This is a genomic window from Streptomyces bicolor, assembly GCF_000719285.1.
GTDB classification, from domain to species: domain Bacteria; phylum Actinomycetota; class Actinomycetes; order Streptomycetales; family Streptomycetaceae; genus Streptomyces; species Streptomyces bicolor.
Map to the genome: position 1 here is coordinate 170262 of NZ_JOFS01000009.1, position 57671 is coordinate 227932.

The window sequence follows — 57671 nt, forward strand, 5'->3', positions numbered from 1 at the left end:
ACCCTGTATGTCACGCCCTACGTCGGCTTCAGCAAGCTCGACATCGTGGGAGTCGTCGTGCAGGCCCCCGCGAAGGACCCGCGCGACACGGTCCTCCCGGACAAGCCCGAGCCGACCCCGACGCCGACCGTGACGGTCACCGTCACGCCGGGCGCCGAGTCCGAGGGCGACGGCCAGGACCAGCCGCAGGCCGACGGTCAGAATCAGTACGAGCAAGAGCAGTAGGAGCTGAAGCCCCATGCGCGTCAACCGAATCCTGCTCTCCTCCTCCTTGGTCGTCGTCGCCCTGGTACTCCAGGTGAGCGTCCTCGCCCGCCTCCACCTCCCGGGCGCCGTCCCCGACCTGCTGCTCCTGACCGTGCTGGGCCTCGCCCTGGTCTACGGCCATGTCGGCGGCGCCCTCGTCGGCTTCGGCGCCGGCCTGCTCGCCGACCTCGCCCCACCCGCCGACCACGCCGCCGGCCGCTATGCGCTGGTGCTGTGCGTCATCGGCTATCTCGCGGGGCTCGTCAAGCCGGAGAACGGCCGGCTCAAGTCGGCCACCGGGCCGATGGTGGTCGTGGTCGTCGCCGCGATCGGTTCGACGCTGCTGTACGCCGGAGTCGGCGCCCTCGTCGGGGACACCGCCGCCCGCCATGTCGGCCTCGGCAGCCTGCTGTTCACGGCCGCGCTGTACGACCTGCTGCTCGCGCCGTTCGTGGTCCCGGGGATCATGGCGCTGGCCCGCAGAGCGGAGAACGACCCGCTCGCCGAGACCAACTCCCAGGCGAAGAAGCCCAGCATCTCCTCCGGCTGGCTCTCCGGCGGCACCGGCCTGCGCATCGGCGGTCAGCGCGGTGGACTGGGCGGCCTGAAGGTGAAGGCCGCGCGGTCGCGGACGGCACGCGCCGGGCGCATCAAGGGGGTCAAGCGGCTGTGACCGCACCAGAGTTCACCGGAACGAGTGACGATCACCGGAACCGGGCCGCGCGGCCCCGTCGTTCATCACTCGTACGCATCCGGACGGCATTCGCGCACACCCATTCGTTCATGAGCTGAGAGGGGGAGCAGCAGACATGACCAACATTCCCGAGACGGGCCGGACGCCACGCGTCCAGATCCGGCTCATCGTCATCCAGGTCCTCGTCCTCTCCCTCCTCGGCACCCTCGGCGGACGCCTGTGGTACCTGCAGATCCGCGAGGGCGACGCCTACGCCAAGGAGGCGTCCGGCAACCACGTCCAGCAGGTGGTGCAGCCTGCCGTGCGCGGGTCGATCCTGGACGCGCGCGGGGTGGCGCTGGCGGACAACGAGACGCGGTTGGTGGTGTCCGCCTCGCGTACGGATCTGCTGAAGATGCCGGACGACGGCAAGGCGGTGCTCACGAAGCTGGCGGGTGTGCTGGGGATGACGCCGACGGAGGTGATGGAGAAGGTCCGGCTGTGCGACGCGGAGACGCCCCAGCCGTGCTGGAACGGCTCGCCGTACCAGCCGATCCCCATCACCGACGAGGCCACGGCGAAGCAGGCGCTGCAGATCCGCGAGCGTGCCGAGGACTTCCCCGGGATCACGGCCGAGCCGCAGGCGGTGCGCCGCTACGCGAGCCCGGGTGCGGCCAACACCGCGCAGGTCCTCGGCTATCTGTCGCCGGTCACGGACGAGGAGATCCAGCAGGCCCAGGACAGCGATTCGCCCTACCTGCGCTCGGACATGGTCGGCCGCTCGGGACTGGAACGGCAGTACGACAAGGAGTTGCGCGGTAAGGCCGGCGTCACCCGCTACGAGGTGGACAACCTCGGCCGGGTCATCGGGCAGGCCCAGTCGGACGCCGCTCGGGCCGGCTCCAATCTCGTCACCAGCATCGACGCCCGGGTGCAGCGCGTGGCGGAGTACGAGCTGAACGATGCGATGAAGAAGGCCCGCCAGGAGTGGGACCGCAACACCAACGAGCGGTACAAGGCCGACTCCGGTGCGGTGGTGGTGATGGAGGCCAAGACCGGCCGCATCGTGGCCATGGCGTCCAACCCGACCTACGACCCCAACGCCTGGGTGGGCGGCATCTCCGCCAAGGACTACAAGAAGCTGACCGGCAAGAGTTCCAACTACCCACTGCTCAACCGCGCGATCCAGGGCCAGTCGGCCCCCGGCTCCGTCTTCAAGGTCATCCCGACGGCCGCCGCGGTCAACGCCGGCTACTCCTTCGACGGCCCCTACCAGTGCTCGAGCTCCTACTCGATCGGCGGCCAGGTCTTCAAGAACTTCGAGTCCAAGGGATACGGCCCGATCAGCCTGGGGCGTGCTCTGGAGGTCTCCTGCGACACCGTCTTCTACCGCCTCTCCCACCAGGAGTGGCAGCGCGACGGCGGCACCAAGCCGAAGAAGAACGCCAACGACTGGTTCTACAAGACGGCGCACCAGTTCGGCCTCGGCGCCGAGACCGGGATCGACCTGCCCAACGAGGTCACCGGACGCATCCCGGACCGCCAGTGGAAGCAGGACTACTGGAAGGCCAACAAGGACGCCTGGTGCAAGTACGGCAAGAAGGACGGCTCGTACGCCGAGAAGATCGCCTATGAGAACTGCCTCGAAGGCAACCGGCTGCGCGCCGGTGACTCGGTCAACTACTCCATCGGCCAGGGCGACACCCTGGTCACGCCGATCCAGATGGCCACGATCTACGCGGCCATCTCCAACGGCGGCACCCTGTACGACCCCACCGTCGGCAAGGCGATCATCAGCGCCGACGGCAAGTCCGTCCAGGAGATCAAGCCCAAGTCCCACGGCAAGCTGCCCATAAGCAGGCAGACGCTGGCCGAGATGGACGACGCCCTCGCCGGCGTCGCCACCCGCGGTACGGCCGCCTGGCGGTTCGCGGACGTCGGCTGGCCGCAGGACAAGATCCCGATGCACGCCAAGACCGGTACCGCGGAGGTCTACGGCAAGCAGACGACCTCGTGGTTCACCACGTACACCAAGGACTACGCGGTCGTCATGACGATCTCCCAGGGTGGTACGGGTTCCGGCGCCTCGGGTCCGGCCGTGCGCAACATCTACGACGCGCTGTACGGCGTCTCCGACGACGGCACGATCGACAAGAAGAAGGCGCTGCTGCCCACGCCGCAGAAGAGCCTGCCGAAGGTCCGCACGGACGGCACCATCACCTCGCCGAAGATCTCCAAGGACCCGGCGAAGGAGCAGCGGGCCAGCCAGGAGGGCGAGGACTCGGCCGACCAGCAGCAGCTCGCCGCCACGGTGGCCACGCCGTCGGCCGAGAACCGGGACACCCGGCGCAGGCGGCGGCGGAGCCGTAGGCGGGGAAGCCGGAGGATGCTCACATGACCGGCGCCAACAGCTTCCAGGTCTCCGGGTACGGGCCCGAACGGGCGGGCTGGACCCGTCTGTTCGCCCGTGACTCGCTCGCCCGCAGGCTCGACTGGACGATACTGCTGGCGGCGATCGTCCTGTCGCTGATCGGCTCGTTGCTCGTCTTCTCGGCGACCCGCAACCGCACCGAGCTCAACCAGGGCGACCAGTACTACTTCCTGGTCCGGCATCTGCTGAACACCGGCATCGGCTTCGCCCTGATGATCGGCACGGTCTGGCTGGGCCACCGCACGCTGCGCACGGCCGTGCCGATCCTGTACGGCGTCTCGGTCTTCCTGATCCTGCTGGTGCTCACCCCGCTCGGCTCCACCATCAACGGCGCCCACTCCTGGATCAAGCTGCCCGGCGGATTCTCGCTGCAGCCCTCGGAGTTCGTGAAGGTCACGATCATCCTGGGCATGGCGATGCTGCTGGCGGCGAGAGTGGACGCGGGGGACAAGCAGTACCCGGACCATCGCACGGTCGTGCAGGCCTTGGGCCTGGCCGCCGTGCCGATGCTGATCGTGCTGCTGATGCCCGACCTCGGCTCGGTCATGGTGATGGTGGTGATCGTGCTGGGCGTGCTGCTCGCGTCCGGCGCCTCCAACCGCTGGGTCTTCGGACTGATCGGCACGGGGACGATCGGCGCGATCGCGGTCTGGCAACTCGGCGTCCTGGACGACTACCAGATCGCCCGCTTCGCGGCCTTCGCCAACCCCGAGCTCGACCCGGCGGGCGTCGGCTACAACACCAACCAGGCGCGTATCGCGATCGGTTCGGGCGGGCTGACGGGCGCGGGGCTGTTCCACGGCTCGCAGACGACCGGCCAGTTCGTGCCGGAGCAGCAGACCGACTTCGTCTTCACGGTGGCGGGGGAGGAGCTGGGCTTCGTCGGCGGCGGGCTGATCATCCTGCTTCTCGGCGTGATCCTGTGGCGGGCCTGCCGGATTGCGCGCGAGACGACCGACCTGTACGGGACGATCGTCGCGGCGGGGATCGTGGCGTGGTTCGCCTTCCAGTCGTTCGAGAACATCGGGATGACCCTGGGGATCATGCCGGTGACGGGGCTCCCGCTGCCGTTCGTGTCGTACGGCGGGTCGTCGATGTTCGCGGTGTGGGTGGCGGTGGGGTTGTTGCAGTCGATCAGGCTGCAGCGTCCCATGTCCGCGTAGGCCCCCGGTGGGTGGAGCCGTGGGGTTGGTGACCCGTCGGCCGGGGTGGCCGTCCCTGGGGCCGGCACCCCCGGGCCGCGCTTAGGCCCGGACGGCGTCCTCGTCCTCGACTCCCCCAACTCTTCGAGTAAGAGCCCTGGACCGGGCCGAGTTGGTTCACCTGGTGTTCATGGCCGGTAAGCCCTGTCATCACATCGTGACTCCTATTAGATTCGGCTCATGGCGGACACAAAGCGCGAGATCGAGCGGAAGTACGAGTCCGACGAGAGCGGCCTGCCCGACCTGACCGGCGTCGCCGGGGTAGCGGCGGTCATCGACAAAGGTGTCGCGCAGTTGGACGCCACCTACTACGACACCGTGGACGAGCGTCTCGCCGCGTCGTCGTTGACCCTGCGGCGCAGGACGGGAGGTTCCGACGCCGGCTGGCATCTGAAGTTCCCCGTCGGCCCGGGCATACGGGACGAGATCCAGGCCCCGTTGTCCGACGAACTGCCCCGCGCACTCGCCGGTCTCGTCCGCTCCCGGGTCCGGGACACCGAGCTGGTGCCGGTGGTCCGGCTGCGCTCCGACCGTGATGTGCGCGACCTCGTCGACGTCGAGGGCCGGGTGCTGGCAGAGGTCAGCGTGGACGCCGTCCTGGCCGAACGGCTCAGTGGCGACGGCGGCACCGCACAGTGGACCGAGATCGAGGTGGAACTGGCCGACGGCGCCGACCCGGCGTTCCTCGACAAGGTCGAGAAGCGGCTGAAGAAGGCGGGCGTGCGGCCGTCCTCGTCGGCCTCGAAGCTGCAGCGGGCCCTGGCGGAGACGGCGCCGAAGAAGAAGCGTGGCAAGAAGGCGCGGGTGGTCAAGGCGCCGGTCACCGCCGGCGATCACGTGCTCGACCACCTCCGGGCGCAGCGGGACGCCATCGTCGAGCTCGACCCGGCCGTGCGGCGGGATGTGTACGACTCCGTGCACCGGATGCGGGTCGCCACCCGGCGGATGCGCAGCGCCTTCAAGTCGTACGGCAAGATCCTCGACCGGGCCGTGACCGACCCGATCGGCGAGGAGCTGAAATGGCTGGCCGGGGAGCTCGGCGTCGACCGGGACCAGGAGGTGCTGACCGAGCGGCTGACGGCAGCCATCGACGAACTGCCGCGGACCCTGCTGTCCGGGCCCGTCCGCACCCGGCTGCGCACCTGGTCGAAAGCCCGGAGCGGGGGATCGCGACGGCGGCTGATGAACGTGCTCGACGGCAAGAGGTATCTGGAGCTGCTGGACACCCTCGATGCCCTGGTCGCCGAACCGCCGCTGCTGGAGGCCGCCGGGGGGAAGCCGGAGAAGGTGATCGGGAAGGCCGTACGGAAGGACTTCTCGGAGGTGTCGGGGCTGGTCGAGCAGGCGCTGGTGCTGGAGCCCGGGCACGGGCGGGACCTCGCGCTGCACGAGGCGCGGAAGCGGGCCAAGCGGACTCGGTACTCGGCGGAGTCGGCCGTCCCTGCCCTCGGTGATCCGGCCGCCGGGCTGGTCAAGTCGATGAAGAGCCTGCAAAACCTGCTCGGCGACCACCAGGACAGCGTGATGACCCGGGAGGCGCTGCGGGAACTGGCACGGCAGGCGCACCGGGCGGGGGAGCCGTCGTTCACCTACGGGCTGCTGTACGGGCGTGAGGAGCGCCGGGCGGCCGAGGACGAGGCCGAGCTTCCGAGGCTCTGGACGGCGATCAAAGTCGGGGCGGGACTGTGGGCGTACGAGGGGCCGTCTCGGTCGCGTTAGGCTAGATGGTCACCCCTGTCAGTTCAGTCCAGCTCACGAAGGTTCGCGAGATGCCTGCCGAATCCGCTGCGGCCGCTGAGTCTGTGTTCCCGCAGCTCGAAGCTCTGCTCCCGCATGTGCAGAAGCCGATCCAGTATGTCGGCGGAGAACTCAATTCCACGGTCAAGCCGTGGGAGTCCTGTGATGTCCGCTGGGCGCTCATGTACCCGGACGCGTACGAGGTCGGGCTGCCCAACCAGGGCGTCATGATCCTTTACGAGGTCCTGAACGAGCAGGAGGGTGTCCTCGCCGAGCGCACGTACAGCGTGTGGCCGGACCTGGAGGCGCTGATGCGGGAGCACGGCGTCCCGCAGTTCACTGTGGACAGCCACCGCCCGGTGAAGGCCTTCGACGTGCTGGGGCTCAGCTTCTCCACCGAACTAGGCTACACGAACATGCTCACGGCCCTGGACCTGGCCGGCATCCCGCTGGAGTCCAAGGACCGCACCATCGACGACCCGATCGTCCTGGCCGGCGGCCACGCGGCGTTCAACCCCGAGCCGATCGCGGACTTCATCGACGCGGCGATCATCGGCGACGGCGAGCAGGCCGTGCTCGACATGACGAAGATCATCCGTGAGTGGAAGGCGGAGGGCTGCCCGGGCGGCCGCGAGGAGGTCCTGTTCCGCCTGGCGAAGACGGGCGCGGTGTACATCCCGGCGTTCTACGACGTCGAGTACCTCTCCGACGGCCGTATCGCCCGCGTCGTACCGAACAAGTCGGGTGTCCCCTGGCGTGTGTCCAAGCACACGGTCATGGACCTCGACGAGTGGCCGTACCCCAAGCAGCCGCTGGTCCCGCTCGCCGAGACGGTCCACGAGCGCATGTCGGTCGAGATCTTCCGCGGCTGCACCCGGGGCTGCCGCTTCTGCCAGGCGGGCATGATCACCCGCCCGGTCCGGGAGCGCTCGATCACGGGCATCGGCGAGATGGTCGACAAGGGCCTGAAGGCGACGGGCTTCGAGGAGGTCGGCCTGCTGTCCCTGTCGTCGGCCGACCACAGCGAGATCGGCGACATCGCGAAGGGCCTGGCCGACCGGTACGAGGAGGACAAGATCGGTCTGTCCCTCCCGTCGACCCGCGTCGACGCCTTCAACGTGGACCTGGCGAACGAGCTGACGCGCAACGGCCGCAGGTCGGGCCTGACCTTCGCCCCCGAGGGCGGCAGCGAGCGCATGCGCAAGGTCATCAACAAGATGGTCTCGGAAGACGACCTGATCCGGACCGTCGCCACCGCCTACGGCAACGGCTGGCGCCAGGTGAAGCTGTACTTCATGTGCGGCCTGCCGACGGAGACCGACGACGACGTCCTGCAGATCGCCGACATGGCGACGAAGGTGATCGCCAAGGGCCGCGAGGTGTCGCGGTCGAACGACATCCGCTGCACGGTCTCCATCGGCGGCTTCGTCCCCAAGCCCCACACGCCCTTCCAGTGGGCTCCGCAGCTGTCGGCCGAGGAGACGGACGCCCGCCTCGAGAAGCTCCGCGACAAGATCCGCGGCGACAAGAAGTACGGCCGCTCCATCGGCTTCCGCTACCACGACGGCAAGCCCGGCATCGTCGAGGGCCTGCTGTCCCGCGGCGACCGCCGGATCGGCGCCGTCATCCGCGCGGTCTACGACGACGGCGGTCGCTTCGACGGCTGGCGTGAGCACTTCTCGTACGACCGCTGGATGAGTTGCGCGGACAAGGCGCTGGCGCCGTTCGGCGTGGACGTCGACTGGTACACGACGCGCGAGCGCACGTACGAGGAGGTCCTCCCCTGGGACCACCTGGACTCCGGCCTCGACAAGGACTGGCTCTGGGAGGACTGGCAGGACGCCCTCGACGAGACCGAGGTCGAGGACTGCCGGTGGACGCCGTGCTTCGACTGCGGGGTGTGCCCGCAGATGGACACGGCTATACAAATCGGCCCGACCGGGAAGAAGCTGCTGCCTCTGACGGTCAAGAACGCTGCGCCGGCACCGAGCGGTCACTCTCACTGAGGTGGGCGAGGCACTCGATCGGGTGATTGAGGCACTGGCGGAGGCGAGCGCGGAAGGGGTGGCCGCTGCGCTGGCTTCTGCCGGGGCTTTTGGCCTTCGACGGTCAGCGCCGCGGCGGGTGCCTGTTACGCCTCTGCCAAGCCCCGCTGAGTCCTTGGGCATCCACTCAGAGGTCGAGTGGGTCTGAGTGCTCAGACCTTGCTGAGGCCCCATACAGCGATGTTGAGCCCCCTCTCAATACAGAGGGGGCTCAATGCTGTCCGACGCCGATGAGCTGCTTGAACGGTCGGCTCAACTTGCCTTTGGCAAGTTGATATCCAGGATGGTGATTACTGGATAAAGTCGCATTGTTACTACTGGTTGCGGGGGCAATCAGGTTGGTCGGCGGTGCCGACGTCCCTGGGGAGGGCAGGTAGCGCATGAGTCGTCGCTCTGCTGGTTTGGTCGGCGTCTGGGCTGAGATGCAGCGTCAGCAACAGCGCCAGATGGAAGCCGAGGCGAGACAGCGCAGGGAGGAAGCTCGGCAGGCGCGGGCTTACCAGCGGCTCGCTGCTCAGGGGCATCGAGAGTTCCGGCAGGCGGAGGCCAGGCGGCGTACGGAGGAGATCGAAGCCCAGGTCGCGTCCTTACAAGGCCTGTTGGTCGCTGGTTGCCAGGCGCCGGTTTTCAGAGCGTCGTCCTTGATGCGCCGGGAAGAGATCGCACCGTTCGATCCAGGACCGCTTGCGTGGCCTGTGCGTATGCCGGATCAGAGCCAGTATCAGGCGCAGGGAGGCTGGACCGCGAGTCGGCGCGCGCAAGCTCAGGCCGAGGCGCGGGCTCATTTCGAACGTGACTGGCACGCGGCGCAGGCTGCCGAAGCACAGCGGCAGCAGCAGTTAGCGGCCGCACAGCAGGAGTATGAGCGAGCGGCGGAGGCTCAGCGGTCGGAAATACGTCGGCATAACGCCGGCATCGGCGAGGTGACCGAGGGGGTGAGGCGAGGCGATCCGGACTCCGTGATCGAGTACTTCTCGGCCGCGCTCTACTCGTCGACTGCCTGGCCTGAAGGTTTCCCGCGGCAGGTCGCCGCAGCTTTCGACCCAGCGGCCCGGCAACTCGTCCTGGACTGGGAGATGCCCACGTACGACGTCGTGCCTGAGGCGAAGTCGGTGAGGTATGTCCCCTCTCAGGACCAGGACAAGGAGATCGCTCGGCCCGTGACCCAGCGTCGGGCGCTGTACCGAGAGGTGCTGGCGCAGAGCACGCTGCTGGTGCTGCATCAGCTGTTCGCCGCTGATGAGTACGGCATACTCGACTCGGTCGCCTTGAACGGCTTCGTGGACGCGCCGGACCCGGCGACGGGAAGGCAGTCGCACATCTTTCTGGCGACCGTCATGGCTGGTCGGTCGGGCTTCACCGAGTTGCATCTGGAGCAGGTGGATCCCGTCAGCTGTCTGACCGACGCTTTGCGCGGACAGCTCGCCACTCGCCCCGATCAGCTCACCTCGGTGCGGCCGAGCCGTCAGCCTCGGGACGTCGGCAACCACGTCGTCACCCATGGCGGGGATGGTGAACCGGATCTGTATGACATGGATCCGATCGCCTTCGAGTCCCTGGTGGCCGATCTGTTCCGTGCGATGGGAATGCAGGCGGTGACGACTCAGCGCTCGAACGACGGGGGCGTTGATGTAGACGCGCTGGACCCGACTCCCATCCGCGGCGGCAAGATCGTCGTACAGGTGAAGCGCTACCGGAACACGGTTCCTCCCACCGCTGTGCGCGACCTGTACGGCACCGTCCAGGACCGCGGCGCCAACAAAGGCGTTCTGGTGACCACCTCGGCATACGGACCCGGCTCGCACACCTTCGCCCGGGGGAAGCCCCTGGAGCTCATCTCGGGCAGTGAGCTGGTCGATCTGCTGCACAGGCACGGCCTTCGTGGCCGTCTGGGGGAGGGTGGGCGAGCGGCCCCAACGCAGACGACGCCTGCCGGACCTGCAAGCCCGACCGACGACTACAACGTGTTGGGCATGACGTGGTCGGGGAACGTCGCATTGGACGTGTGCGCACTCGCATGCCGTGGTAGCCGAGTTCTGAGCGAAGAGCACTTCGTGTTCTTCAACAACCCGCAGACTCCCGATGGGTCGGTGCGAGCAGTGCCGGCACAGGCGCCGGACAAGGCAGCGATTCGTGTCTCTTTCGACGGACTCCCGCAGGAGGCTGACCGGTTGGTGCTTGTGGCTGCCGTTGATCCAGAGGTGAACCCGGACGCCGACCTGTCAGGCTTCACCGACGCCTGTATCCGGTTGCTGGACCCCGCCAGGGCGGAGATCGGCCGGCTTGAAGTCTCGGATGGCCGCGCCGGGGAAACAGCGTTGGTACTGGGCTCCTTCAGGCACAGGCCAAATGGTGACTGGGACTTCGTCCTTGGCGGCAAGGGCTACCCACGGGGTCTTGAACAGCTCCTTCAGGACTACGGCATCGAAGTGGAGTAGCAGCGTCACGACCTGTGTTGTTCCGAGCGTGCCCGCAGATGGACACGCACATCCAGATCGGGCCGACGGGCAAGAAGTTGCTGCCGCTGACGGTCAAGAACGCCGCGCCGGTGCCGAGCGGGCACTCGCACTGACGTGAAGTGAAGGCCAAACGCCCCTTCCTCCCTCGAGGGGAAGGGGCGTTCGCGGTTCTGCCGGTGGTCGGCCGGGCGGCGGACGAGCCGGAGGAAGAGCACGTGCGATCTGCATCCGGGCAGGCCGTTCCGGCGTCTACCACGGTATGGATCTCGAAAAACCGCCTCCGCCACGCCAGGAACCCGAAGGGTGTCTGGTCGTCGCGATACGCCTGCCGGTGCGGATCGTCGTGCTCGTGCTCGTCGTGCCGGTGCGGATGGTGTGGGACGCGCTCGTCGTCGCCGGGCGGTTCCTGAACGACACGGTGTTGCGGCCGGTGGGGCGTGCGCTGCTGTGGCTGGGGCGTGCGGTGTTCGTCTGGCCGTTCGTGGGGCTGTGGCGGTATGTGGTCGTGCCCCTCGCCAAGGGGCTCGCGTGGCTGGGCAACGTGCTCGTCGTCGTGCCCGCGGTGTGGCTGTACCGGTATGTGCTGACACCGGTGGGGCACGCGTGCGCGTGGGTGGCCCGGGGCATCTGGCACGCGAGCGCGTGGGTGGTGCGGGGGATCGGGGCCGGACTGGCGTGGCTCTACGCGCGCGTGCTCACGCCCGTGGGGCATGCCGTGATGTGGGTCCTCAAGGGACTCGGTGCGGTGCTCGCCGCGATCGGGCTCGGTGTGTTCGGTGTGGTGGCGTGGCTGCTGCGGTATCTCCTCGTCGTTCCCGCCCTGTGGGTGTACGAGTGGATCCTCACGCCGGTCGGCCGGGCGATCGCCTGGTGCGCGAGGGGCGTCGTGTGGGTCGTGAGCACAGTCGTCACCGGGATCGGGATCGCCCTGTACTGGATCGCCCGCGTGCTGTTCGTGCTGCCCGCGCTCGGTCTGTACCGGTGGGTGCTCGCACCCGTCGGCCGGGTGCTCGCCGTCATCGGCAGGGAAATTTGGGACGCGCTCGGGCACGCCTGGCGGGTCGCCGGACGGATCTCGCTCGCCGTCGGCCGGTTCCTCGCGACCCTCTTGCGGTGGACCTTCGTCGAGCCGGTGCGGTGGGTGTACCGGACGGTGCTCACGCCGATCGGGCACCTGGTCCGCGACGCCGTGCTGCGGCCCGTCGCCGAGGCCGCCCGCAGCGTGGGGCGGGCCACCCGGCAGGCCCTCACGGCGGCCCGCGAGTCCGTACGGCAGGCGCGCGCCGACTTCCGGCGAATGCTCTTCGGGGAGCCGAAGGAACGGGAGGCGGTCGCCCGGCGGGAACCTCCGGGCCGTGAGGCACGTACTCTTGGTAGCAGTACGACCGCTCTCACGAAGGACTGAACGACACTGGGCAAGCGACAGCCCGAAGGCCCGCCGCCCGCACCCGCGGTGCAGCGCATCCGACTGCGCTACACCAAGCGCGGCCGCCTCCGGTTCACCAGCCACCGTGACTTCCAGCGCGCCTTCGAGCGTGCGCTGCGCCGTGCCGAGGTGCCGATGGCGTACTCGGCGGGGTTCACGCCGCATCCGAAGGTGTCGTACGCCAATGCCGCACCCACCGGCACGGGCAGTGAGGCGGAGTACTTGGAGATCGCGCTCACCGAGGCGCGCGATCCGGAGCAGTTGAGAGTGCTCCTCGACGAGTCGCTGCCCGCCGGGCTGGACGTCATCGAGGCGGTCGAGGCCCGGGTCTCCGGGCTCGCCGACCGGCTCACGGCGTCCGTCTGGGAGCTGCGGCTCGACGGCGTGGACCCGGCCGACGCCGGGCGCGCGGTCGCCGCCTTCAACGCCGCCGACGCCGTTGAGGTGCAGCGCATGACCAAGAACGGCGTGCGCACCTTCGACGCCCGTCCGGCGGTCGTCCACCTGGAAAGCCTGGAAAGCAGCGACGGAACAGAAACGCACAGTTCGCGGGCTGATAGGCCGACCGACCAGCCCTGTGCGATACTGCGGCTGGTTGTTCGGCACGTGACGCCTGCCGTACGACCCGACGACGTCCTGTCCGGTCTCCGCGCCGTGGCCGACCTGGCGCCGCCGGTCCCCGCAGCGGTGACCAGGCTGGCGCAGGGGCTGTTCGATGAAGAGACCGGCACGGTGACCGACCCGCTCGCGCCCGACCGCGAGGCAGCGACGGCCCCAACCGAGGCCGAGACCGCTGCCGCCGCGACGGCGCCGGCGTAGGGAAGGTTCCGTAGGGACGCACGTCGAAGCGCCGCCCTCGTACTCGGGAGCCACCTGGGTCGGGCAGCGCACCGACCAGAAGACTTTCGCCAGGCCGTACGCATGAGGTGTACGGAACCGGCGAGACAGGACACAGAGAGCTCCCGTGCGGCGCCCGCGCCCCGGACGGCGGCAGTCGCGCACCGCGCGAGCCGCGGACGTCACCGGCACATCGCCGGACCATGCGCGGCGCCCAGGAGCCTGACGGGAGAAACGCCCGCATGCTCGAGCCGACCGAACCCAATGAGGGTTCCGAACTGAACACCCCGAGCGACACCCTGCCGCCGCGCCGGCGGCGGCGTGCCGCATCCCGCCCGGCGGGCCCACCCGCGGCTGCCGCCGAGGCGCAGCCCGCGGAGGTGGTCGAGCCGGCCATACCGGTCGCCGAAGCCGCCGATGTCGCGGCGGTGACCGAAGAGGCCGACAAGGCCGAGGAGGGCATCGAGGCCGTTGAGGCCGAGGTGACTTCTGAGGCTGCGGAAGCCGAAGAGACCGAAGCAGCCGAAGAGGCCGCAGAGACGGTGGCTGCCGAGGAGGCCGCGCCCGCCGGTCGTACGCGCAGGCGTGCCGTGCGCCGGGCGTCCGCGCCCGCCGGTGCTCCGGCCGCCGCCGAGGCCGCCGAGACCGTGGTGCCCGCCGCCGCTGCAGCCGCGCCGGTCCCCGAGGCCGCGCCCGCGGCTGAGGGCGCGGAGGTCGCCGAGGAGGCTGCGCCGCCTCGTACGCGTCGGCGTGCTGTGCGTCGTGCGTCGGCGCCCGCCGGCGTTCCGGCCGCCGCGGAGGCCGCCGAGACCGTGGTCTCCGGGTCCGCTGCTGCCGGGACCGGTGAGGAAGCCGAGAGCCCCGCCGCCGAGGCGCCTGTCGCTGCCGCGTCCGCCGAGGCCACCGAGGAGGCGGCGCCGCGCCGTACGCGTCGGCGTGCGGTGCGTCGCGCCTCCGCGCCCACCGGTGCTCCGGTCGCCGACGAGGCCGCCGAGGTTGCCGCCGGTACCGAGGTCTCAGCCGAGGCGGAGGAGCCCGCCGAGGCTGCCGCCCCGGTCGCGTCCGCGGAGCCGAGCGAGGCCACGGAGGTCCCCGAGGCCGCCGAAGCCGCTCCGCGCCGTACGCGTCGCCGCGCCACGCGGCGTGTGTCCGCGCCCGTTGAGGCCGCTGTCGCCGAGGCGGAGACTCCCGCCGAGACGCCGGTGACCGCGGAGACCCCCGTGACCCCGGGCATCGAGGTGGAGACCGCCGCGGTGACCGGTGTCGGCGCCCCCGCCGAGGCGCCCGCCGACGAGGCCCGCACCCCCGCCGGCGCCGAGACCGAGGAAGCCGGCCCGCGCCGTCGCCGTCGGGTCGTGCGCCGTGCCGCCATCGGGTTCGCCGAGCCCGCTCAGACCTCCGCCGCCGAGGCGGCCGAGGCTCCGCGGCCGGCCCGTCCCGCGGTGGCCGTGTTCCAGGCGCCGGTGTTCACCGAGCCGCAGTTCCAGACGCCCCAGCGGGCCGCCGCAGCGGCCGCCGCGGAGACGGAGGCCGAGCCGGAGGCCGAGGAAGTCGAGGAGTTCCAGGAGGAGCAGCCCGGCACGTCGCGGCGTCGTCGCCGGCGCCGGGGCGGCGCGTACGGCGAGGAGGCCGAGGCCCAGGGCGTCGAGGCCGCCGCCGAGGACGAGACCGAGGAGGCCGACGAGGCCGCCGAGGACGTCGTCGAGGGCGAGGAGGCCGAGGAGACCGGGTCGCGCAGGCGTCGTCGGCGTGGTGGCCGGCGCCGTCGTCGCGGTGAGGCCGCGGAGGCCGAGGCCGAGGGCGGCGACGCGGAGGCCGAGGACCTCGCCGCCGCGCAGGCCGAGCAGGACGCCGAGGACACCGCCGAGCAGGAGGAAGAGGACGCCGAGGACGCCCGTGGCGAAGAGGGCGCCGGTTCCAGCTCCAGCAGCAGGCGCCGCCGTCGCCGTCGTCGTCGCGCCGGTGACGCCACCGTCGACACCGAGCCCGGCGAGGGCGACCCCGAGCGCACCGTCGTCAAGGTCCGCGAGCCCCGCCCGAAGGCCGAGCCGTCCGACGAGGTGCAGTCCATCAAGGGCTCCACTCGTCTGGAGGCCAAGAAGCAGCGCCGCCGGGAAGGCCGTGAGCAGGGCCGCCGTCGCGTCCCGATCATCACCGAGGCCGAGTTTCTCGCCCGCCGTGAGGCCGTCGAGCGCGTGATGGTCGTCCGGCAGCACGGCGACCGTACGCAGATCGGCGTCCTCGAGGACAACGTGCTCGTCGAGCACTACGTCAACAAGGAGCAGGCGACCTCGTACGTCGGCAACGTCTACCTGGGCAAGGTCCAGAACGTGCTGCCGTCCATGGAGGCCGCGTTCATCGACATCGGCAAGGGCCGCAACGCCGTCCTGTACGCCGGTGAGGTCAACTTCGAGGCGCTCGGCATGGCCAACGGGCCGCGGCGCATCGAGTCCGCCCTCAAGTCCGGGCAGTCGGTCCTCGTGCAGGTCACCAAGGACCCGATCGGGCACAAGGGCGCGCGTCTGACCAGCCAGGTCTCCCTGCCGGGCCGTTACCTCGTGTACGTCCCCGAGGGCTCCATGACCGGCATCAGCCGCAAGCTGCCCGACACCGAGCGGGCGCGGCTGAAGACCATCCTCAAGAAGATCGTCCCCGAGGACGCGGGCGTCATCGTGCGCACCGCCGCCGAGGGCGCGAGCGAGGACGAGCTGCGCCGGGACGTCGAGCGGCTGCAGGCGCAGTGGGAAGAGATCCAGAAGAAGTCCAAGAACGGCAACGCGCCGACGCTGCTGTACGGCGAGCCGGACATGACCGTCCGGGTCGTCCGGGACATCTTCAACGAGGACTTCTCCAAGGTCGTCGTCAGCGGTGACGAGGCCTGGCAGACCGTCCACGGGTACGTCTCGCACGTCGCGCCCGACCTGGCCGAGCGGCTGCAGAAGTGGACCTCCGAGGTCGACGTCTTCGCCACGTACCGGATCGACGAGCAGCTCGCCAAGGCGCTGGACCGCAAGGTCTGGCTGCCCAGCGGCGGTTCGCTGGTGATCGACCGGACCGAGGCGATGGTCGTCGTCGACGTCAACACCGGCAAGTTCACCGGCCAGGGCGGCAACCTCGAGGAGACCGTCACCAGGAACAACCTGGAGGCGGCCGAGGAGATCGTGCGCCAGCTGCGGCTGCGCGACCTCGGCGGCATCATCGTCATCGACTTCATCGACATGGTGCTGGAGTCCAACCGGGACCTGGTGCTGCGGCGCCTGCTGGAGTGCCTGGGCCGCGACCGTACGAAGCACCAGGTGGCAGAAGTGACCTCGCTGGGGCTCGTGCAGATGACCCGCAAGCGGGTCGGCCAGGGGCTGCTGGAGTCGTTCTCCGAGACCTGCGTCCACTGCAACGGGCGCGGCGTCATCGTGCACATGGAGCAGCCGACGGCCGTCGGTGGCGGCGGCAAGCGCAAGAAGCGCGCGCGTGCCGGTGCCGGTCCCGAGCAGGTGCACGAGGCCACGGTCGCCGCCGAGGCGGTCGAGACGGCCGAGGAGGAGGCGGAGACCGAGGCCGAGGTCGCAGCCGAGATCGCCGAGCCGGCCGCGCTGCCCGAGCCCGCCTTCGCGGCGGACGAGGAGCTGTACAGCAGCGTCGCCGAGGCGGAGGCCGCCGTGCGCGGTGGTCGTTCCCGGCGCCGTGGGGGCCGGCGGGTGTCGGCTCCGGCGGGTGCGCCGAGGAAGGCCGAGGCGGTGCCCACGGCTCAGGACGTGACCGTCGCCGAGGAGGTCGCGCGCCCGGTGCAGCCGGAGCCGGCCGCCGTGGCGAAGGCCGAGCCGGTGGCCCTGGAGGACGCGGTCGTGGAGGCCGCGGCCACCGAGGCGCCCGCTGCCGAGGCCGCCGCTCCGGCTGCCGAGGAGGCCGCGCCCAAGGGCCGTACGCGGCGTCGCGCCACCCGCAAGGTGTCCGCGCCCGCCGGGTCGCCCGCAGGTGCCGAGGCCGCCGTGGTGACCGTCGGAGAGACGGCGTCCACCGCGCCCGAGCCGGTGTCCGAGGCCCCGGCGGAGCCGTCCGAGCAGGCTCCCGCCGAGGCGGTCGCCGAAAGCGCCGCTCCGGCCCGTCCGCGGCGCCGTGCCGTGCGCAAGGCCACCGCGCCGACCGCGTCCGACGAGGCGGCCGTCGTGGTCGTCCCGGCGGGGGAGGCACAGGGCGAGCCCGCGGCGACGGAGGCCCCGGCCGCCGAGGAGGTCGTCGAGGAGGCCGCTCCGGCCAAGAAGACGGCCCGTAAGACGGCCAAGAAGGCCACGGCGAAGAAGGCCGCCACCAAGAAGACCGCGGCCAAGAAGACGATCGCCAAGAAGGCCACGGCCAAGAAGGCGGCGAAAACCGCCAAGACGGCCGCGGCCAAGTCGACGGCGAAGAAGACCACGGTCTCTGCCGCCACCGACGAAAGCTGACCGGCGACAGCTGACCAGCGAGGTGTGCGGTCGGTCCACGTGATCGGCCGCACACCGCTGGGGCCCGGCCCGGTTTGACCCCCTCGGCCACGGCCCCGTAACCTTGACCGTCGGCGTGTCCGTGGATATAGGCGCGCCACATCCCCGTAAACCTCATCCTCCGGAGCACAGGGTGTTCCGGAGAGGCCGCCCGCGTGCCGGACGGCTGGACTGCGGGGGTGCCGTTTCCGAGCGAGAGAGTGAGATCCGCGTGTACGCCATCGTGCGCAGCGGTGGTCGCCAGCACAAGGTTGCTGTCGGCGACATCGTTGAGGTTGACAAGATTTCCACTGCCAAGGTTGGCGACACGGTCGAGCTCTCGACCCTGCTCGTTGTCGACGGCGACGCTGTGACCAGTGACCCGTGGGTGCTGGCCGGCATCAAGGTCCAGGCCGAGGTCGTGGACCACCACAAGGGCCAGAAGATCGACATTCTGCGCTACAAGAACAAGACCGGCTACCGCCGTCGTCAGGGCCACCGCCAGCAGTACACGGCGATCAAGGTCACTGAGATCCCCGCGGCTGCGAAGTAAGGGACTGAGGAGAGATGGCACACAAGAAGGGCGCATCGTCCACCCGTAACGGTCGTGACTCGAACGCTCAGCGCCTCGGCGTGAAGCGCTTCGGCGGTCAGGTCGTCAACGCGGGCGAGATCCTGGTCCGTCAGCGCGGCACCCACTTCCACCCGGGCGCCGGTGTCGGCCGCGGCGGCGACGACACGCTGTTCGCGCTGCAGGCCGGTGCGGTGGAGTTCGGCACCAGCCGTGGCCGCAAGGTCGTGAACATCGTTCCGGTCGCCTGAGTCCCCTGACTCAAGGCTTCGACCGAACTTTTCGCGAGGCGGACCTCACTTCCCTTCCGGGAAGGCGGGTCCGCCTTTCGCGTGTTACGCAAGAGACACATCCGTACGTTTTCGCAGTGCTGGAGGCACCCCACCATGACCACCTTCGTGGACCGCGTCGAGCTGCACGTCGCCGCGGGTAACGGAGGCCACGGCTGTGCCTCCGTCCACCGTGAGAAGTTCAAGCCGCTCGGCGGGCCCGACGGCGGCAACGGCGGGCGCGGCGGGGACGTGCTGCTCACCGTCGACCAGTCGATCACGACGCTGCTCGACTACCACCACTCCCCGCACCGCAAGGCCACCAACGGCAAGCCCGGTGAGGGCGGCAACCGGTCCGGCAAGGACGGGCAGGACCTGGTCCTTCCCGTGCCGGACGGCACCGTCGTCCTCGACAAGGCCGGCAATGTGCTCGCCGACCTGGTCGGGCACGGCACGTCGTACGTCGCCGCGCAGGGCGGCCGGGGCGGGCTCGGCAACGCCGCGCTGGCGTCGGCGCGGCGCAAGGCGCCGGGGTTCGCGCTGCTCGGTGAGCCCGGGGACCTCCAGGACATCGTCCTCGAGCTGAAGACGGTCGCCGATGTGGCGCTGGTGGGGTATCCGAGCGCCGGCAAGTCCTCGCTGATCTCCGTGCTGAGCGCCGCCAAGCCGAAGATCGCGGACTACCCGTTCACGACCCTCGTGCCCAACCTCGGCGTGGTGACCGCCGGTTCGACCGTCTACACCATCGCCGACGTCCCGGGGCTCATCCCGGGCGCCAGCCAGGGCAAGGGCCTGGGGCTCGAGTTCCTGCGGCACGTCGAGCGGTGCAGTGTGCTCGTGCACGTCCTGGACACGGCGACGCTGGAGTCCGACCGGGACCCCGTCTCCGACCTGGACGTCATCGAGGCGGAGCTGCGGGAGTACGGCGGGCTGGACAACCGGCCCCGCATCGTGGTCCTGAACAAGATCGACGTACCCGATGGCAAGGACCTCGCCGAGATGGTGCGGCCGGATCTTGAGGCCCGTGGGTACCGGGTCTTCGAGGTGTCGGCGGTTGCGCACATCGGGCTCAAGGAGCTGTCGTTCGCGCTCGCCGAGTTGGTCGGCAAGGCACGTGCCGCCAAGCCGAAGGAAGAGGCGACGCGGATCGTGATCCGGCCGAAGGCCGTCGACGACGCGGGCTTCACCGTGACCCGCGAGGAGATCGGTGGCGAGCCGCTGTTCCGGGTGCGCGGTGAGAAGCCCGAGCGCTGGGTGCGGCAGACCGACTTCAACAACGACGAGGCCGTGGGGTATCTCGCGGACCGGCTCAACCGCCTCGGTGTGGAAGAGGAGTTGATGAAGGCGGGGGCCCGCGCCGGGGATGGCGTCGCCATCGGTCCCGAGGAGAACGCCGTCGTATTCGACTGGGAGCCGACGCTGATGTCCGGTGCGGAGATGCTCGGGCGGCGAGGCGAGGACCACCGCTTCGAGGCGCCTCGGCCCGCTGCGCAGCGTCGGCGTGACAAGCAGGCCGAGCGTGATGAAGCGGCGCAGGAGTTCGACGACTTCGAGCCGTTCTAGGTCCGAGCAGGCGCGTGGCGCTGTCGTGAACTGGGCCGGGGGCTGCTGCCCCCGGCCCTTCGCTTCGCCGTGACGGCCCCGGCTCGGTCCCGATCGCCGGACTGGCTGGATCGGTTAACGCCGGGAAAATTCCCGGCGTATCTTGGGGCAACCCCTTCGTCCCTCCGTGAGTCGTACTGGGCGGCGTGGATGAGGATCTTGAATTCTCAGGACCTCACCACCGTCAACTGCCCATCGAATTCCCGGAGTCGACGTGGTCGAGGCTGTTTCGTACAGAACGCGGCGTACCGTTGCCATGGCTGTCGCCCTGGCGGCCGCGAGCGTCGGTGTGCTGCCGGCCGGGGATGCCCGGGCGGCGACCGCCACCGTGCGGCAGGACTTCAACGGCGACGGGTACGGCGATCTCGCCGTCGCCGCTCCCAACGCCACCGTGAACGGCAAGACGCGGGCCGGCTACGTCGCCGTGCTGTACGGGTCCGCGAGCGGGCTGCGCGCCACGGCCAGGAAGGTGTACACGCAGGCCTCCGCCGGGATCGCGGGCACCGTCGAGGCCGGGGACCGCTTCGGCTCGGACCTCGTCGCCGCCGACCTGGACGGCGACGGGTACAGCGACCTGCAGGTGTCGGCCGACGGTGAGCAGTGGGAGCAGGGCGGCATCGCCCGCAAGGGCAGCCGGACCGTGCTGTGGGGCGGCCCCGGCGGCTTCGCCTCGGGGAAGGTGCGGCCCGCCGTCGGCGACGGCCCGTACCAGAGCGGCTTCGGAACCGTCACGGGCGACTTCAACGGGGACGGCCATGAGGACCTGCTCTACAGCGGCCGCATGGAGTACGGGCCGTTCGGGCGCGACGGTGTACCCGCCGGCACTACCGGGGTGCAGCTCTACGACGGCGACATCGAACTGGTCAAGGTCGTGGCCGGTGACGTGGACGGCGACGGCATCACCGACCTCGTCACCCTCGCTCGGTCGTATGACGCCGACGATGAGGGCAACCGGGGCGAGCACCTGAACTTCCTGCGCGGCAGCCGCGAGGGCCTGCGGCCGCTCGTCGTCCTCAAGGACGCGCAGGGCGAGAAGATCAGACCCGGTTGGTCCCTGACCATCGGCGACGTCAACGGCGACCGCCGCGGGGACATCGTCATGGGCTACGGACGGCTCCGGTTCATCTACGGCACGGCGAACGGCCCGGCCAATGCCGTCGGCGCACACACCATCACCCAGGACACCCCCGGCATGCCCGGTACCGACGAGGCCGGGGACGTGCTCGGGTACGACCTCGCGGTCGCCGACGTCAACGGCGACGGTTACGGTGACGTCCTTGCCGGCGACCCGCTGGAGGACCTGGGCACGCTGAGGGAGGCCGGCACCTTCGTCGTCGTGCCCGGCGGACCGGACGGTCCCACCGGGGCCGGCGGCAGGCTCTTCAGCCAGAACAGCGCGGACGTTCCCGGCACCGCCGAGAAGGGCGACGGCTTCGGCGAGCGGGTGCATCTCGTCGACGGCAACGGCGACGGGCGGGCCGAGCCCGTCGTCGCCGCGGTCGGAGAGGACTCGTACGCCGGTGGCGTGTGGGTGTTCCCGTCCGGCTCCACCGGGGTGACGGCCAAGAACTCCTTCGCCGTCGGCGCCCGCACCCTCGGGACGGTCGCGACCGGGGCCTGGCTCGGCCACCGGTTCCCGCGCTGACCCGCATCCCCTCACGTCCCCTCACGCCATTCACACGTCTCCCTGCGTCAGGAATCACATGACTTCGCGTTCCCACCGCCGTACTCCGCTCACCCGCCGCAGACGCCTCGCTCTCGCCACCGGCGTCGCGATCGTCGCCGGCGCGCTGGCGGTGCCCGCCGTCAACGCCGCCACGGAGGCCGCGGCCGGCACGCCGAGCGCCAAGCGGCTGCACGACGACTTCAACGGGGACGGGTATCCCGACGCGGTCATCGGTGCCCACGCCGCCGCGGTGGGGGGTACGCCGGGGCGCGGCGCGATCAGCGTGCTGTACGGCTCCTCCAGCGGGTTGTCGACGTCGCGCAAGCAGGTGCTGACCTGGCCGGACCGTACGAACGAGGCCTATTACGGGGCGGAGCTGGCGAGCGCGGACCTGGACGGGGACGGATACGCGGACCTGGTGACGACCGCCGAGTCGGAGAAGCCGTACATGGATTACGGTGTCGCCCTCCTCGTCAACTGGGGTGGTCCGAAGGGGCTGTCGGCCACGCCGAGCTGACATGGAGCATCGGCTACGAGTGGTCCGGCCGGTTCACCGTCGCGGACGTGGACGGCGACAAGCGATCCGACATCGTGATGGTGAGCAACGACGTACCGGAGAACGAGGCACCCGGCGAGGTGTGGCACGGCCCGTTCACCCGCGCCGGACAGCCCGCGAAGAAGGACTTCTTCGCCATCGGCGCCGATGAGCACTCGAATCATCACTCGGTGGCGGCCGGTGACGTGAACGGCGACGGCGTCGCCGACCTCGCCGTGCGCACCTCCTCCCAGGACGAACCGGACTCGCGTGCCGTCTCCCTGCTCACGGGCGGCCCCGGCGGCTTCACCTACCAGGGCAACCTCAAGGACGCCCAGGGCCGGATCATCGGCGGCGAGGACGTCGCGATCGGCGACCTGAACAAGGACGGGTACGGCGAGATCGTCGTCGGCCACTCCAACGACAGCTACGACAGCGACGTCGAGCTGCCCACCAAGGGCGGTGCGCTGGCCGTCGTGTACGGCGGCCCGGGCGGCGTCTCCACCACCCGTAAGCCGGTGTGGATCAACCAGGACACGGCTGGTGTGCCGGGCTCGGGCGAGCGCGGCGACGGCATGGGGACGGGCCTGTCCATCGGCGACACCAACGGCGACGGCTACCTCGACGTGGCGACCGGCCTGCCCGGCGAGGATCTGGGCAGCGTCGCCGACGCGGGCGGCGTCCTCGTGCTGCGCGGCAGCGCGGGCGGCCTGACCACCACCGGCATCAAGGCGTTCACCCAGAACACCAGCGGTGTGCCCGGCACGGCCGAGAACGGCGACAGGTTCGGTGCCGAGACCGCCCTCGTCGACGCCGACTCCGACAAGCGGGACGGCCTCGTGGTGGGCGACCCGGCCGAGAACTTCGGACATGGGGCCGCGTGGGTCTTCCCGGCCACCTCCAGCGGTGTCACCGCCGGCGGTTCCTTCTCCTTCGGGCCTTCCACGATGGGCCTGACCTCGCTCGGGGCCTCCTTCGGAGCCTCGCTGGCCGACTGACGGCGACCCCCTCCTCGTAACCAGCAGAACAGGACAGTGACATGAACAGACATCGCAAGGCCTGGCGCGTGGGTCTCGCCGTCGTCCTGGCCGTCACGGGGGCCACCCTTCCCGCGGCACACGCCGTGGCCGACACCAAGCCGGCCACCGCGGAGCTGAAGGACGACTTCAACGGCGACGGCTACGCCGACCTCGCCGTGGCGGCGCCCGACGCGACCGTCGACGGCAGGACACGGGCCGGGTACGTCGCCGTCGTGTACGGGTCGGCGAGCGGGCTCAAGACCTCTGCCAAGCAGGTCATCAGCCAGAACACGGCCGGTGTCACCGACTCGGCCGAGAGCGAAGACCTGTTCGGCAGCGCGGTGAGCAGCGCCGACCTCGACCGGGACGGGTACGCGGACCTGATCGTCGGCGTCACCGGCGAGGACTCGGTGGAAGGGGGCGCCTTGACCGGGCTCGTGCAGGTCGTCTGGGGCGGGGCGAACGGGCTGTCGGGCGGGGCGCCGCTGGCGTACGGGCGCGAGACGTACGACGGGCTCAGCGCTCGGGGAGAGCTCACCGTCGGGGATGTGGACGGGGACGGGGCCACCGACCTGGTCGTCGTGCAGGGCCTCGTCAGGCTGCGGGTCGTCAAGGGGCCCTTCGGGCGGGACGGTTCGTCGAGCGGCGGGGAGCAGATCGTCTTCGACGACTCCGACCCCCGCTTCCTGGACCTGGCCACCGGTGACGTGAACGGCGACGGCATCGACGATGTCGTGGGCACCATGCACGACGGTGACGAGGGCGACGCTCGCCGCATCACGTACTGGCGGGGCACGCCGGACGGGCTCGCCGACAAGGTCGTGATCGAGGACAGCCGGGGCTGGCGGGTGCAGGGCGGCGAGTCGCTGGATCTGGGCGATGTGAACGGCGACGGCTACGACGACATCGTGGTCGGCCGCTACGACGGCGCCGACAGCGACCTGTCGACCCCGATCCCCGAGGGCGGCCGGGTCGCGTTCGTGCCGGGTTCCGCGGACGGGCCCGTCGGCACCAAGGCGATGTACGTCAACCAGGACAGCGCCGGGGTCCCGGGCGCCGCCGAGCTGTACGACCGCTTCGGCGCCGACGTGTCCGTCGCGGACGTCGACGGCGACGGCTACGACGACGTCGCCGCCGGGGTGCCGTTCGAGGACTTCGACGGGCTGAGCAACGCCGGCGGTGTCGTCGTCCTGCGCGGCGGTGCGAACGGTCTGACCGGCGCCGGTGCCAAGGGGGTCAACCAGAACACCGCCGGGGTGCCGGGCGCGGCCGAGAGCAACGACGTCTTCGGCACCGCCACGCATCTCGTCGACGGCAACGGCGACGGCCGCGCCGAACTCGTCGTCGGCGCACCGGGGGAGAACGCGAACGCCGGGTCGGTGTGGGTGTTCCCCGCCACGTCGGCCGGGATCACGCCGACCGGCTCGTTCACCTTCGGGGCGGGGACGCTCGGCACGGTCGCGGCCAACGCGAAGCTGGGCTCCGGGTTCAACTACTGATCCCCACGGGTTCAACCACTGATCGAACACCGGACCCGTTGTGGCAAGGGCACCCTGCCGTGCCGCAACGGGTCTTCTGTTGTCTCCCTGTTTGTCATGCACGCGAAGCGCGCAGTTCAGCAGCCGGACCGCCCACGGGCGTGAGCATCCGAAGTGTCCAAGAGGCCAGCGAGGCAAGGGAGTTCGCCGATGACCCCGGAGACCGGGTCCGTGTCCCCCGACCGACGCCGTTTCCTGACCGCCGGCGCCGCCGTGCTCGGCGCCGCGGCCTCCGCCCAGCTGTGGCTGCCGACGGCCGCCCGGGCAGCCGAAACCCCGCTGCCCGACGGCGTGTTCAGCCTCGGCGTGGCCTCCGGCGACCCGCTGCCCGACGGCATCGTGCTGTGGACCCGGCTCGCCCCCGACCCGCTGAACGGCGGCGGGATGCCCGAAAGCGTGGTGACCGTGGAGTGGGAGCTCGCCGAGGACGAGCGGTTCAGGAAGCCGGTGCGCCGGGGCGTCGCCCAGGCCCGGCCCGAGCTGGGGCACAGCGTCCACGTGGACGTACGGAAGCTGCGCCCGGGCCGTACCTACTGGTACCGCTTCCGCGCCGGCGGGCAGCTCTCGCCCATCGGCCGCACCCGCACCGCGCCCCACCCGAACAGCTCCGGCGGCCGGGTCCGCATGGCGCTGGCCTCCTGCCAGAACTGGCAGCACGGCTACTTCACGCCGTACGCCGACATGCTGGTCCAGGACCCCGACTTCGTGCTGTTCGTCGGCGACTACATCTACGAGTCCCGGCCGTCGGCGACCGCACTGCGCAAGCATGAGGGCACCGACGAGCCGTACAGCCTGGTGCAGTACCGCAACCGGTACGCCCAGTACCGCACCGACCCGGACCTCGCCGCGATGCACGCGAACGCGCCCTGGGTGGTCACCTTCGACGACCACGAGGTCGACAACGACTTCGCCGGCGAGATCCCGCAGGACCCCGACAAGCAGCCGCACGACGCGTTCGTGGCCCGGCTGACCGCGGGCTACCAGGCGTTCTACGAGCACATGCCGGTCCGCGCGAGCGCCATCCCGAACGGCCCGCACATCCAGATGTACCGCCGCCTGGAGTTCGGCCGCCTGGCCCGGCTCAGCGTGCTGGACACCCGGCAGTACCGCAGCGACCAGGCCACCAGCCAGGAAGGCGCCCAGGACCCCTCGCTCACCATGCTCGGCGCCGAGCAGAAGCGGTGGCTCATCGACGGGCTGCGCCACTCGCCGGCCCGCTGGAACATGATCGGCTCGCAGATCATGATGGCCGAGACCGACCTCAAGGTCGGTGAGGGCAAGCTCTGGTACTACGACGCCTGGGACGGCTACCAGGTCGAACGCAACGCCCTGATGCAGGAGTTGAAGCAGGTCCGCAATCCGGTCGTGTTCACCGGCGACCGCCATCTGACGATGATCAGCGACCTCAAGGAGGACTACGCCGACCCGGACTCCGCCGTCGTCGGCGCCGAGTTCGTCGGTACGTCCATCTCCAGCAACGGCGACCAGGACCAGGCCGCCTTCCACAAGGAGTGGGACCCGCGCCTGCCGGACAACCCGCACTGGAAGCTGCTCGACGCCCACCGCGGCTACCACCTCTTCGACATCCGCCGTGACGGCATCGACGCGCAGGTGCGGATCGTGGACACGGTCCGGCAGCAGACCGCTACGCCGAGCACTCTGGCGCGGCTGCGGGTCGAGGCGGGCCGGCCGGGCGTCGAGGTCGTGTAACTCCCGTCACCGCTGGTGGGGGACCTGGGACTCATCCGTGTCCCAGGTCACTCTCCTGAGTTCTTCGCCGACGCCCCCGACGACGGGACGATCGAGCGGATCGACTGGCTGGAGCACATGCTCCGCAGGCCGCCGTACGACAAGCCCACCCCCAGCTTCTGGCGCCGGCACCGGCACGACCGGCTCGTCGAGCGCTGGGCCCGGGCGGTCGGCCGGGAGCGGGTCACCGTCGTCGTGGTCGACGACCGGGACCGGGAGGGGCTGATGCGCACCTTCGAGGTGCTGCTCGGGGTGCCCGCGGGGTTACTGCGGCCGGGTCCGGACGCGGCGAATCGCTCGCTCACCCTCGCCGAGACCGAAATGCTGCGGAACCTTAATAAGGAATTCCGCGCCAATCTGCCCGCGGAGCTCTATTCACAGCTCGCCCGGAACGGCGCCGTGACGCATATGAAGAACACGTGCACTCCCGGTCCCGGCGACGTGAAGATCGGCACCCCGCGATGGGCCGTCGAGGCCGCCGCCGAGGCCGGCGCGGAGATCGCGGAGCGTATTGGCCGGACGGGAATCGGAGTCATCGGAGACATGCGGCTTTTGTCGGAAATGCAAAAGCCGTGCGGCACACCGCGGCCGCCAAGTCACGCACGGTTCACCCGACGTCGTCCAAGGAACTGGTGCGAGTACTCGGCCATCGCTGCCTCAAGCGGCTGCGGCTTCGGTGAGCCTGTGCCGTTACTCACAGCAATTCCGTGAACGTCCGCGCACACTCTCGGCAAGGACCATGCGTACAAGGTGAATGACAGGTTGCGCGCACATATGCAGCCGGGGACGCTCACCTTGCACTGCGGTAACCCCAAGTGGGACCATTTCCAAGTTCCCAGTCGCCACAAGGTAGGTCACCTGTGTCCCAGCACATAGCCAAGCCCCGTACCACCGCAGTGATCCTGGCCGGTGGTACCGGTCAGCGCGTGGGTCTGTCGATCCCCAAGCAGCTGCTGAAGATCGCCGGCAAGGCAGTCATCGAGCACACGCTGACCACCTTCGAGAAGGCCGACTCGATCGACGACGTCATCGTGCTGATGGCGCCCGGTTATGTGCCGGACATCGAGAAGATCGTCGCCAAGGCCGGGTTCACGAAGGTCAAGAAGATCATCGAGGGTGGCAATACCCGTAACGAGACGACCGAGCGCGCCATCGAGGCCCTCGGTGAGGGCCTGGCCGAGGGCGAGGACCTCAACGTCCTGTTCCACGATGCCGTGCGTCCCCTGCTGTCGCAGCGCGTGATCGACGACTGTGTCGTGGCGCTGGAGCGCTACCAGGCCGTCGACGTCGCCATCCCGTCCGCGGACACCATCATCGTGACCCGCACGCACGGCGAGGACGGCGAGTTCATCACCGAGATCCCGGACCGCTCCCGGCTGCGCCGCGGCCAGACCCCGCAGGCCTTCAAGCTGTCCACGATCAAGCGGGCCTACGACGTCGCCGCCGGTGACCCCAACTTCCAGGCCACGGACGACTGCTCCGTCGTGCTCAAGTACCTGCCGGACGTGCCGATCCACGTCGTCGCGGGTGACGAGTACAACATGAAGGTCACCCAGCCCGTCGACGTCTTCATCGCCGACAAGCTCTTCCAGCTGGCCTCCACCGCCGCTCCCGAGCAGGTGAGCGAGGAGGCCTACCGCGAGCTGCTGACCGGCAAGACCGTCGTCGTCTTCGGCGGTTCCTACGGCATCGGCAAGGACATCGCCGAACTCGCCGAGTCCTACGGCGCCAAGGTGTACGCGCTGGGCCGCTCCACCACCGGCACCCACGTGGAGAACCCGGAGGAGGTCGACGACGCGCTGTCCAAGGCCTACGCCGAGACCGGGCGCATCGACTACGTCGTCAACACCGCCGGCGTCCTGCGCATCGGCAAGCTCGCCGAGACCGACAACGCCACCATCGAGGAGGCGCTGAAGGTCAACTACCTGGCCCCGGTGCAGATCGCGCGCTCCTCGTACAAGTACCTGGCGGAGACCAACGGCCAGCTGCTGCTGTACACCTCCAGCAGCTACACCCGCGGTCGCGCCGAGTACAGCCTGTACTCCTCGACCAAGGCCGCCATGGTGAACCTCACCCAGGCCCTGTCCGACGAGTGGGTCGGCGACGGCATCCGCGTCAACTGCATCAACCCGGAGCGCACCGCCACCCCGATGCGCACCAAGGCCTTCGGCCAGGAGCCCGCGGGCAGCCTGCTCTCCTCCGAGGCCGTCGCCCGCACCTCCCTCGACGTGCTGCTCTCCGAGCTGACCGGCCATGTGATCGACGTCCGCCAGCAGGACCCGACGGCGGCCGCCGGCAAGGCGTCCGGCTTCGAGCAGGCGCTCGCCAGTGTCCTGGACCGCCAGGACGGCATGGCATAATCAGAAGTCAATAGCCTTATGGAATTCAGGCCTCTGCGATTCTTCGTTCACGAAGAATTCACAGGGGCCTGAGTCCTTCACCCCTTCAGACCGGCCCCTCTCCCTGAGCAGGTTCTCCGTGATATCCACCGCTATTCGCGTCGCCCGGGTGGGCAGCCCGGCCGAGCTGGCCGCGGCGGCCCTCATGATCCTGGGCTTCCCGGCGCTCATGCTGGCCGCGCTCGTCCCGAGCGTTCCCGCCTTCGCGGCCGCGGCCGCCGTGACGTACCTGGCGGACCACTATCTGCACCGCAAGGGCAGCTATCTGGTCAACCGCCTGAGCAAGGTCCGGGCCGGTCTGTCGATCCGCTTCCTGATCCGCCAGCTGCTGCTGGTCCTCCTGCTGGCCCGGCTCGGCCTCGCGGACGACCTGATCTACTACGGCGCCATCGCGTGCTTCATAGCCTTCTACGGCCTCCAGGCCCCGCACGGCGCGCTGGTCACCCTGATCCGCAACCGCCGCCGTATGCCGGTCGCCACCCGCAACGTCGACCTCGCCTCCCGCATCCGCATCCCGGACGCCCCGCCGCGCCGGCTGCTGCACCGCTCCGCCGAGAAGATGCTGCACCTCGACCTCGCGGCCGTCGCCGGCATCCTGGCCTCGGCCGCCCTGGAGTCGGCCGTCGCCGGCTTCATCGGCATCGGCGTCACGGTGGGCCTGGGCTGCCTGTACGTCCTCGCGCTCGTGCCGTACGTCCGCGGCCGCAAGGTCCCGCCGAACGCCGAGACCGTCCTGGCCGCCGTCGACGACTGGCTGGCCGAGTACCGCCCCGAGACGGTGCTGTACTTCTCCGGCTCCAAGGACTCCGCCTACCAGGTCAACATGTGGCTGGAGACCATGGAGCAGCTGGACTCCAAGCCGCTGATCATCCTGCGCGAGCGCGTCATCCTGAACAACCTGGCGCCCACCACGGTCCCCGTGATCTGCGTGCCCGGTGGCGTGCACCTGATGAACCTGGACCTGTCCAACGTGCGCGTCGCGCTGTACGCCGCGAACGTCGGCAAGAACATCCACCTGCTGCGCGTCCCCACCATGAAGCACGTCTTCATCGGCCACGGCGACAGCGACAAGCTGGCCAGCGTCAACCCGTACAGCAAGGTCTACGACGAGGTGTGGACCGCCGGCCGCGCGGGCCGCGACCGCTACGCCATCGCCGACGTCGGTGTCCGCGACGACGACATCGTCGAGGTCGGCCGCCCGCAGCTGGCGCCGATCCAGGGCTGGAACGGCGTCCCCGAGGGCCCCCGCGGCGGAGCCGCTGATGGACGCTGTCCGACCGTGCTCTACGCGCCCACCTGGGAGGGCTGGGACGGCAACCCCGGCAACACCTCGATCGTGCTGGCCGGCGAGAACATCGTGAAGAAGCTGGTCAAGGCCGACCCGCCGGTCCGCGTCCTGTACAAGCCGCACCCCTTCACCGGCACCGTCAGCAAGGAGGCCGGCGCCGCGCACCGCCGGATCACCGCCCTGGTCGAGCAGGCCGCCACCGAGCGGGCCGCCGACTCGCGCTTCCCGGCCGACAGCGCCGCGCAGGCCGCCGCCAAGGCCGAGCTGGCCCGTATCGAGGCCCGCCTCGCCGAGCTGTCCGGCAAGGGCAACGGGAACGCCAAGGGCGACGAGGCCGAGGCCACCCGTGACGGGCTGGTGGACATGCGCAAGCACGAGGAGATCGCCCGGCTGCGCGGTGAGTGGAACGACGCGTACTGGCGGTCCTTCCCGGTCTGGGAGCACCGCGTCATCACGGGCGCCGAGCCGCGCCTGTACGACTGCTTCAACGTCTCCGACGCGATGGTCTCCGACATCTCCAGCGTGGTCTCCGACTTCATCGCCAGCGGCAAGCCGTACGCCGTCACGGACTCCGCCGAGGTGGGCGTCGAGGAGTTCAAGCGGGCGAACACCGCGGTGCGCGCCGCGACGATCCTGTCCAACAGCGCGGCCGAGCTGGGCGAGCTGCTGGACGCCGTACGCGACCCGGCGGCGGACCCGCTCGCCGAGGACCGCAAGGATCTCAAGCGGTACCTGCTGGGCCCGGACGAGCCGACCTCCATCGTCCAGTTCAACACCGCGGTGGCGAACCTCGCGATCAAGGCCGAGACGCGCAACGTCGCCCAGGAGTCACGGCTGGCGGCCGTCCCCGAGCAGCGGATGGCGACGGCCGAGGACGATGTGACGGCCTGACCCGCGAACCGACGGCGCGGCCCCCGAGGAGCGAATCCTCGGGGGCCGTTTCCTGTGAACGGCCGCTTCTTGCCCGCTTCTTGCGGGCCTCTTACGTTGCCCGGACAGCGTGACTCCATGTCAGTTGCCTCGTGTGATCTGACTCACCAAACCACGGTTGTGAGGCAACCGCTTCCATCGCCCAGTCGTCTACCAGGTAGCGAATGAGGCGATACGGGGGAAATATCCCGTTGACAAGGGGGAAACGTGACCGTCACGCAGCCTGATGTGACTGTGATCATCGGGGCGTACGAAGCGATGCCGTATCTGGTCGAGTGCCTGGCATCCGTCGAGGCACAGACCATCGACCCGGAGCGCATCGAGGTCATCGCCGTCGACGACGGCTCCACGGACGGCACGGGGGAGTGCCTGGAGGAGTTCGCCGCCCGTGTGCCCATGCCGGTGACCGTGGTCCGGCAGGAGAACTCCGGGGGCCCCAGCGGTCCGCGCAACGTCGGTCTGGGCAAGGCGGCCGGGCGTTACGTCTTCTTCCTGGACGCCGACGACCGGCTGGGTCCCGAGGCCCTGGAGCGCATGGTCGCGATGGCCGACAAGAACGGCACCGACGTGGTACTCGGCCGCGTCGAGGGCGTCAACCGCACCGCGCCCAAGTCGATGTGGGGCAAGACGCTGGACCGGACCGACGTCTTCTCCTCCAACATCAAGTTCACGCTGAGCGCGCAGAAGCTCTTCCGCCGCGAGCTGCTCACCCGGCACAACATGCGCTTCGACGAGTCCCTGTGGACCGGCGAGGACGCGCTGTTCACGATGGAGGCCTATCTGCGGGCGAACGGCGTCTCCGTGATCGCCGACCACACCTGCTACTACCTGGTCGGCCGCGACGACGGCAAGCACGTGACGAAGACCGGCGGATACACCCTGCGCTTCGACTCGGCGCGCGCCCTGATGAACCTGATAGCCGAGCACGTCCCCGCGGGTGACCGCCGCGACCTGCTCATGGTCCGCCCCTTCCTCATCACCCTGCTGCCGCAGTTCGGGCCCAAGTACGCCAAGGACAGCGAGAAAGTCCGGCAGCACAAGCTCGAACTGGCCAAGCCCCTCATGGACGCCTACTGGACCCCGGACATCGCCCGCCGCCTCAAGGTCGACGAGCGGCTGCGCCTGCACCTGGTCGCCGAACAGCGTCCCGAACTCCTCCTGCCCGTGGTGGAGTTCATCAAGGCCAAGAAGCAGGCGGCGGCCCTCCTGGAGAAGAAGGGCCGCCGTCTCTACCTCGCCTACCCGCACTTCAGGGACGCCGCCGCGGGGATACCCGACTCCGTGTACCTCGCCGAACCGCGCGAGGCCCGCGCCTTCCCCGGATACCGGGAGGGCGGCGTGGACTCGTTCCTGCGGCGGGCGGTGCGCAAGGCGCGCCGGGTGCTGAAGGCTTCGCGCGGGGCTACGCCGGGCGGGCGGGCTGCTGCGGCGTGACGCAGCCGCGCTGGTCCGGGATCTCCGCGAGGACTTCGGCGGCCAGCCGCTCCTCCATCCGCGCCCGGTGCTCCCGCGCCGCCGTGCACAGCGCCTGTACGGCCTCGTTGAAGCGCACCTGCGACGCCGGCTCGTCCGGTCCCAGCAGGTGCCGCTTCAACTCCGCGCGGGCCTGAACCAGTTCGTCCTTCTCGGGGTGCCGCACCGCGTCCAGCAACTCCGGCACCCCGGCCGCGTCCGGCGTCAGCACGGTCGCCGCGCGCACGGTCGGGAAGGCCTTGCGGAACACGTCCTCCGCGAGGCCGCTGGTGTTCGCCACGCCGTACGGCTTGCCGCTCGCCAGGAAGTCGCTGATCACGCTCGACACATCGCTGATCAGCAGGTCGGCCTCGTTGAAGCAGGCGTACAGCGTGGGCCGCACGTCCGTGAAGACCTGGTGCTCCCCCTCCGGAAGTGAGGCCCAGTACGCCTCCTCCCAGGCCGCCGTGGCCCGCGCCACCGCCTCCGCCCGCCCCGGCTCCGGCGCCGACTGGTACATCATCCGCTCGAGCAGGTCGGCGCTCGCCCGGACGGTCGTCGTGGTGAGCCGGTCCAACTCCTTCGTCCGACGGGCGAGTTCACCGCTGTCGCCGGGCCGCTCGTCCGTCCGCTCCCGGTTCGCCGCCCTGATCAGCTCCCGGATGCGCAGATCGGCCGCCCCGGCCCGCGGATCCACCGACCCGGTCAGCGGATGCGGCTTGTACAGCAGCCGTACGCCCGGGTCCGCGAGCAGCGCCCGTACGAGGTTCTCGCCGGCCTCGATCACCGAGGTGTTGCCGGGGTTGCCGTCCCAGCCCTCCCAGGTCGGCGCGTACAGAACGGTCGTGTACGTACCGGTCGGCGCGCCTGCGTACGGCCGTACGGTGTCCAGCTGAGGGCGGCCGATCTCCACCACGTCCTTGTCCTCGACGCCGACCTCGGCCGCCGCATACCGCTCCCGGGCCGCGGGACCGGCCACCCACACCTCGTCGTAGGCCTTCGCGTACGGGTTGCAGGACGACAGCTTGTCGCTCTCCCCGTGGTTGACGAAGGTGTGCTTGAGCGTGGGGATGCGCAGGACCTGGGAGGTCTTGCCGGAGTTGGAGGGGTGGATGAGGACCTGGAGCGTGGACTGCTCCAGGCGCATCAAGGTGGAGACCTTCGGCAGGCACAGGATCGGCACGTCCGTCGGCCCGATCTTCTGCACCATGAACCGTTCGCGCAGCACGATCAGCGGACGCCCGTCCAGCTGGGCGAGCGGCTCCAGCCACATGTTCGCCTGGTAGGCGGAGGACGCGCCGCCGGAGAAGTACAGCCCGACCGTCGGCCGGTACTCGGCCAGCCAGGCGTCCAGCCAGGCCAGCGTCTCCCGCTCGCTCGCCGGGCGACGGCTCGGCAGCAGCCGTACGAGAAGGTCGTACAGGCCCACCAGGGCGAGCCCGAGGGACAGCGCGATGCCGAGGGCCGCGCAGCGGGGGTCGTCGGTGGCAGCCGTGGCCAGCAGGCCCACGGTGGCCGGGAGGCCGAAGGCCGGCAGGCGGTCACCGGGGCGGCGCAGCAGGAGCCGCGGGGCGGGGGTCAGGCGCAGGGCGGAGGCGTCGATGTTGCGGGTGACCACGGGCAGGGTACGGGTGCGGCGGACCAGGACGGAGACCGCCTGGATCGCGCAGTTCAGGGCGTAGAAGGCGAGCAGGCCCGCGACCAGCGGCGTGTACACCGTCTCCCGGTGCTGCTCGCCGAGCCGCAGCAGGGCCACGACCAGCAGCAGGTCCCGCAGCACATGCCGCACGGTGATGTCCGCGTGCGACTTGGCGAACAGCGACAGCATGCCGCGGTGCCAGCGGTACAGCACGCCCTCGACGGCCAGCGAGGCGATGGTCGCCGCGATCAGCAGCGGGACGTGCGGGCGCAGCGCCGCCACGGCCTGGGCGCCGAAGGCGGCGGCCAGCAGAGCCGTGACAAGCGCTCGCACCGGGAGGCGGGACAGGGGTGTGGGCAACTGCGGTCACTCCAAGGTCGGCGGGGACGTCGTGCGTCCGGGTTAACGCACGCCGACCTCCGGACGACACGCGAGTGTCCGTAGGGTTTGGAGTGACCTGAAGCGCGGGAGTTCCAGGCCTATGCCGGGATGATCCAGACGGCAGGGCCTAGCGTCCCGACTGCAGCGCCCGGCGGATCGGGCCGCCCACCACGCGGCGGGCCCGTCGGTAGACGGACGCCGCCGGAAGGGCCGTGCCCGCCTTGCCGGTGCGGGCCAGCTCCCGTCTCAACCGGTCGTTGTCCGTGGCGAGTTCGGAGATACGGCTCTGCAGCCAGCCGAACCGGGTGGTGAGCGAGGCGAGGTCGGCGTCGTTCCAGGGGCGGATGCCCGCCGGGAAGGACAGTGACCGCATGCGCTGCTCGAAGGCGGCGCCGCCGTCGCCGTGTGTGAACGTGTTGCTGAGGCCGTTGCCCTCCAGGAACGCCGTGAACCGCTCGAACCGCTCCTGGTGGCCGCTCATCAGGGCGCCGAAGTCGGCCTCCTCGTACAGCGACGCCGGGTCCAGGTCCTCGGGCAGCCTGTCGATCCGGCGGTGCGGGATGTCGAAGTAGCGGCACAGCTCCAGCGTGCGCGAGTCGCCGCACAGCACCGTCGCCGGTGTGCCCGCGAGCAGGGCGGCTATGTTGCCGTGGATGCGGGAGCCGAAGGAGAAGTCGAACGCGCGCAGGTCGTCGATCCAGGTGACCGGATCGATGTAGACGCGGACCTTGTCCTCCCGGTACATCGGGTGCTCGGGGTGTGTCGGCATCGCCGTCACCAGACCGTTCGGGTCGGACAGGTCCCGCCAGTGCAACTGCCGTGCGTCGCTGAGGTTCTGGCCGATGAAGCGCAGGTACGGGTAGCGGGCGTGGGCGCGGGTGATGACCCGGTCCAGGCCCTGCGACCGCACCGCGCTGTGCGAGCCGTTGACCGCGATCCGGGAGCCGGCGCCGAGGGCGGGTTCCCGCTTGGTGACGGTGAGTTCCTTGCCGTACATGAAGAGCGAGGGGCAGCCGATGACCTCGACGTCCCGGAAGCCCAGATCCTTGAGGTACTTCTCGGTGAACTCGCCGCGGACACCGATGGAGGCGCTGCGGTCGAGCACGGCGGAGACGAACTCGCGCACGGCGGGCTCGATGGGCTTCAGCCGCGCCGGGTTGTAGCCGAGCCCGGCCTGTGCGCCGACCCCCACCACGACCACCGGGATCCTCAGCTTGCCGATCAGCCGCGTCAGCCGCTTCAACTGCGCCTCGAAAGACGGCCGGAACGCATTGGCGAGCGGGACGACGAACGCGTCGAACTCCTCGTTGATCCGGCCCGCCGCCGACACATCGGTACGGATGCCGTTCGAGACGACCTCGGTGTGCGGTGTCTCGAGGATCTTGTGGGTGGCGTCGCTGAAGATCAGGTTGCCGGCGTTGGTGGCGATGACGTCCCGGTGGAGGGCCTCCTCCACGGGAACGACGTCGTAGGGGCTCTTACCCGAGCGGAGCAGGATGCGCTTGCCGCGCTGACCATGGTGGGCATTGTGTGACACGGCATTCAACATAAGTTTGCCCTGTCGTTGTTTTCTATAGGCAACCAACGCAACCTTTTTGCCGTATGCGACCTGTGAGCAAACAGTTACCGCTCGCCTGTCCGGAGGCTGGAATCGCCGCGCGCCACACGATCCGCTTCGCGTAGATTGCCGAGCACGGAACCGGATGCACGCGAGGGGAAAGAGCACAGGTGGCAGGGGCAAGGCAGGGTGTGCGCGAAGCCCGCAGGGTCGTCGTCAAGGTGGGCTCCTCGTCGCTGACCACCGCGTCGGGCGGCCTGGACGCCGATCGCGTGGACGCGCTCGTCGACGTGCTCGCCAAGAGCCGCAGCGGTGGGGAGAAGGAGGTCGTCCTCGTCTCCTCCGGCGCCATCGCGGCCGGACTCGCCCCGCTGGGCCTGCGCCGACGCCCCAAGGACCTGGCCCGCCAGCAGGCCGCCGCCAGCGTCGGCCAGGGCCTGCTCGTGGCCCGCTACACCGCCTCCTTCGCCCGCTACGGCGTCCGCGTCGGGCAGGTCCTGCTGACCAGCGACGACATGAGCCGCCGCGCCCACCACCGCAACGCCTCCCGCACCCTCGACAAGCTGCTCGCCATGGGCGCGTTCCCGATCGTCAACGAGAACGACACCGTCGCCACGGACGAGATCCGCTTCGGCGACAACGACCGGCTCGCCGCCCTGGTCGCCCATCTCGTACGGGCGGATCTGCTGGTGCTGCTGTCCGACGTGGACGGCGTGTACGACGGCGACCCCCGCAAGCCGGGGACCTCGCGGATAGCGGAGGTGCGGGGACCCGAGGACCTGGCGGAGGTGGAGATCGGCAGCGCCGGCAAGGCAGGAGTCGGCACCGGCGGCATGGTCACCAAGGTCGAGGCGGCCCGGATCGCGGCCGCCGCCGGCATCCCGGTCGTCCTCACCAGCGCGATCCACGCCGCCGAGGCGCTGCACGGCGGCGACACCGGCACCTACTTCCACGCCACCGGCAGGCGCTCCGCCGACCGGCTGCTGTGGCTGCAGCACGCCTCCACACCGCAGGGTTCGCTGACGCTGGACGACGGCGCCGTACGGGCGGTCGTGGAGCGCCGTATGTCGCTCCTGCCGGCCGGAATCGCCGCTGTCGAGGGCGAGTTCAGCGCGGGCGACCCGGTCGAGCTGCGCGACGGCGCGGGGCACGCGGTCGCACGCGGGCTCGTCAACTTCGACGCCAAGGAGATCCCGCAGCTGCTCGGGCGGTCGACGCGGGAGCTGGCGCGGGAGCTGGGGGCGGAGTACGAGCGGGAGGTCGTTCACCGGGACGACCTGGTGATCCTGCAGCCCTGAGAGCAGCCGGCCATGGGCCGAAAACGGGGGGAACGCCCTGCTGTCGAAGTCGCCCTGAGGTGGACGTTGAGGTCCACGTTCCGCAAAATCGCCCCGCGAACGCCCCCGGCCTGCTCAACTTTGTCTCAGGGACACATTCCGCACGAGCCGGTTCGGTCACTGCGTAAAGGAGGCCGTCGTGAGACGAGTGCGCCCTGGGACGGCGTCCCGCGGTGCCGGAGGGGCCTCGTCCCATGCGGCCGGTGAGGAGCGCGCCTTGACGAGCGTCGCGGCCGGCGACCGGTACGAGGAGCCCAAGGACCTGCCCCGCCTGTGGCACGTCACCCTGAGCGTCTCCGGCCGGGAGGCCCCGCTGAAGGAGGTGCGGCGCGCTCTCGAACAGCTTGCCCACGACCACCCCTTTCTGCTGACCAGCAGGTACGCCAACGACCACGCCGAGATCCGCTACTGGGAAGAGGCCCGGGACCTGCACGACGCGGCCGCCGTGGCCCTGCGACTGTGGGGCGAGCACCGGCAGAGCGCGGGACTGCCGCCCTGGGAGATCGTCGGCCTGGAGGTCATCGACCGGGAGACCTACCACCAGCGCATCGCGGAGGGCTACGGACCGCCACCGGCGACGCCCGTGGGTGTCCACCCTTACTAGTGCGCCTAAGCCGGCGCCGCTCTCGCGGACCCGGGTTGCCCGCCGTCGTGGTTCCTCAATTGATGGTTGCGGCGCTTGGGGGGCAAAAGAGGGCGAGGGGAGCGTTTCGGTGGCGTCTCGGGGTTTGGAACGAGCGATGGACCGGCCTCGCGAGCGCACTACCCTTCTTTCATGACCACGCTCTCGCCGTACGACTCCATGTCCCCGGTCACCCAGGCCGCCTACCGCGCCAAGGCCGCCGCCGCCGACCTCGCCCCGCTGCCGCGGGCCGAGAAGGACGACGCGCTGCTCGCCATCGCGGACGCCCTGGAGGTCCGTACGAGCGAAATCGTCGAGGCCAACGCCAAGGACATCGCCAAGGCCCGCGAGGCCGGCACAAGCGAGGCGATCATCGACCGGCTGACGCTCACGCCGGAGCGCGTGCGGGCCATCGCCTCCGACGTCCGGGACGTCGTCGCACTGCCCGACCCGGTCGGCGAGGTCGTGCGCGGCTCCACCCTCCCCAACGGCATCGACCTGCGGCAGGTCCGCGTCCCGCTGGGCGTCGTCGGGATCATCTACGAGGCCCGCCCGAACGTCACCGTGGACGCCGCCGCTCTCTGTCTGAAGTCCGGCAACGCCGTGCTGCTGCGCGGCTCGGCCTCGGCGTACGAGTCGAACATGGCCCTGGTCCGGGTGATCCGTGACGCCGTGGGCGGGGCCGGGCTGCCCGCCGACGCCGTGCAGCTGGTGCCCGGGGAGAGCCGCGAGAGTGTGCGCGAGCTGATGCGGGCCCGCGGCCTGGTCGACGTGCTGATCCCGCGCGGTGGCGCCTCGCTGATCCAGACCGTCGTGTCGGAGTCGATCGTCCCCGTCATCGAGACCGGCACCGGCAACTGCCACGTCTACGTCGACGCCCACGCCGACCTCGACATGGCCATCGAGATCCTGATCAACTCCAAGGCCCACCGCGTCAGCGTCTGCAACGCCGCCGAGACCCTCCTGGTCCACCAGGACATCGCTCCCGTGTTCCTGCCGCGCGCCCTGGACGCCCTCGCGGAGGCCGGCGTGACCGTGCACGCCGACGAAAGGGTGCTGGCGTACGCCAAGGACTCCAAGGCGACCGTCGTCGAGGCCACGGCGGAGGACTGGGAGACCGAGTACCTGTCGTACGACATCGCCGCCGCGGTCGTGGACTCACTGGACAAGGCCGTCGAGCACATCCGGCTGTGGACCTCCGGCCACACCGAGGCCATCGTCACGACCTCCCAGCAGGCCGCCCGCCGCTTCACCCAGCTGGTCGACTCCACCACGGTCGCGGTGAACGCCTCCACCCGCTTCACCGACGGCGGCCAGTTCGGCTTCGGCGCGGAGATCGGCATCTCCACCCAGAAGCTGCACGCCCGGGGCCCGATGGGGCTGCCGGAGCTGACCAGCACGAAGTACATCGTCACCGGGGACGGGCACGTACGGCGCTGAATCGCGCCGGATTCGAGTCGGCGGGGCGCGTGGGCCGGCTCTGGGGCGCGTGGCGCGCGGCCAGGGCATATGCGCCCGACACGCGCCCCCGGGCTGCCTCCTTGCCGCACGAGGGGTGTCTCACAGGGCGGATGAATTTCCATACCGTCTGCCCAAATTGACCCCCCAGGACTACTCTGGAGCCGTGCCGGAGGACGTGGGGGGCACGCCGTTCCCTGACGGCTGGGAGCCCGACGACGACCACGACCGCGGGGTGTCGGACGAAGAGTTCGCCTCCGTGGTCTTCGACGAGGCCTTCGTACGGGCGGCCGTGGTGCACGAGCCGACCGCCGTGGAACGCCTCCTGGCCGCCGCCCAGGCGAGAGCGGAGGCCTCCGAGGCGGAAGCACGCCGGGCACACGGCCGGGGCGAGCGGTACGACGACGGGTACGGCGCCGACGGCCGCGCCGGATTCGGCCATGATCCCGAGCTGGACGATCTGGACGACACGGACATCCTCGAGGGCCGTTACGGCGCCCCGGGCACCTACGGCAAGCAGGTCCGCTGGCATCGTCCCGTCGCCTGGATCCTCGCCCTCGTGATGGGCATCGGCATGGTCGCGCTGGCCTTCACGGCGGTCTACCGCGGCGCCTCCTCCAGCAGCCGGGACCAGGTCCCGCCACCCGCGTCCACCGGGCTGGAACAGGGCAGCGGAGCCTCTCCCTCCGTCTCCGCCGATCACTCCCAGCCGGCCATCTCGGCGACCCCGCGCACGCCCTGATCGGACCTGGTCGAGGGCCTGAACGCTACTGAGAGCCGCCCGACCGTCCTGGTGAGAACCTGTCAGAACTTGTCGTGTACCAGGGCGTTTACCCGAGCCCCCCGCGACCTACCCTGAAGATATGGGAGGGCCTGGAGACCCACCTGAGGGGACACCCGAGGGCGGCCCCGGAGGTGGAGAGGACGAGTACCGATCCGTCGTGTTCGACGAGTCGTTCGTGCGCGCTGCCCGCCTCCAGGAGTTCTCCGCGCAGGAGCGCCTGAGCGACCACGCGCCCGCGGTACGCCGCCGTCCACCCATGCGCCGGGGCATGTCCCGGCAGGCACTGATCCTCGTCCTCCTGATCGCCGTGGCCTTCGGTACGGCGATCTATATGGGTGTACGGCACCCCTACCAGAGCCCCGCCGGTTCCGGGCCGCCGGCCGAGCCCCTGCGGATGACCGTCATCCCGCTCGCCCCGCAGGGCGAGGTGCCCGGGACGACCGACACCGAGCACCTGTACGCGCAGAGCCCCGCCGCGCAGTTCCGCATCGGCGCGGAGGGCATTCCGCTTCCCGCCGCGCGGCGGACGGCGCACTTCTCGGACAGTCAGGTGACCAACGCGCTGAGCATCGCGAAGGACTACATCGTGCGGTCGGCGCTCTATCCCGAGGTGCTCACCGGAGACCAGGTCCGGCCGGTCCGGGTGCTGCTCGATCCCGATCAACTGGACCAGTTCGACCAGAGCTTCCGGCAGCCGACCGCCGACGGGCGGCACGCGCCGACCGGGTGGCTGGTTCGCTTCGACCCCTCGCAGGCCGAGCTGGCCGATCGCCAGATCCGGGTCCAGGGCACCCTCCAGGCCGCCGAGACCGACTCCTCCACCCTGGAGGTCACGGCGGACCATACGTTCGTGTACGCCCTGCGGCCGGTGGAGGCCGGGGAGAAGGCGGCCGAGGCGTCGCTGTTCACCGTCCGGCGTGAGCTGCACTTCCGGTTCGACCGGGAGGACCTGCGGCTGCATCAGGCGCAGCTGGTCGTGTCCTACGTCCAGGCCGGGCCGCTGTCCTGTGCCGACGACTCGACGGACCGGCTGCATCCGTTGCTGGCGGGGGAGACGGCGAAGGAGGGCGGTCCGGCGGGGACCGACCCCTATGCCACGGGTGGGGCTACGGCGCTTTGCGGGTCGTTGGCGGCGGGTTCCCAGCCGAAGGTGTGAGCCGGAGGGCCCGCGGCGGAGCCGCTGAAAAATGCGGCCGCCCCCGCCGGCTGCACATCAGTTGCCCGACCCTTGGCCGTCCCCGTCCTCCCGCCTCGGCTCGTCCTTCGGGGGCGCGCTCGTGAAGCCGCCGAAGCCGCGGCGTACCCGGCTGCCCAGGTCGCCCGCGCCGCCGGCGATGTCCGTGACCAGCTTCATCAGGGGGTCCTTGGAGGACTTCACGTGGTCGGCGTAGTGGGACGCCGAGTCGCGGAAGGAGTCGGTGACCGACGTGTCCTTGTCCTCGGTGCGGCGCGGGTAGTGGCCGTCCATGATCCGCTGGTGGTCGCGGGACTCGGCCCACTTCTTCAGCTCGGCCGCGCGGACCGTGGTGAACGGGTGCGAGCGGGGCAGGACGTTCAGGATCTTCAGCACCGAGTCGCGCAGGTCGCCGCCCGCCTCGTACTCCTCGGCCTGCTTCAGGAAGGCGTCCACGTTCATCTGGTGGAGGTGGTGGCCGCCCGCCAGCTTCATGAGGCCGCGCATCGAGGCCTGGAGGTCCTGGCCGACCAGCAGGCCGGCCCGGTCGGCGGAGAGCTCCGACTTGCGGAACCACTCCCGCAGCGCCGTCACGATCGCCATGATCGCGATGTTGCCCAGCGGGATCCAGGCGACCCGGACGGCGAGGCTGGTCAGGAACAGCAGGATCGTGCGGTACACCGAGTGGCCGGAGAGGGCGTGGCCCACCTCGTGGCCGACCACCGCCCGCATCTCCTCCTCGTCGAGGAGCTCCACCAGGCCGGTCGTGACGACGATGATCGGCTCGTCCAGGCCGATGCACATCGCGTTGGGCACCGGGTCCTGGTTGACGTACATCGGCGGGACCTTCTCCAGGTCCAGGATGTAACAGGCGTCCCGCAGCATGTCGTTGAGGTGCGCGAACTGCTGGTCCGACACCCGCACCGAGTCGGACAGGAACAGCAGCCTGAGGCTGCGCTCGGGCAGCAGGCCGCTCAGCGCCTTGAAGACGGTGTCGAAGCCGCTGAGCTTGCGCAGGGCCACCAGGGCCGAGCGGTCGGCCGGGTGCTCGTAGGCGCGCGAGGAGATCTCCGGGAAACGCCTGCGCTGCCTGCTCGGTACGTTCTCGTGCCCGTTGTGCTCGTGGCCGTCGGACATGTCTTCCCCCATGTGCGTGTGGATGGCTCTGTGCCGGCCCTTTGCGGAGCCTTGTTCCGCCCTTTGCGCCCCCGAAGCAGAGCCCAGCCTAGGCGGAGTTACCGTGGACGGGCACTACAGCGAAGGAGTTCCGCGCCATGGAGCACAACCCCACCGCCGCCTGGCTCACCGAGGCCGCGAGCGCGGCCGGGCAGCAGGGGGCGGGGAATCTGCTCCGGGTCGTGCTGATCGTGATGGTCGTGGGCTGTGTGCTGACCGCGTGGTTCCTGTTGCGGGGCTACAGGCGGAAGGACGAATGAGCCCGCGGGAAGGTTCCCCACGGTTCGTCCCGGGCGCCCCGACGGTGGAGTCGGCGTGATCGCCGTCATGGCGCCCGCTTACGATGGGCCGACATCTTTATCCCGCCCACACCCGATAGGTCACGCCGAAGATGAGCTTCCACAGCGCCGCTGCCCAATTGGTCACCCTCGCCGCCGAGGGCGAGGAGCACGGCGGCAACCACGACAGCATCAGCGCCCTGGCCACCGGCGGTGGCGCGTTCATCATCCTCATGCTGCTGCTGTGGATCACGACCCGCTTCAACCGCGACCGCTGAGCGCCTGCGAGGCCCCTACCGCTCCGCCCGGACAGCTGTCGGCCGGAGTTCTCAGGCGGGGCCGGTAGGGTCTGCACGCATGGGAGAGCAGGACATGCCTACCGGCCCCGGAAACGGCCCGTCGAACGGCGGCAAGCGCCGCCTCGGCGTCATGGGCGGAACGTTCGACCCGATCCACCACGGCCACCTCGTCGCGGCCAGCGAGGTCGCCGCGACGTTCCACCTCGACGAAGTCGTGTTCGTGCCCACCGGCCAGCCCTGGCAGAAGAGCCACCGGCACGTCTCCCCGGCCGAGGACCGCTATCTGATGACGGTCATCGCCACTGCCGAGAACCCGCAGTTCTCCGTCAGCCGCATCGACATCGACCGCGGCGGCCCGACGTACACGGTGGACACCCTGCGCGATCTACGCGCGCTCAACCCGGACACCGACCTCTTCTTCATCACCGGCGCCGACGCCCTCGGCCAGATCCTGACCTGGCGGGACTCCGAGGAGCTCTTCTCCCTCGCGCACTTCATCGGCGTCACCCGGCCCGGCCACCACCTCGACGACGCCGGGCTCCCGGAAGGCGGCGTGTCGCTGGTCGAGGTTCCCGCGCTGGCCATCTCGTCCACCGATTGCCGCGCGAGAGTCGCGAAGGGAGACCCCATCTGGTATCTGGTGCCCGACGGAGTCGTGCGCTACATCGACAAACGTGAGCTGTACCGCGGCGAGTGAGGCAGTGAGCCGAGAGGGGCTACCGGTGAACGACCGATACGACGCGGGGGCCGCAGGGCACGGCGCCGACCAGTACGAACTCGTCGGCTACGACGAGTACGGGCGGCCGGTGTACCGGCAGATCCCGCAGCAACAGCCGCCCCAGCAGCAGTACGACCCGTACGCACAGCAGGGATACGGCTACGACCCGTACGCGACCGGCCGGCAGCAGCCCGTCCCGCCGTACGACCCCTACGGCACCGGCGACACCGGTCAGCAGCCGCCCACGCCCTCCTACGACCCGTACGGCACCGGCACGCAGCAGCAGCAGGCCGGCGCGCACTCACCGCCGTACGACCCGTACGGGCGTACCGCCACCAGCGGACACCAGCCCCGCGTCGCCGAGCAGACCGCCTACATCCCGCACCAGGCCGGACCGGTCGAGGACACGGGCATCCAGGACCGGGCCGACCGGGACTACCACACCGAGCAGTTCGCCTTCGTCGAGGAGCCCGACCAGGACTCCGAGGACGTCATCGACTGGCTGAAGTTCACCGAGAACCGCACCGAGCGTCGCGAGGAGGCCCGGCGGCGGGCACGCGCGCGCGTGATCGCCCTCGTGGTCGTGCTGGCGCTCATCGCGGCCGGCGGCGTCGGCTATCTCTGGTACGCCGGAAAGCTGCCCGGACTGTCGTCGTCGGACGACAAGACCGGCACCGACACACCGGTCGCCGCCCAGAAGCGGGACGTGATCGTCGTCCACCTGCACAACACCAAGAAGGGCGGCACCTCCACGGCGCTGCTCGTCGACAACACCACCACCCAGCAGGGCACCACCGTCCTGCTGCCCAACTCGCTCGCCCTGTCCGGCGACGACGGCAGCACGACCACGCTCGCCAAGTCGGTCGACGACGACGGCTCCTCCGGGACGCGCGACGCGATCGACACCGTCCTCGGCACCGAGATCCAGGGCACCTGGCGGCTGGACACCCCGTATCTGCAGAACCTCGTCGACCTGGTCGGCAACATCGAGGTCGACACCAACGCCGACGTGCCCGACCCGGACGCCAAGACCAAGGGTGCCGCGCCCCTCGTCCGCAAGGGCAAGGCCCAGACCCTCAGCGGCAAGATGGCCGTCGCCTACGCCACGTACCAGGGCTCAGGCGAGGCCCAGAACGCCCAGCTCGAGCGGTTCGGGCAGGTCATGCAGGCCACGCTGCGCAAGCTGACCTCGGACACCGAGGGCGCGACCGTCACCGTGCAGACGCTCGGCATGATCATCGAGCCGCCGCTGACCGACAAGGACCTCGGCGCCTTCCTCGCCAAGCTCGCCGAACTCGCCAAGGGCGGCGACTACAAGACCGCCATGCTGCCCGTCGGGACCGACGGCACACTGAGCGCCCAGGCGAGCGCCAGTGTCGTCAAAGACGTCCTCGGCGGCACCGCCAAGAGCCCCGACAAGGACGCCGCCGTCCGCGTGTCCGTCCAGAACGCCAGCGGCGCCAAGGACAACACCGAGAAGGCGCGCGTGGTGCTGCTGAACGGCGGCTTCACCTTCCTGGAGGGCGGCACGGCATCCGCCGCGGCCACGTCCGAGGTCCGCTACGCCGACGCCGCTGACAAGGAGAACGCCACCGAGGTCGCCAAGACCCTGGGCCTGTCCGCGGACGCCGTCACCAAGGGTGATGTGTCCGGGAACGCCGATGTCTCGGTGGTCCTCGGCCAGGACTACGAGCCGTCGTCGCCGTAGCCGCAGAACGTACAGAACCGCAGGCCACCCCACGTGAGCCGGTAATCACGTGGGGTGCTGTCACCGGTCCGTGAGACCCTTGATGCCGAGTGAGTTCAAGTGTCCGCCGACCGAAAGCCTTGTAGTGACCGCTACCGACCGTTCTCTCGAGCTCGTCAACACCGCCGCACAGGCGGCCGCCGACAAGCTCGCGCACGACATCATCGCCTACGACGTCAGCGACGTACTGTCGATCACGGACGCCTTCCTGCTGGCCTCCGCACCCAACGACCGCCAGGTCAAGTCGATCGTCGACGAGATCGAGGAGCGGCTCCTGAAGGAGCTCGGCGCCAAGCCGGTCCGCCGTGAGGGCGACCGCGAGGCCCGCTGGGTGCTGCTCGACTACGTCGACATCGTGGTCCACGTCCAGCACAGCGAGGAGCGCGTCTTCTACGCCCTGGAGCGGCTGTGGAAGGACTGCCCCGAGCTCGAGCTGCCCGACGACGCCAAGGCCACCCGTGGCAAGGCCGAGGAGCACGCCAAGCTCCAGGCCGCCGAGGAGGCGGCCGAGCTGGGCGGTGAGTGGCGATGAGCGCCGCCGGCGACGTGCTCGCGGGCAAGGCCGGCCGGGGCCGCCGCGTCATCCTGTGGCGGCACGGCCAGACCTCCTGGAACGTGGAACGCCGCTTCCAGGGCTCCACGGACGTCGCCCTCACCGAGGCGGGCGTCTCCCAGGCCCGGCGCGCCGCCCGGCTGCTCGTCAGTCTCAAGCCCGACGCGATCATCGCCTCCGACCTCCAGCGCGCCGCCCATACGGCCGCCGAGCTGGCCGCGCTCACCGGCCTGGAGGTGACGCACGACGAGGGCCTGCGCGAGACCTACGCGGGCGTCTGGCAGGGGCTGACGCACGAGGAGATCATCGACCGGTACGGCGAGGAGTACGCCGCGTGGAAGCGCGGTGAGCCGGTGCGCCGCGGGGGCGGCGAGCTGGAGACCGAGGTCGCCGACCGCGCCGCGCCCGTGGTGCTCCGGCACGCCGAGAAGCTCCCGGACGAAGGCACGCTGGTCGTGGTCAGCCACGGCGGCACGATCCGTACGACCATCGGCCGCCTCCTCGGTCTGGAGCCCCGGCACTGGGAGAGCCTCGGCGGCCTCACCAACTGCTGCTGGTCCGTCCTCGGCGAGGGCGCCCGCGGCTGGCGTCTGCTGGAGCACAACGCCGGCACGCTGCCGGAGCCGGTGCTCGGCGACGACGACTGAGCCACCAGGGTCCCGGTCGGGGCGACCCGGGACCCGGATTTCACTTTCCGGCAGGTCGCAGGCTAAAGTTCTTCTTGTTCGCCCCGCCGAGCGGGGAGACAGAAAACTCATGCGGCTCCGCCGCGTGGCCAGGGGCTATAGCTCAGTTGGTAGAGCGCCTGCATGGCATGCAGGAGGTCAGGAGTTCAATTCTCCTTAGCTCCACAGCGAGACAACAAGATCCCGCCGATCGAAGCGATCGGCGGGATCTTCTGGTATCCGCTGAAGTGTTCGGGTCCGGCTTGAGTCACTCGGGCCTCGCAGGCGTATACCTCTCAAGAGGCGCTTTGGGGTGCGTGTTCGCACGGTCCGTACGGCCACGGATGCTGCCGTGTCCGGACTGGTACTGAGGCGTCGCTGACCGTATTGGTCCGGCCGTGGCAGAATCAAACGGCCGGAAGGGGGCGCGGCCCGACGGGAGGGAGTAGTGATGCCTGCGAGCATCCTCGAAGAGGTCGGTCACCTCTTCGAAGCAGCGTTGACACGGGATACGATCACCCGGCTCAGCTGCCCTTCCTGCGGCTCCGTCCATGTCGCCCAGCTCCTCGGCGACAACGGCGGAATTTCCTACGTGTGCACGGCCTGCGGCCACAGCTGGAGCTGATCGATGGGTGCACACAGGCGAAAGTGCGACTGGTGCGGCAGCGGAACGCCGATCGTCCGTGACATGGAACCGGTGAACCCCGACTACCAGTACTGGTGCGAGGAATGCGCACGGGCGCTGATCATAAAAGGCGACCCCATCGAGACCTACCGTGAACTCGAGGGCGAACCGATCTACGGCCGTCTCCTCGAAGAACACTGCACACTCAAGCGCTTCTATTCCTTCGTCACGGCTTGACGAGGGCCGGGGTTCCCGAGGGAGATCCCGGCGATCACGAGGAAAAGGCAGCCTGCCCCTGCGTAGCCGGCCGACAACATCAACTCGATTCCGTTTTGATGCAGTTCATGCCGTCCCGGTCCGTGTGGCACCCACCACAGCGCGTACGAGCAGAAGACCAGCAGTGTGCCCAGGGCCGTGGCCCGGTACGCGCGCGTGGCGAGGAGCAGGGCGACCGGCACGCACCACACCCAGTGGTGCGACCAGGACACCGGGCTGACGAGCAGCGCCGTCACCGCGCACGCCGTCACCGCCCAGGCCCGCTCCCCGCCCAACTCCGCCGCCACGGCCACGCCCAGCCCCGTCACGGCCATCACGGCCGCCGTGGCGATCCAGACGGCCCCGGGCTCCGGCGTGTGCAGCAGTCGCGCCAGGACGCCGCGCAGGGCCTGGTTCGCGGTGTCCTCGGCGTGCCCGACGCGCCCCGCCGCGAACACCATGCGCGTCCAGAAACGCCAGGAGTCGTACGGCAGTAGGGCCGCGGCCAGCAGGGTCGCCCCGGCGAACGATCCGGCCGCCACGCGCGCGTGCCGCAGCCAAGGGCCCCCGGAGCCGTGCCGGTGGCGGGCGACGACACCCGTGACGAGCAGGAACACCGCGAACAACGCGGGCGTCAGCTTGACGGCCGCCGCGAGCCCGATGCCCACCCCGGCCCAGCGGTCACCCGGGCGCCGTGACAGATCCCACAGCACCAGGACGGCGAGCAGCAGGTTGATCTGGCCGTACCGCAGCGTCGTCCACACCGGCTCGCACCACACGGCAAACGCCGCGACCCACCAGACGCTCTCCACGCGCGCGTGCCCGACCAGACGCAGGGACAGCCGTACGAACGCCACGAACAGGGCAAGGTTGCCGGCCGTCCCCAGGGTGCGCATCGCCGCCGTGTCGAGGAGCGTCAGGGGAGTGAACAGCAGGGCGGCGAACGGTGGGTAGGTGGTGGGCAGTCGGGCGGTCGTCGTACGCAGCGCGTACAGGTCGCCTCCCGCACGTACGGTCGCGCCCTCGGCCCGGTACACCATCAGGTCGATCATCGAGACGTCCGCGGCTCGCTGGGCGACCCAGAACACGGCGAAGGAGGCCAGGCAGGCCCCCATGGAGACCGGCGCTCGACGGCGAACTCCGGCGGACGCGATCACGGTCACGGAACCCGACATTAGTGCCCGTATCGGTGCGGACGGGAAACGATTTGGTGCTGCACCAGGTCGACCGGTAATGTTGGCGTCGCCGCCGGGGAAACCGGGCGGACCAAAGCAAGGGGCTATAGCTCAGTTGGTAGAGCGCCTGCATGGCATGCAGGAGGTCAGGAGTTCAATTCTCCTTAGCTCCACAGCAAGATCCCGCCGGATCGGTTCGATCCGGCGGGATCTTTTCGTTTGCCGAGAGTTCTGTTTCACCTGGTTTCAGAGGAGATTGAGGGGCCGTCCGGCTTGGACGGCCCCTCCACGCGCGCGTGCCGGCCTCAGCGTCCCAGCGCGCGTCTGCCGCGGCCCTGGGAGAGGACCGGCAGGTTGCGGGAGGACTCCTGCGTGCGCGTGTCCTCCTCGATGCGCAGGGCAAGGGCCGGGCAACGGCGTACCGCGCGCAGCGCCTTGGCCTCGGCGTAGCGCGGCACCATGGCCTGGGCGACGGTCGGGAAGCCGTCGGCGCCGAGCTGGAAGACCTCCGGGAGGATGTCCGCGCACAGGCCGTGGCCCCGGCACAGCGTCCAGTCGACGTGGATCTTCTGGCGGCTGGGGCCGTTCTCCTCCGCCTCGGCGCCGCCCGGGATGCCCGTCGGTGCCCTGCCGCCCTCGAACAGCGGCAGAACGCCCTCTACGGGCCGTCCGCAGCCGTTGCCGAGGACGTGCGCCGCGAGGTCGTCGGTGAACGCCTTGATGGTCGACTCCAGGAACATCGCGGAGCCGTCCGGGTGCGAACACGCGCCACGCCGCTTCACGTTCTTGGCGACCTGCTTGAGCGCCTCCAGGGCGGCCGGACCACCACCGTTGAGGATGTCCTCCAAGCCGCGCGCGGCGGCCGGCAGGCCGAGGTAGCAGGGGCCGCACTGGCCGGCGCTCTCCTCGGCCAGCCACTGCGCGACGCGCAGGGACTCGCCGAGCGGGCACGTCTCCTGAGTGATCGGCAGGATCGCGCCGGCTCCCAGCGAACCGCCCACCGCGTCCAGGGAGTTACGGGAGACGATCGCCTCGTTGACCGTCGCCGCGTCGATCCACTTGCCGTGGTAGCCGCCGGTCAGCACGCCCTGCGGGACAGGCGGGGCGCCGGCGAGCTGGAGAACGTAGCGCAGCGGCACGCCCGTCGGGACCTCGATGACCATGGGGCGGGCGACCGCGCCGGAGACCGTGAGCATGACGGTGCCCGGCTCGTCGTACAGGCCGGTGTTGCCGTAGCGCTCCGGGCCGATGCGTGCGGCGATGGCCAGCTGGGCGAACGTCTCGGCGTTGGACAGCAGGGTGGGTGCGCCGCCGACGCCGTTCTGGGAGGCGCTGACCTTGCGGCCGGGCGGGATCGCCGGGCCGCCGTCGATGGAGCGGATCACGGAGGCGGCGGCGCCGGTGACCATGCGCACCGGATTGCGCTGGACGAACGCGCGTAGCGCCGAGCGGCGGCTGTTGCTCAGGCCGCGCTCGGCGAGGGCGGCCTCCATGGACCGCTGGGTCGATTCCCGGGTGACCGCCACCACGAGCGTGCGGGCACCCAGGGCCTCGGCGCACAGCAGCGCGCCGTCCAGGATGAGATGCGGGGCACGGTTGATCATCACCGTGTCCTTGCGGCAGGCCGGTTCGTCCTCACTGCCGTTGACCACGACGACCGGCCGGACCCCGCGCTTGATGGCGGACTCGGCGACCGAGCGCAGCTTCTTGTGGAAGGGGAAGCCCGCTCCGCCGCGGCCCTTCAGGTTGATGTTCTCGGCGAGCTTGGCGAGTTGCTCGCCGCCCATCGGTTCGAGCGGCCCGTGCACCTTCAGATGCATGGGCAGATCGAGTCTTTCGACAAGGTCGAAGCCCGACGTCAGCTGGGGAAGGCCGACGACGCGGACTTCGGGGACGTCGGGCAGGGCCTCGTTCACTTAAAGCCTCCGGAAGGCGTGTTCCAAGGTTCGCCCGAACCCGGTGCGTCGAAGTCGTAGGAGGCACCGGGCATTGTTTCAGTGGCGGGACCGCTGTTGTTGTACGTGTCGTTCTGGTTGTACGTGCCGAAGACGGCGTTCGTCTCAGCGGTGTCGTACACATCACTCGAGCCGTAGCCCGAAGCGCCCGAGCCGTAGCTCGAGGCGCCTGAATTGTCATAGACAGGGATGTTGTATCCCGTGTCGTTGAGCGGGTCGTAGGCCGACGGGGGTGCCTCGCCGACCGGCGGCGGGGAGGGGATCGGCCAGTTGCCGGTGCCGCCGCCTGCGCCGTCGACGCGTGGGATCGCCTCCGTCGGCTGCATGTCCAGCGGCAGGTCCATGCGCGCGGTCTGGTCGGCGTACGGCTGCTGTTGCCGTCCGCGGGAGCGCGGGTTGACGGCGCGGTAGGCGGCTGCGAAGCCGGCCGTGGTCTCCGCGGCCGACGGGGCCTGGGAGGGCATGCCGGGCAGGGGGCCGCTCCGTTCGTCGCGCGACCGGCGGGACGAACGGGACGGGCGCTGGTCCTCGTAGCCCGGCAGTGCGGAGCCGGACGCCGCCCTGGCGCGGCTCTCCTCCAGGTCCTCGCGGGCCCCCGGCTCGTTGCCGATGATCTGGGCGATCCGGTCGGCGAACCTGCGCTTGACCGGGCGCGGGGCGGCGCGCAGCGCGAGGGCCGCGGCGACGGCGACGACGCAGAGCTCGTAGCAGACCATGAAGAACGTCGCCGCCGGGCGGCCGGCGAACAGTCCGTGGATCAGTGCGGCGCACCAGGCCGGGTAGGCCAGCATGTGCATGGCGCGCCAGCGCGCGGCGACCGGCGCGGGGGAGGCGAACTGGTTGCGCAGCGCGCCGGTCACGCCCACGAAGATCATGAGCAGTGCGGCCAGTGAGCCCAGGCCGATGAGGAAGGCGCTGCCCGGGATCTCGTCGCCGCCGAAGACGAAGAGGCTGAAGGGGATCAGGGCGGCGATCGGGCTGGCGTGGTCCAGGGCCAGCTTGACGCCGATGTGCACCAGGAGGAACGCGATCGACGCCACGGCGGTCACCCGGTGGATGCCCTGCGCGATGATCCGCTGGCGGGTGTTGAGGATCATCCGGTCCTGGGCGACGAGGCCCCAGATCACCGAGCAGGTGAGGCAGACGAGCGACAGGACACCGGCACCGAAGTTGAGGAACTCCTGGAGCCAGGTGCCGCCGAGCAGCACGACCAGGGGTATGAGCAGCAGAACAGCAGCGGTCGCCACCCCGTAGGCCGACCGGCCCGTCCTGGGGAGCGAACTGTTACTACGACGAGGGTTCATGGGGGCAACTCCGAGCGGTTCGGGAAGGCGGTCCCGGTGCCGCACTCTAAGTGGCTCCATACCGGGGGGTACGGCGTTTGAGTTATTGCGTTGTTATCTGCGGGCAGCGAGGGGCGTGCGATGTCCCTTAGCGACTGTTACGCCAGGTAACAATTGAACGTTTTTCAGCTTTTCGAGGTCTTCACAACCCTCAGGTACGGAACCCGGGGCGCCGTTGTTCACGCGCGCCCCCGCCGAAAGCCCGCCCGCGCCCCCGTCGAAAGCCCGTCGCGACCCGCTCCGGCGCTGCGGTACCCTGACGCCATGCGTGCCGTACGCCTTCTGCTTAGCGGGCCGCGCTGATCAGTCCCGACCACCGGGCGAATCGGATGGTCGGAATCGGCGCGGCGTCCCCTCCTGTGCGAGGGGATTTTTCGTTTCCAGAGAACCGCAGCCGCTGGCAGAGACGATCGATGGAGCTTTGAGGATCATGAGCGAGACGAACCCCGCTGCCGCCGCCGAGGCAGCAGCGCCGCACCGCTACACGGCCGCCATGGCGGCCGACATCGAGGCACGCTGGCAGGATTTCTGGGACGCCGAGGGCACGTACGCCGCTCCGAACCCGAAGGGCGACCTGGCGGGCGACCCCGCGGTCGTCGCCCGGCCCAAGAAGTTCATCATGGACATGTTCCCGTACCCCTCCGGTGCGGGCCTGCACGTCGGCCACCCGCTGGGCTACATCGCCACCGACGTCTTCGCGCGCTTCCAGCGCATGACCGGCCACAACGTCCTGCACACCCTGGGCTTCGACGCCTTCGGCCTGCCCGCCGAGCAGTACGCCGTGCAGACCGGCACGCACCCGCGTGTCTCCACTGAGGCCAACATCGAGAACATGAAGGCCCAGCTGCGCCGGCTGGGCCTGGGCCACGACAAGCGCCGGTCGTTCGCCACGATCGACCCGGACTACTACAAGTGGACCCAGTGGATCTTCCTGCAGATCTTCAACTCCTGGTACGACGACGAGGCGAAGAAGGCCCGGCCGATCACCGAGCTGGTCGCGCAGTTCGAGTCGGGAGAGCGCGTCGTCCCCGGTGCTGAGGGCGGCACGCGCGCGTGGAGCGAGCTGAGCGCCGCCGAGCGCGCCGACGTCCTGGGCGAGTACCGCCTGGCGTACGCCTCGGACGCGCCGGTCAACTGGTGCCCCGGTCTGGGCACCGTCCTGGCCAACGAGGAGGTCACGGCCGAGGGCCGCTCCGAGCGTGGCAACTTCCCGGTCTTCAAGGCCAAGCTGCGCCAGTGGAACATGCGGATCACCGCGTACGCCGACCGGCTGCTGGAGGACCTGAACGAGCTGGACTGGCCCGAGGCCATCAAGCTGCAGCAGCGCAACTGGATCGGCCGCTCCGAGGGCGCCCGCGTCGACTTCCCGATCGACGGCGAGCGCATCACCGTCTTCACCACGCGCCCGGACACCCTGTTCGGTGCGAGCTACATGGTGCTGGCGCCGGAGCACCCGCTGGTCGACAAGTTCACCCCGGACGCCTGGCCCGAGGGCACTCACGACGTGTGGACCGGCGGTCACGCCACCCCGGCCGAGGCCGTCGCCGCCTACCGCGCGCAGGCCGCCTCGAAGTCCGACGTCGAGCGCCAGGCCGAGGCCAAGGACAAGACCGGCGTCTTCATCGGCTCGTACGCGACCAACCCGGTCAACGGCGAGCAGGTCCCCGTCTTCATCGCCGACTACGTCCTGATGGGCTACGGCACGGGCGCGATCATGGCCGTACCGGCGGGCGACCAGCGCGACTTCGAGTTCGCGCGCGCCTTCGAGCTGCCGATCGTCTGCATCGTCGAGCCGACGGACGGACGGGGCACGGACACCTCGACGTGGGAGGACGCCTTCTCGTCGTACGACGCGAAGATCATCAACTCCGCCAACGAGGACATCTCGCTGGACGGCCTGGGCGTCGCCGAGGCCAAGGCGCGCATCACCGAGTGGCTGGAGTCCAAGGGCATCGGCGAGGGCACGGTCAACTTCCGGCTGCGTGACTGGCTGTTCAGCCGCCAGCGCTACTGGGGCGAGCCCTTCCCGATCGTCTACGACGAGGACGGCATCGCCCACGCGCTGCCCGAGTCGATGCTGCCGCTGGAGCTGCCCGAGGTCGAGGACTACTCGCCGCGCACCTTCGACCCGGACGACGCCGACACCCAGCCCGAGACGCCGCTGTCGCGCAACGAGGACTGGGTCAACGTCACCCTGGACCTGGGCGACGGCCCGAAGCGCTACCGGCGTGAGACCAACACCATGCCCAACTGGGCCGGTTCCTGCTGGTACGAGCTGCGCTACCTGGACCCGCACAACAGCGAGCAGCTGGTCGACCCGGAGATCGAGCAATACTGGATGGGCCCGCGCGAGGGCCGGCCGCACGGCGGCGTCGACCTGTACGTCGGCGGCGCCGAGCACGCCGTGCTGCACCTGCTGTACGCCCGCTTCTGGTCCAAGGTCCTGTTCGACCTGGGGCACGTCTCCTCCGCGGAGCCGTTCCACAAGCTGTTCAACCAGGGCATGATCCAGGCCTACGTCTACCGCGACAGCCGTGGCATCGCGGTACCGGCCGCCGAGGTGGAGGAGCGCGACGGCGCCTACTACTACCAGGGCGAGAAGGTCTCCCGGCTGCTGGGCAAGATGGGCAAGTCCCTGAAGAACGCGGTCACTCCGGACGAGATCGCCGCCGAGTACGGCGCCGACACGCTGCGGCTGTACGAGATGGCGATGGGCCCGCTGGACGTCTCGCGTCCGTGGGACACGCGCGCGGTGGTCGGCCAGTTCCGGCTGCTGCAGCGGCTGTGGCGCAACGTCGTCGACGAGACGACCGGTGACGTGACGGTGGTGGACGCGGAGCCCGACGAGGACACGCTGCGTGCCCTGCACAAGGCGATCGACGGGGTGCGCGGGGACCTGGAGGGCATGCGGTTCAACACCGCCATCGCCAAGGTCACCGAGCTGAACAACCACCTGACCAAGGCGGGCGGGGCGGTGCCGCGCTCCGTCGCCGAGGCGCTGGTGCTGATGGTGGCGCCGCTGGCCCCGCACATCGCCGAGGAGCTGTGGCGCAGGCTGGGCCACGACGACTCGGTCGTCCACCAGGACTTCCCGGTCGCCGACCCGGCGTACGTCGTCGACGAGACGGTGACCTGCGTCGTGCAGATCAAGGGCAAGGTCAAGGCCCGCCTGGAGGTCTCGCCGGCCATCTCCGAGGAGGAGCTGGAGAAGGTCGCCCTGTCCGACGAGAAGGTCGTGGCGGCGCTGGACGGGGCCGGGATCCGGAAGGTGATCGTGCGCGCGCCGAAGCTGGTGAACATCGTTCCGGCGTAGGCCTCCGGCGGTTGGGCCCGGCCTGAGTGGCCAGGGCTGGGCCGGTTCCGTGATCGTGGCGTAGGCCTCAGAGCGGCCGTGAGCGTGACGAGCGGCTCGGGGACGGTGAGCGCTGGGCGCTGGGCACGTTCGGGTGCCGTGAGTGTCGGGCTGGTTCGGAGCTGCCGTGAGCGGGCTGATGGCTCGGGGCGGCTCTGAGGGTGACCGATGGCTAGGGGCGGCCGTCAGCGTGGCGGGCGGCTCCGGGCGGGCGTGAGTGTGACGGATGTCTCGGGTGATCCTGGCTCGGGGTGATCCCCTACGGGCAGGTTCGGGGTTCTGCTGGAACTCCGGGCCTGCCTGCTGCGTTTACCGTTGAAGAGTGACGCGGCGTGGTGTCGTGGTCGGCCGGAGGAGGAGCTCGTGGATGCAGTGATCGCAGTCGTCGCCCTGCTCTTCGTGCTCTTCGTCGCGCTGGGGGCGTACGCCACGGTGAAGGTGGTCGGCGCCGCCAAACGCCGTGTGGACCAGACGATCACACACGCCCGGCGCACGGTCGAGAACCACACCCTGCGGGCCAAGTCCCTGGCCCAGCCGGGCCCGGCGGGCGAACTCGCCCAGCTGCGGCTGAAGCTGCGCACCTCCATGCGGGCCACCCAGGACGCGCTGGAGGCGGGCGCGGGCGAGGACGAGTCCCTCAAGGAGTCCCTCGGCCTCTTCCACCGCCTCAGCGCCCACGGACACGAACTGGACGCCGAACTGCGGCGGCTGGAGTCCGAGCCGGACCGTGCGCAGCTCGCCGAGAGACTGCCCGAGCTGCGTGAGCGCACCGAGCGCATCGTGCAGTCGGCGGACTCCCTGCGCTGGGCCGCGCGCGACCGGGCCCGCCGCTTCGCCGAGGACGACCTGGACACCCTCGGCGCGCAGATCGACGTGGAGACCGGCGCCCTGCGGCACTGGCAGACGACGGAGCCCTCCTCGTCCTCGACGCCGCCGGACGGCTTGTCGTCGACGCCGCCCCCGTGGCCCGAGGCACCGGCCCCCGAGGCCGCCGCGACGACAGAGCAGACCTGGCCGGACACCCCACGGACACAGCGGGCCGAGGAGCCGACCAGGCCCGCCATCACTCCGCCCGACCCCCGCCCGACATATCCCTGGCAGAAGAAGGCCCGCCCCGAGAGCACGACTTGAGCCCGCGTGAGCACGCGGTGATCAGGCCAAGGCATGCCCGGCCGAGCGGGGTCGGGCTGCCGCCCGGGCGCTACGCCAGGTAACCTCCAGCTCATGTCCCGCCATGTCGCGATCGTCACCGATTCAACGGCCTACCTGCCGCCGCGGACGATGGAGCGCCACGGCATCACCGCGGTACCCCTGACCGTGGTCCTCGGCGATCAGGCGCTGGACGAGGGCACCGAGATCTCTACCCGTTCCCTCGCCCAGGCGTTGCAGAAGCGACGCCCCGTCACCACCTCGCGCCCAAGCCCCCAGGTCTTCGCGGAGCACTACCGCAAGGTCGCCGAGTCCGGCGCCACCGGCATCGTCTCCCTGCACCTGTCCGCCGAGCTCTCCGGCACCTACGACGCGGCGGTCCTCGCGGCGCGCGAGGCGCCGGTGCCGGTGCGGGTGGTGGACACCGGGATGATCGCCATGGCGCTCGGCTTCTGCGCGCTCGCCGCGGCCGAGGCGGCGGAGACGGGCGGCACGGTGGACGACGCCGTGACGGCCGCGGAGAAGCGAGCCGGGGCCACGGCCGCCTACTTCTACGTCGACACCCTCGACTATCTGCGCCGCGGTGGCCGCATCGGTGCCGCGCAGGCCCTGCTGGGCTCCGCACTCGCGGTGAAGCCGCTGCTGCAGCTGGAGGGCGGGCGGATCGGCCCACTGGAGAAGGTGCGGACGGCGTCCAAGGCGATCGCCCGCCTGGAGGAGATCGCGGCTGACCGGGCCGGCAGCGCACAGGTCGACATCGCGGTGCACCATCTCGCCGCCCCCGACCGGGCGTCGGCGCTGGCGGACCGGTTGCGGGCGCGGGTGCCGGGGCTGGCGGAACTGCATGTGAGTGAGGTGGGGGCGGTGATCGGCGCGCATACGGGGCCTGGGTTGCTG

Annotated in this window: 44 protein-coding genes and 2 tRNA genes (2 of these 46 cut by a window edge); 40 read left to right on the top strand and 6 right to left on the bottom strand. The window is 70.2% G+C overall.

The annotated features are described in order from the left end of the window. The 22 genes from mreC to IF78_RS0114005 all read left to right on the top strand — a co-directional run. On the top strand, positions 1 to 225 hold the 3' end of the coding sequence (mreC, locus tag IF78_RS0113900) for a rod shape-determining protein MreC (RefSeq protein ID WP_031476857.1). Its footprint begins 753 nt before the window's first position; 225 of the gene's 978 nt are visible here — the last part of the coding sequence; the start codon falls outside the window, past its left edge; it ends in the stop codon at positions 223 to 225. Between the two features lie 13 nt (positions 226 to 238). Further along, the gene (gene mreD, locus IF78_RS0113905) at positions 239 to 919 is read left to right on the top strand and encodes a rod shape-determining protein MreD (protein ID WP_031476858.1); all 681 of its coding nucleotides are present in this window, start codon (positions 239 to 241) and stop codon (positions 917 to 919) included. Positions 920 to 1055: 136 nt separating this feature from the next. Continuing rightward, entirely contained in the window at positions 1056 to 3317 is a 2262-nt protein-coding gene (gene mrdA / locus IF78_RS0113910; protein WP_031476859.1) for a penicillin-binding protein 2, read from the top strand. Continuing rightward, positions 3314 to 4513 (top strand): rod shape-determining protein RodA, encoded by a 1200-nt coding sequence (gene rodA / locus IF78_RS0113915; RefSeq protein WP_031476860.1) that lies wholly within the window; start codon positions 3314 to 3316, stop codon positions 4511 to 4513. The genes mrdA and rodA overlap by 4 nt, the downstream gene beginning before the upstream one ends. Positions 4514 to 4732: 219 nt before the next feature. Beyond that, a complete protein-coding gene (locus IF78_RS0113920) occupies positions 4733 to 6271 on the top strand; it encodes a CYTH and CHAD domain-containing protein (RefSeq protein ID WP_031476861.1) in 1539 nt (512 codons plus the stop codon). A 50-nt stretch (positions 6272 to 6321) separates the two neighbouring features. Next, positions 6322 to 8295, top strand: coding sequence for a TIGR03960 family B12-binding radical SAM protein (locus tag IF78_RS0113925; protein WP_031476862.1), 1974 nt, complete (start codon positions 6322 to 6324; stop codon positions 8293 to 8295). A 419-nt stretch (positions 8296 to 8714) separates the two neighbouring features. Next, on the top strand, positions 8715 to 10772 hold the full coding sequence (locus IF78_RS0113930; RefSeq protein ID WP_031476863.1) for a restriction endonuclease: 2058 nt from the start codon (positions 8715 to 8717) through the stop codon (positions 10770 to 10772). A 280-nt stretch (positions 10773 to 11052) separates the two neighbouring features. After that, a complete protein-coding gene (locus IF78_RS0113940) occupies positions 11053 to 12198 on the top strand; it encodes a hypothetical protein (protein ID WP_031476864.1) in 1146 nt (381 codons plus the stop codon). A gap of 48 nt (positions 12199 to 12246) precedes the next feature. Beyond that, complete coding sequence (locus IF78_RS0113945; RefSeq protein WP_031476865.1) at positions 12247 to 13038, top strand: TIGR03936 family radical SAM-associated protein; 792 nt, start codon at positions 12247 to 12249, stop codon at positions 13036 to 13038. Positions 13039 to 13298: 260 nt separating this feature from the next. Then, on the top strand, positions 13299 to 17495 hold the full coding sequence (locus IF78_RS0113950; RefSeq protein ID WP_031476866.1) for an Rne/Rng family ribonuclease: 4197 nt from the start codon (positions 13299 to 13301) through the stop codon (positions 17493 to 17495). Positions 17496 to 17745: 250 nt separating this feature from the next. Next, positions 17746 to 18066 (top strand): 50S ribosomal protein L21, encoded by a 321-nt coding sequence (rplU, locus tag IF78_RS0113955; RefSeq protein ID WP_004931419.1) that lies wholly within the window; start codon positions 17746 to 17748, stop codon positions 18064 to 18066. Positions 18067 to 18080: 14 nt separating this feature from the next. Continuing rightward, on the top strand, positions 18081 to 18335 hold the full coding sequence (rpmA, locus tag IF78_RS0113960) for a 50S ribosomal protein L27 (RefSeq protein ID WP_030051735.1): 255 nt from the start codon (positions 18081 to 18083) through the stop codon (positions 18333 to 18335). Positions 18336 to 18470: 135 nt separating this feature from the next. Next, positions 18471 to 19916 (top strand): GTPase ObgE, encoded by a 1446-nt coding sequence (gene obgE, locus IF78_RS0113965; RefSeq protein WP_031476867.1) that lies wholly within the window; start codon positions 18471 to 18473, stop codon positions 19914 to 19916. Positions 19917 to 20211: 295 nt separating this feature from the next. Further along, complete coding sequence (locus IF78_RS0113970; RefSeq protein WP_051827815.1) at positions 20212 to 21600, top strand: FG-GAP-like repeat-containing protein; 1389 nt, start codon at positions 20212 to 20214, stop codon at positions 21598 to 21600. 58 nt (positions 21601 to 21658) lie between these two features. Next, positions 21659 to 22138: an FG-GAP repeat domain-containing protein gene (locus tag IF78_RS46060; protein WP_037640414.1), complete on the top strand. Its 480-nt coding sequence runs from the start codon at positions 21659 to 21661 to the stop codon at positions 22136 to 22138. Positions 22139 to 22185: 47 nt separating this feature from the next. Continuing rightward, the gene (locus IF78_RS44995) at positions 22186 to 23154 is read left to right on the top strand and encodes an FG-GAP repeat protein (RefSeq protein ID WP_051827817.1); all 969 of its coding nucleotides are present in this window, start codon (positions 22186 to 22188) and stop codon (positions 23152 to 23154) included. A 41-nt stretch (positions 23155 to 23195) separates the two neighbouring features. Next, positions 23196 to 24674, top strand: a complete 1479-nt coding sequence (locus IF78_RS0113980; protein ID WP_031476869.1) for an FG-GAP-like repeat-containing protein — start codon at positions 23196 to 23198, stop codon at positions 24672 to 24674. 189 nt (positions 24675 to 24863) lie between these two features. Then, positions 24864 to 26423, top strand: coding sequence for an alkaline phosphatase D family protein (locus IF78_RS0113985; RefSeq protein ID WP_031476870.1), 1560 nt, complete (start codon positions 24864 to 24866; stop codon positions 26421 to 26423). A gap of 15 nt (positions 26424 to 26438) precedes the next feature. After that, positions 26439 to 27173, top strand: coding sequence for a hypothetical protein (locus tag IF78_RS0113990; protein WP_051827819.1), 735 nt, complete (start codon positions 26439 to 26441; stop codon positions 27171 to 27173). Positions 27174 to 27322: 149 nt separating this feature from the next. Further along, positions 27323 to 28822: a bifunctional cytidylyltransferase/SDR family oxidoreductase gene (locus IF78_RS0113995; RefSeq protein ID WP_031476872.1), complete on the top strand. Its 1500-nt coding sequence runs from the start codon at positions 27323 to 27325 to the stop codon at positions 28820 to 28822. A 148-nt stretch (positions 28823 to 28970) separates the two neighbouring features. Beyond that, positions 28971 to 31040 carry a hypothetical protein gene (locus tag IF78_RS0114000; RefSeq protein WP_037640418.1) on the top strand — a complete coding sequence of 690 codons (2070 nt, stop codon included), beginning with the start codon at positions 28971 to 28973 and terminating at the stop codon, positions 31038 to 31040. Between the two features lie 246 nt (positions 31041 to 31286). After that, positions 31287 to 32513 carry a glycosyltransferase family 2 protein gene (locus IF78_RS0114005; protein WP_031476874.1) on the top strand — a complete coding sequence of 409 codons (1227 nt, stop codon included), beginning with the start codon at positions 31287 to 31289 and terminating at the stop codon, positions 32511 to 32513. On the opposite strand, the gene IF78_RS0114010 is transcribed toward IF78_RS0114005, so the two are convergent. Next, on the bottom strand, positions 32482 to 34530 hold the full coding sequence (locus IF78_RS0114010) for a hypothetical protein (protein ID WP_031476875.1): 2049 nt from the start codon (positions 34528 to 34530) through the stop codon (positions 32482 to 32484). The genes IF78_RS0114005 and IF78_RS0114010 overlap by 32 nt on opposite strands. Positions 34531 to 34678: 148 nt before the next feature. Then, entirely contained in the window at positions 34679 to 36100 is a 1422-nt protein-coding gene (locus IF78_RS0114015) for a polysaccharide pyruvyl transferase family protein (RefSeq protein ID WP_051827821.1), read from the bottom strand. 200 nt (positions 36101 to 36300) lie between these two features. On the opposite strand from IF78_RS0114015, the gene proB reads away from it, so the two are divergent. The 5 genes from proB (at position 36301) to IF78_RS0114040 (ending at position 41466) form a co-directional block, all read left to right on the top strand. Further along, complete coding sequence (gene proB, locus IF78_RS0114020; RefSeq protein WP_031476877.1) at positions 36301 to 37407, top strand: glutamate 5-kinase; 1107 nt, start codon at positions 36301 to 36303, stop codon at positions 37405 to 37407. Between the two features lie 178 nt (positions 37408 to 37585). Next, positions 37586 to 38050, top strand: coding sequence for a hypothetical protein (locus IF78_RS0114025; protein WP_037640421.1), 465 nt, complete (start codon positions 37586 to 37588; stop codon positions 38048 to 38050). Positions 38051 to 38221: 171 nt separating this feature from the next. Beyond that, on the top strand, positions 38222 to 39508 hold the full coding sequence (locus tag IF78_RS0114030; protein WP_031476879.1) for a glutamate-5-semialdehyde dehydrogenase: 1287 nt from the start codon (positions 38222 to 38224) through the stop codon (positions 39506 to 39508). A 184-nt stretch (positions 39509 to 39692) separates the two neighbouring features. Then, on the top strand, positions 39693 to 40268 hold the full coding sequence (locus IF78_RS0114035) for an SCO2584 family spore wall biosynthesis protein (protein ID WP_031476880.1): 576 nt from the start codon (positions 39693 to 39695) through the stop codon (positions 40266 to 40268). 121 nt (positions 40269 to 40389) lie between these two features. Continuing rightward, positions 40390 to 41466, top strand: coding sequence for an SCO2583 family membrane protein (locus IF78_RS0114040; RefSeq protein ID WP_031476881.1), 1077 nt, complete (start codon positions 40390 to 40392; stop codon positions 41464 to 41466). 57 nt (positions 41467 to 41523) lie between these two features. Here the strand turns inward: IF78_RS0114040 and IF78_RS0114045 are convergent, their stop codons facing one another. After that, positions 41524 to 42633, bottom strand: a complete 1110-nt coding sequence (locus tag IF78_RS0114045; protein WP_031476882.1) for a M48 family metallopeptidase — start codon at positions 42631 to 42633, stop codon at positions 41524 to 41526. A gap of 125 nt (positions 42634 to 42758) precedes the next feature. Here IF78_RS0114045 and IF78_RS48875 point away from each other — a divergent pair, with 125 nt between their 5' ends. The 9 genes from IF78_RS48875 (at position 42759) to IF78_RS0114090 (ending at position 47782) form a co-directional block, all read left to right on the top strand. Continuing rightward, positions 42759 to 42920: a hypothetical protein gene (locus IF78_RS48875; protein WP_031476883.1), complete on the top strand. Its 162-nt coding sequence runs from the start codon at positions 42759 to 42761 to the stop codon at positions 42918 to 42920. A gap of 131 nt (positions 42921 to 43051) precedes the next feature. After that, entirely contained in the window at positions 43052 to 43216 is a 165-nt protein-coding gene (locus tag IF78_RS48880; protein WP_031476884.1) for a hypothetical protein, read from the top strand. Between the two features lie 79 nt (positions 43217 to 43295). Beyond that, on the top strand, positions 43296 to 43934 hold the full coding sequence (gene nadD / locus IF78_RS0114060) for a nicotinate-nucleotide adenylyltransferase (protein ID WP_031476885.1): 639 nt from the start codon (positions 43296 to 43298) through the stop codon (positions 43932 to 43934). A 25-nt stretch (positions 43935 to 43959) separates the two neighbouring features. Beyond that, complete coding sequence (locus IF78_RS0114065; RefSeq protein ID WP_031476886.1) at positions 43960 to 45663, top strand: LCP family protein; 1704 nt, start codon at positions 43960 to 43962, stop codon at positions 45661 to 45663. A gap of 124 nt (positions 45664 to 45787) precedes the next feature. Next, on the top strand, positions 45788 to 46234 hold the full coding sequence (gene rsfS, locus IF78_RS0114070; RefSeq protein ID WP_031476887.1) for a ribosome silencing factor: 447 nt from the start codon (positions 45788 to 45790) through the stop codon (positions 46232 to 46234). Beyond that, positions 46231 to 46902: a histidine phosphatase family protein gene (locus tag IF78_RS0114075; RefSeq protein WP_031476888.1), complete on the top strand. Its 672-nt coding sequence runs from the start codon at positions 46231 to 46233 to the stop codon at positions 46900 to 46902. Before rsfS ends, IF78_RS0114075 begins: the two co-directional genes overlap by 4 nt. 131 nt (positions 46903 to 47033) lie before the next feature. After that, positions 47034 to 47106, top strand: a tRNA-Ala gene (locus IF78_RS0114080). A gap of 265 nt (positions 47107 to 47371) precedes the next feature. Further along, a complete protein-coding gene (locus tag IF78_RS47635) occupies positions 47372 to 47545 on the top strand; it encodes a hypothetical protein (protein WP_107049938.1) in 174 nt (57 codons plus the stop codon). Positions 47546 to 47548: 3 nt separating this feature from the next. After that, positions 47549 to 47782 carry a hypothetical protein gene (locus tag IF78_RS0114090; protein ID WP_003976229.1) on the top strand — a complete coding sequence of 78 codons (234 nt, stop codon included), beginning with the start codon at positions 47549 to 47551 and terminating at the stop codon, positions 47780 to 47782. Here the strand turns inward: IF78_RS0114090 and IF78_RS0114095 are convergent. Beyond that, a complete protein-coding gene (locus IF78_RS0114095) occupies positions 47761 to 48963 on the bottom strand; it encodes a glycosyltransferase 87 family protein (protein WP_425314616.1) in 1203 nt (400 codons plus the stop codon). The genes IF78_RS0114090 and IF78_RS0114095 overlap by 22 nt on opposite strands. A gap of 112 nt (positions 48964 to 49075) precedes the next feature. On the opposite strand from IF78_RS0114095, the gene IF78_RS0114100 reads away from it, so the two are divergent. Next, a tRNA-Ala gene (locus IF78_RS0114100) sits at positions 49076 to 49148 on the top strand. A gap of 132 nt (positions 49149 to 49280) precedes the next feature. On the opposite strand, the gene IF78_RS0114105 is transcribed toward IF78_RS0114100, so the two are convergent. Together IF78_RS0114105 and IF78_RS0114110 are read right to left on the bottom strand one after the other, a co-directional pair. Beyond that, a complete protein-coding gene (locus IF78_RS0114105; protein WP_031476890.1) occupies positions 49281 to 50891 on the bottom strand; it encodes an NADH-quinone oxidoreductase subunit NuoF family protein in 1611 nt (536 codons plus the stop codon). Next, positions 50888 to 52234 (bottom strand): ferric reductase-like transmembrane domain-containing protein, encoded by a 1347-nt coding sequence (locus IF78_RS0114110; RefSeq protein WP_199921347.1) that lies wholly within the window; start codon positions 52232 to 52234, stop codon positions 50888 to 50890. Before IF78_RS0114110 ends, IF78_RS0114105 begins: the two co-directional genes overlap by 4 nt. A gap of 469 nt (positions 52235 to 52703) precedes the next feature. On the opposite strand from IF78_RS0114110, the gene leuS reads away from it, so the two are divergent. The 3 genes from leuS to IF78_RS0114125 form a co-directional block, all read left to right on the top strand. Next, positions 52704 to 55586, top strand: coding sequence for a leucine--tRNA ligase (gene leuS / locus IF78_RS0114115; RefSeq protein WP_031476892.1), 2883 nt, complete (start codon positions 52704 to 52706; stop codon positions 55584 to 55586). A gap of 402 nt (positions 55587 to 55988) precedes the next feature. Next, positions 55989 to 56756 (top strand): hypothetical protein, encoded by a 768-nt coding sequence (locus IF78_RS0114120; protein ID WP_031476893.1) that lies wholly within the window; start codon positions 55989 to 55991, stop codon positions 56754 to 56756. A 93-nt stretch (positions 56757 to 56849) separates the two neighbouring features. Beyond that, positions 56850 to 57671: the 5' portion of a DegV family protein gene (locus tag IF78_RS0114125; RefSeq protein ID WP_031476894.1), read on the top strand. The gene runs 24 nt beyond the window's last position; only the first 822 of its 846 coding nucleotides appear in the window; it begins with the start codon at positions 56850 to 56852; its stop codon lies off the right edge, out of view.

Excerpts from the sequence above, each read along its gene's own strand:
- IF78_RS0114045 (WP_031476882.1), bottom strand. The coding sequence starts at position 42,633 with ATGGGGGAAGACATGTCCGACGGCCACGAGCACAACGGGCACGAGAAC.
- nadD (WP_031476885.1), top strand. The coding sequence starts at position 43,296 with ATGGGAGAGCAGGACATGCCTACCGGCCCCGGAAACGGCCCGTCGAAC.
- obgE (WP_031476867.1), top strand. The coding sequence starts at position 18,471 with ATGACCACCTTCGTGGACCGCGTCGAGCTGCACGTCGCCGCGGGTAAC.
- IF78_RS0113980 (WP_031476869.1), top strand. The coding sequence starts at position 23,196 with ATGAACAGACATCGCAAGGCCTGGCGCGTGGGTCTCGCCGTCGTCCTG.
- IF78_RS0113940 (WP_031476864.1), top strand. The coding sequence starts at position 11,053 with ATGGATCTCGAAAAACCGCCTCCGCCACGCCAGGAACCCGAAGGGTGT.
- IF78_RS0113920 (WP_031476861.1), top strand. The coding sequence starts at position 4,733 with ATGGCGGACACAAAGCGCGAGATCGAGCGGAAGTACGAGTCCGACGAG.
- IF78_RS0114040 (WP_031476881.1), top strand. The coding sequence starts at position 40,390 with ATGGGAGGGCCTGGAGACCCACCTGAGGGGACACCCGAGGGCGGCCCC.
- IF78_RS0114075 (WP_031476888.1), top strand. The coding sequence starts at position 46,231 with ATGAGCGCCGCCGGCGACGTGCTCGCGGGCAAGGCCGGCCGGGGCCGC.
- IF78_RS0114110 (WP_199921347.1), bottom strand. The coding sequence starts at position 52,234 with ATGAACCCTCGTCGTAGTAACAGTTCGCTCCCCAGGACGGGCCGGTCG.
- rpmA (WP_030051735.1), top strand. The coding sequence starts at position 18,081 with ATGGCACACAAGAAGGGCGCATCGTCCACCCGTAACGGTCGTGACTCG.
- IF78_RS0114090 (WP_003976229.1), top strand. The coding sequence starts at position 47,549 with ATGGGTGCACACAGGCGAAAGTGCGACTGGTGCGGCAGCGGAACGCCG.
- IF78_RS48880 (WP_031476884.1), top strand. The coding sequence starts at position 43,052 with ATGAGCTTCCACAGCGCCGCTGCCCAATTGGTCACCCTCGCCGCCGAG.
- IF78_RS48875 (WP_031476883.1), top strand. The coding sequence starts at position 42,759 with ATGGAGCACAACCCCACCGCCGCCTGGCTCACCGAGGCCGCGAGCGCG.
- IF78_RS0113930 (WP_031476863.1), top strand. The coding sequence starts at position 8,715 with ATGAGTCGTCGCTCTGCTGGTTTGGTCGGCGTCTGGGCTGAGATGCAG.
- leuS (WP_031476892.1), top strand. The coding sequence starts at position 52,704 with ATGAGCGAGACGAACCCCGCTGCCGCCGCCGAGGCAGCAGCGCCGCAC.
- IF78_RS0113925 (WP_031476862.1), top strand. The coding sequence starts at position 6,322 with ATGCCTGCCGAATCCGCTGCGGCCGCTGAGTCTGTGTTCCCGCAGCTC.
- mreD (WP_031476858.1), top strand. The coding sequence starts at position 239 with ATGCGCGTCAACCGAATCCTGCTCTCCTCCTCCTTGGTCGTCGTCGCC.
- IF78_RS0113985 (WP_031476870.1), top strand. The coding sequence starts at position 24,864 with ATGACCCCGGAGACCGGGTCCGTGTCCCCCGACCGACGCCGTTTCCTG.
- IF78_RS0113970 (WP_051827815.1), top strand. The coding sequence starts at position 20,212 with ATGGCTGTCGCCCTGGCGGCCGCGAGCGTCGGTGTGCTGCCGGCCGGG.
- IF78_RS0114015 (WP_051827821.1), bottom strand. The coding sequence starts at position 36,100 with ATGTTGAATGCCGTGTCACACAATGCCCACCATGGTCAGCGCGGCAAG.
- IF78_RS46060 (WP_037640414.1), top strand. The coding sequence starts at position 21,659 with ATGACTTCGCGTTCCCACCGCCGTACTCCGCTCACCCGCCGCAGACGC.
- IF78_RS0114030 (WP_031476879.1), top strand. The coding sequence starts at position 38,222 with ATGACCACGCTCTCGCCGTACGACTCCATGTCCCCGGTCACCCAGGCC.
- mrdA (WP_031476859.1), top strand. The coding sequence starts at position 1,056 with ATGACCAACATTCCCGAGACGGGCCGGACGCCACGCGTCCAGATCCGG.
- rodA (WP_031476860.1), top strand. The coding sequence starts at position 3,314 with ATGACCGGCGCCAACAGCTTCCAGGTCTCCGGGTACGGGCCCGAACGG.
- IF78_RS0113950 (WP_031476866.1), top strand. The coding sequence starts at position 13,299 with ATGCTCGAGCCGACCGAACCCAATGAGGGTTCCGAACTGAACACCCCG.
- IF78_RS47635 (WP_107049938.1), top strand. The coding sequence starts at position 47,372 with ATGCCTGCGAGCATCCTCGAAGAGGTCGGTCACCTCTTCGAAGCAGCG.